Below are 56655 nucleotides of genomic sequence, written 5' to 3' on the forward strand. Positions count from 1 at the left end.
TCGGGCCGATTGACGATCACATGGCCAATTTGATCGTTGCGCAACTGCTGTTCCTGGAGTCCGAAAACCCGGACAAGGACATCAACCTGTATATCAACTCCCCCGGCGGTTCCGTGACCGCCGGGCTGTCGATCTACGACACCATGGAGTTCATCAAGCCGGATGTAGCGACCATGTGCATCGGCCAGGCGGCCAGCATGGGGGCTGTGCTGCTGGCAGGTGGCACGCAGGGCAAGCGCTTTGCGTTGCCGCATTCCCGCGTGATGATTCACCAGCCGCTGGGTGGATTTCAGGGTCAGGCCACAGACATCGAAATACACGCCAAGGAAATCCTCTTCATTCGTGAGCGTTTGAACGAAATTCTGGCACGTCATACCGGCCAGCCGCTCGATAAGATCTCCAAGGACACGGACCGGGATTTCTTCCTTTCGGGAGAAGCCGCCAAGGAATATGGTCTGATAGACGAAGTGCTGGATCGCCGGCCGGGAACGGAGACCGAACAATCCTGAGCGAATCCGTCGGGTCCGGATCTTGCTTGAACCCTTGCGTACCGTTTGGGCGGAGTGCCCGGACGGTCGCCGAGACGAAACGACGAAACGCTGATGGCTAACGAATCAAAAAATGGGAACGGACGGGTCCTCTATTGCTCCTTCTGCGGGAAGAGCGAACACGAGGTCCGTAAACTCATTGCCGGTCCCTCCGTGTTCATCTGCGATGAATGCGTCGAACTGTGCAACGACATCATCCGGGAGGAGCTCCAGGCCAAGCCGGTCAACCAGGGGCTGCCAAAGCCCCAGGAAATCAAGGCTGTGCTGGATGAGTACGTCATCGGGCAGGAAGCGGCCAAGAAGGTCCTCGCTGTCGCGGTGTACAACCACTACAAGCGGTTGGGTGCCAAGGGTGTGGACGACGGTGTCGAACTGCAGAAGTCCAATATCCTGTTGATCGGGCCGACCGGCTCCGGCAAGACGCTGCTGGCCGAAACACTGGCGCGGCTGCTGGATGTTCCATTCGCGATCGCCGATGCCACGACGTTAACCGAAGCGGGCTATGTCGGTGAAGACGTCGAGAACATCATCCAGAAGCTGTTGCAGAAGTGCGACTACGAGGTCGAGAAGGCCCAGCGCGGCATCGTCTACATTGACGAAATCGACAAGATCTCTCGCAAGAGCGAGAACCCGTCCATCACCCGTGACGTCTCGGGTGAGGGCGTCCAGCAGGCGCTGCTCAAGCTGATCGAAGGGACGATGGCCTCGGTGCCACCCCAGGGTGGGCGCAAGCATCCGCAGCAGGAGTTCCTGCAGGTGGACACCTCCGGAATCCTTTTTGTCTGTGGTGGCGCATTCGCCGGCCTGGATAAGGTCATTCGTGACCGCTCTGAGAAGTCGGGCATCGGATTTGGCGCAAGCGTCAAGAGCAAGGACGACAGCCGCGACCTTGGTGAGGTGCTGGCGAACGTCGAGCCCGAAGATCTGGTTCGCTACGGCTTGATTCCGGAATTTGTTGGCCGTCTCCCGGTCGTGGCCACGCTGGAAGAGCTGGACGAGGATGCGCTGATTTCGATTCTCTGCGAGCCCAAGAACGCGTTGACCAAGCAGTACGCCAAGTTGTTTGACATGGAAGACTGCGAGCTGGAGTTCCGCGAGGACGCCTTGCGCGCCGTGGCGGCAAAGGCAAAAGAACGCAAGACGGGCGCGCGCGGGCTGCGCACCATTCTCGAGCGCATCCTGCTCGATGTCATGTATGACCTGCCGTCCATGGAAAACGCGGCCAAGGTGGTCGTGGATGATGCGGTGGTTCGTGGCGATGCCCGGCCGTACATCGTGTACGAGAACCCCCAGGAGTCGCTGCCCGAGGCATCTAACGTCAAGTCATCGGCCTGACAGGGCGCCGGCGAGATGGCCAGCGCTTGAAATCGCGTTGGCCGGTCGCATTTAGAGGGCAATCCAGAATTAGGCGCATGCATGTCTGAAGAACAGCAAGTCCCCGTCCTGCCACTGCGCGATGTCGTGGTGTATCCCCACATGGCGATTCCGCTGTTCGTGGGGCGGGATAAGTCCGTTAACGCGCTAAATGCCGCGATGGCGGATGACAAGAAGATCTTGCTGGTCGCCCAGCGCGAAGCCGAGACCGACGATCCCGGTCTTGAGGACGTGTACGAAGTCGGAACGCTCGCCAGCATTCTCCAATTGCTCAAGCTGCCGGATGGCACGCGCAAGGTCTTGGTCGAAGGTACCGAGCGTGCTCGACTCACCAGCTTCAGCGAACGTGAAGATGGCTATGTTGTCGCTGATTACACGCATTTTGACGAGCAGGACGAGGACGACAGCCGTGAGCTCGATGCTCTGGTGCGGTCGGTGCTTGGACTATTCGAGCAGTACGTCAAACTCAACAAGAAGACGCCCGCCGAGCTGTTGCCGTCACTGACGAGCATGGATGATGCGGGCCGGCTTGCCGATACCATCGCCGCGCATCTGAGCCTGCGTCTGGAAGACAAGCAAACCATTCTCGAAGCAGACAGCCCGCGGGCGCGTCTCGAACACATCGTCGCCCTCATCGAGGGTGAGATCGACATCCTCCAAATCGAAAAGCGCATCCGTGGCCGCGTTAAGCAGCAGATGGAGAAGTCTCAGCGCGAGTACTACCTGAATGAGCAGATGAAGGCCATTCAGAAAGAACTCGGCGAGATGGAAGACGCGCCGAACGAGATGGAGGAAATCGAGAACAAGATTGAAAAGGCGGGCATGCCGAAGGCGGTTAAGGCCAAGGCGATGACCGAGTTCAACAAGCTCAAGATGATGTCGCCCATGTCGGCCGAGGCGACAGTCGTCCGCAATTACCTGGACGCGCTCACCGGGGCGCCCTGGAAAAAGCGGACGAAGACGCGCATTGATGTCGAGCGCGCCCAGGATCAACTTGACGAGGACCACTACGGTCTGGAATCGGTTAAGGAACGGATCCTCGAGTACCTCGCGGTTCAGAGCCGCGTGCGCAAACTGCGTGGTCCGATTCTTTGCTTGGTCGGTCCGCCGGGTGTCGGTAAGACGTCCTTGGGTCAATCGATTGCACGTGCTGTGAATCGGAAGTTCGTCCGCATGAGTCTGGGCGGCGTACGTGATGAAGCCGAGATTCGCGGTCACCGCCGGACCTACATCGGGGCCATGCCCGGCAAGATTGTTCAAAATCTCACCAAGACCGGCGTGCGTAATCCGCTGTTTCTGCTCGACGAGATCGACAAGATGGCCATGGATTTTCGCGGTGACCCGGCATCGGCGCTGCTGGAAGTCCTCGACCCCGAACAGAACAACACCTTTAATGATCACTATCTGGAGGTCGACTTCGACCTGTCGGATGTGATGTTTGTGGCCACGGCCAATACCTTGAATATTCCGGGGCCGCTGCTGGATCGCATGGAAGTGATTCGCCTGCCGGGCTACACCGAGGACGAAAAGGTCAACATCGCCCAGCGTTACCTGTTGCCCAAGGCCATCAAGGACAACGGTCTGCAAGCCGAAGAGCTGTCGGTGTCCGAAGGTGCGATCCGCGATGCGGTGCGCCTGTACACCCGCGAAGCTGGCGTACGCAATCTGGAACGGCTGATGGCCAAGGTGGCCCGGAAGGTCGTCAAGCAGTTGGTTGAAGATCCCAAGCGCGGGCCGGTGCAGGTCACGGTGCGCAATCTCAATAACTATCTCGGCGTCCCACAGTTCCGCTATGGCCAAGCTGAAGGCGAGAATCGGATTGGTCAGGTCACCGGTCTGGCCTGGACCGAGGTGGGGGGCGAGCTGCTAACCGTCGAAACGGCTGTCGTCGCAGGCAAGGGCCGACTCACACATACGGGGAGCCTTGGCGATGTGATGAAGGAATCCGTCCAGGCTGCGCTGACCGTGGTTCGTAGTCGTGCCGATACGCTGGGCGTGAAATCCGAGTTCCAGCAGGAGACGGACATCCATGTGCATGTTCCTGAAGGGGCCACGCCGAAAGATGGCCCGTCAGCGGGCATCGCCATGACCACGGCTTTGGTCTCCGCGCTGACGAAGATCCCGGTGCGCGCTGACGTGGCCATGACCGGCGAAATCACTCTACGTGGTGAGGTGCTGCCCATTGGTGGCCTCAAGGAGAAGCTGCTGGCGGCGCATCGAGGTGGCATCAAGACCGTGGTGATTCCTCACGAGAACACCAAGGACCTGGCGGATATCCCCGCCAACATTAAGAATAAGTTGAACATCGAGCCGGTGCGCTGGATCGATGACGTCCTGCGCCTGGCGTTGGAGCATATGCCCGAGCCGGGCGAGGGTGAGTCGTCCACCCCGGCTGCCGCCGGGGAGGGTGCAGAGGCCGCTCGAGCCCACTGATCGTGTCAAGCCAAAAAAACCGCGTCATTTCGCGGTTTTTCGGTTGACGCTCTTCTCGGCGCACTGCTATAAAACGTCTAAGCCCGTGCCTCGGGCGACCGACATTTCAAGGGACAGAGAACATACGCCGGTCAGGGACGTGGACCGACATAACGAGCGCGGCACGCAAGCTGCGTCGGTGGGGCTTTCACGATTCACAACTCCCTTGGGATTGCTAACAGTGAGATGCACAGCAGCGCATCCACGATATACACACGTTATTGAGGGGATCCTCGTACTATGAACAAGACTGAACTCGTCATGCTGGTTGCCGAATCCACCGGCCTGTCCAAGGCAGACGCCGCTCGTGCCGTTGACGCCGTGTTTGATGGCATCACGGCTTCCCTCAAGAAGGGTGACAAGGTGTCGCTGGTTGGTTTCGGTACCTTCGCTGTTCGTGATCGCGCCGCCCGTACCGGCCGCAATCCGAAGACCGGCGAGACCATCGAAATCGCCGCAGGCAAGACGCCTGGATTTAAGGCTGGTAAAGCGCTGAAAGACGCGATAAAATAACTCGCGTCGGGCAAGTAGCCCTACGGAAAACCCAGGCGGTCGCCGTCTGGGTTTTCTTATCAGGGTGCTTAGCTCAGCTGGTAGAGCGTCGCCCTTACAAGGCGAATGTCGGCGGTTCGATCCCGTCAGCACCCACCAGTTACAATAAGATTTCAAGTTTCGCGGAGCGGTAGTTCAGTTGGTTAGAATACCGGCCTGTCACGCCGGGGGTCGCGGGTTCGAGTCCCGTCCGCTCCGCCATATCCGAACCGGCGCCTTAGGGCGCCGTTTCTTTATCTGGCAGTCGCTATGTTGCAGTCTATCCGTGAGTCCACGTCCGGGCCGTTTGCCTGGATTGTTGTTGCGATCATCACTGTCCCGTTTGCGTTCTTCGGAATCGAGACCTTCCGATCAGGTGGAGGAGATGCCACGGTCGCGAAGGTGGGCGATGAGAAGATCACCCAGCGCGAGCTACAGGTCGGCTACGAGCAGCGTTACCAGCGCCTGCAGCAGATGATGGGTGAAAGCTTCGACCCCTCGCTGATCCAGGGGCCACAGTTCCGCCGTACCGTCCTGGACGATATGGTCAGAGAGCAGGTCATCAGCAGTTACGTAGACGATTCCGGTTTGCGTGGCACCGACGCCGCAGTGTTCGACTATCTGCAGCAAGTTCCGGCTTTCCAGGTCGATGGTGAGTTCTCCCCGCAGGCCTATCGGGACACGTTGTCGGCAAATCGTCGGCAGCCCGATGCGTTTGAAGCACAGGTTGCGGCGTCCATTGCAACGGAGCAGCTGCAGTTGGCGATCGGGCAATCGGCGCTCGTGGCCCCAGGGGAAGTCGATCTGGCGTACCGCATGCAGCATCAGCAGCGGCGTTTTTCGCAGGTGACCTTCACCATTGCCGATTTCCGTGATGATGTGTCGGTGAGCGAAGAGGACATCCAGGCCAGGTACGAAGCCCAGTCTCAACGCTATACCACCCCTGAACAAATCCGCCTGCACTACATCGAGGTCAATCAGTCGCAGCTCACACCCACGGGTGAGCCCGATGAGGAGGCGCTGCGCGCAGTCTACGAAGACCAGCGTGGTCGATTCACCACGCCCGAGGCGCGGAAAACGTCACATATTCTGATCAAGACCGGGGATCGGAGTCATGGTGACGCCAAGGCGTTGGCCGAAGAGGCACGTTCGCGAATTGTGGAGGGTGGGGAGTCCTTCGATGAGGTGGCCCGTGAACTGTCCGAAGATGGCGGTTCCGCCCAATCAGGCGGTGATCTGGACTGGGTCGAGCGTGGCGTGATGGTGCCTGAGTTTGAAGATGCCTTGTTCGCAATGGAGGAAGGCGAAGTCAGTCTCCCCGTTGAAACCGACTTCGGTTGGCACATCATCAAGCTGGAATCGATTCGGGCTGAAACGACCAAGCCCTTTGATGACGCGGACGTCCAGGCGCGTATTCGGGAAATCTATCAGCGCGATGCTGCGGCCGAGCGTTTCCAATCCTTAACGGAGGAGCTGGAGACCTTGGCCTATGAGTCACTCGACGCCTTGGAGCCCGCGGCAGAGGCAACCGGCTTGCCGCTGGAGCAGACGGATTGGTTTAGTCGTCAGGGTGGTGCGGGTATCGCAGCGAACGACGACGTGATCGAAACGGCATTTTCTCCGATTGTCCTGGAAGATGGGGAGAACAGCCGCTTGATTGAAATCGAGCCCGGTCGGGTGGTCGTGGTCCGAGTAAGCGATCGGCAACCGGAGGAGCTGCGACCCTTGGACGACGTGAGAGAAGAGATTCGCAGCGAGCTGGTGAACGAAGCCGCCGCGGCCAAGGCGCGACAGCAGGCGGAGTCGCTACTGACCAGCCTCAAGGACACCGGAACCTTCTCCGCTGCACTGTCTGCGCAGGCCCTGGAGAAAACCGTGATCGATTCCGGGCTGATCGAGCGTGACGAGACGGAGGGCCGTGGTGGCGCTCGGTTAAGCCCACGCGTGGTCAGAACGATCTTCTCACAGCCGCGGTCTGCCGCCGGTCAGCCTGAGGGCATGGGCCAGCTGACCGTTGCGGGGGGTGACGTTGTGGTCTATGCCCTGGAAACGGTCGAAGACCCTCGTGTACCCACCGCGGGTGCTGAACGGCAGACGGTTGCGGACCGTGCCGCTGCACTGGCCGCACGACAGGAGCTGGCGGCTTGGGAAGCAGCCGTACGTGCAGAGACCCGCATCAAGGTCTATGAAGATGTGCTGGCCCAGCAGATTGAAGACAGTGCGCCGCCGTACTAGTCATCAAGCCGTATGAGCGAGCAAACAAAAAGCCGGCATCATGCCGGCTTTTTGCTGTGTGGCGCCGCTTTTGCCAGGGGCCGCCCTACGGTTGGCGAGTAAGGCCTCAGGGGCTGCGAGACTCGGCGCCTGGCATCCCCTGGATGTGATAACCGGCATCAACGTAGATGATCTCTCCGGTGATTCCGGAGGCCAGATCACTACAAAGAAACGCAGCCGTGTTACCGACTTCGACGGGTTCAACATTGCGCCTTAGCGGAGATGCTTCGCTGGTCGCATTGAGCATGTCGCGAAAGCCTGAAATTCCCGCCGCCGCAAGCGTTTTGATCGGGCCGGCTGACACCCCATTGACACGGATACCCCTGGGGCCGAGTTCAGCGGCCATATAGCGCACGGATGCTTCAAGACTGGCTTTGGCCGGGCCCATGACGTTGTAGCCGGGTAATGCACGCTCGGCACCCAGGTAACTCAAGGTGAGCAGGGCCCCGCCATCGGACATCAGCGGATAAAAGGCCTTGCCCAATGCGGCAAAGCTATAGGCACTGATGTCATGCGCAATACCGAAACCCTCGCGCGTCACTGACTCAAGAAAACCGCCCTTGAGCAGTTCGCGGGGTGCGAAGCCGATGGAGTGGACAACGATATCGATACCACCCCAGTGCGCCTCGATGGCTTGACGGGCCTGTACGATCTCGTCGTCCGAGGTCACGTCCAGCGGCAGGCAGAGTTCAGCCGAATACTCCTCAGCAGCCGCTTCTACACGACTTTTCAGTTTGTCTCCGGCGTAGCTCAGCGCAAGACGCGCCCCCTGGCCATGCATGACCTCAGCAATACCTGAGGCGATAGAGCGAGGACTGGCGATGCCTGTGATGAGTGCGCGCTTTCCATCGAGAAATCCGTTCATGTCTCCTCTCCTTGTTCGCCCCGAGGGCCTTCGGCGTCGCTATGCGCTTTCGCCGGTTGCACCCTGGTTCACTGTCAGCCGTCTAGGCGGGTTCAAAGAACAGCGGATAATCCAGCGTGATGGGTGGCACATCTTTGGCGCCGAAGTTCATCAAGCGAATGCGATTGAGGATCTTGCCCTCCACATCTGCATCATTGAGCTGGGATTCGACGATCTCGACCGACGAAACCGAACCGTTTGGCGCGATGGTCAAACGGACCACGACCTTGCCTGACAATGTCGGGTTTTGTCGGCGGGCCCGGTTGTAGATTGAATAAAACGCGCCTTTGGTCCGATCGAAGACGAGCTGAATTTCGTCAATGGGCCGGCCTGCACTTGGTGCACTGCCACCCGAGCCGCGGGCAGGGGACCCACCACCGCCACCACCGCCGGCTGTAGGCCCGCTGACCCGGGTGGTTTCACGCGAGGCGAGTCCGGTGCCGCCGCTGTCACGCGCCAATTGGCTGGTATCGATCCCTGAGCTGCCGCTGCTGGCACTGGACAGCAGGTCGGATGCCGAACTGGCTGAACCTGATCGGCGTGCGCCGCCGGACGCGGAAGGTGCCGCCGTGACCAGGGCTTGTGGATTGGTCAGCGCGGCTGTTGATTCTTCCGTGCGCAGGTCGGCAAAGGCATCGCGAATCTGTGCAATGCCGCTGGCCTCAGCCCGTTGTCTGGCCTGTTCCACCTGGGTTTGCTGGGAGGCTTGCTGAGGCGCGGGTTCGGGCTGCTCGCGCGGGGTGGGTTGCTCGGGTTCCGGCTCCGGCTCGGGTTGCGCTTCTTCGGGCTCTTCCGCCTCTTCTTTGTCTGCGGCGGGCTCCGGTGCTTGCTGTTCCGCCTTGGGACCCGGGGGGGCTCGCTGCAGCAGCAGACGGGCATACCGATCAGAGAGCTCGTCGCCGGCGCCGTCTTCCTCTCCGGCCATACGAACAAACTGGATCGCCAGCGACAGCACCAGGAACAACGTCAGCGTAATCGCCAGGATACGGCGGAAGCGCTGGTCGGAATCATCGACTCCCAACGTCCAGGCTGATTGAAGGGCGTGGCTGGCGGTCATGCGTCCGATCCGGATTCGATTTCTGTCTTCTGAAGAATGGCGAGGGAAATCCGCGCATATTCTGCGGTGGTACAGGCCTGCATCACCTTGCGGATGACCTTGTAGGGCGTGCCCTCGTCGGCCAGGATCGTCACATCTTCCCGGCCTTCCGATTCCGAACCGTCTTCATAGACCAGCAGGGATTTAGGCACTTCGGCAAGCAACTCGGTGACGGCCGACAGCGTCTCCGCTTCACGGGCTTCGTCGACCGTCATGGCGCGCTTTCCATTCACCAGGATATCGGTCCGCGTAATCATCACGCTGACGGTTTCCCCGGCCTTTGTTTCCTCAAAGGCTTCAGGGAGTTTGAGTTCCTTGGCGCTGGGCAGTGTTTCCACGGCCGAAGAATTGACGAGCAGGAAAAACACCAGAATCGTGAAGATGTCCATGAGCGAGATCATGTTCATCGAAGCGACCCGGCCTTTTTTCGCGTTGCGCTCGCGCATGCGCTTGGCGCGTCGGGATTCCTTCATCCGTCGGTCTCGTTTGCGCGCGGCGGTGCATCGCCGATCGCGACATCAGGGAAGAGCGGGGTGCGGTCTGCCATCGATGGCGTGTTTTCATCGGGCAGCGTCATCCGTACGGCATCCATGGCCTGAATCATCTGATCGTATTCAACGTCCGGTTCCAGCAGCACCGTGGCATTGGTGACGGCCGGATCGATTCGGTCGCGTATCTCCACGATCAGACTATTCACGGCGGCCAGGTCAAACCCGCTGTCGGTTATGGCAAACGATTGCAAAACGCTGCCATTCACTGCGACCTGGAGTGCATCCGTTCGAACGATCACTGAGAGGCGATCGGTCTCGTTCTCGACGGGCTGCGACTCCGAGTCAGGGGCGGGTAATGCCAACTGCATGACCGCGAGACGCGAAAACACCGCGGTAATCAGCAGGAACGGCACGAGGATGACCATCAGGTTCATGAATGCCGTGATGTTCATTTCGGCCGGATCGCGCCGACGCATCCGGTGTAGTCGCGAGGTGATCATGCGTTTTCGGTGGTCCGCGTGGTGTTCAGGAACTTCACACTGGCCATTTCGATGCTATCCACCAAGGCGGTGGTCCGCGTCTGTAGCACGGCATGCAGAAGCAGCAGTGGAATGGCGACCATCAGTCCGAAGGCTGTGGTGTTCATGGCCACGGAAATACTGGCTGACAGGAGGTCGGCCTTCTCAGCCGGGTTGACGTTGGCCACGGCCGTAAAGCCCTGGATCAGACCGATGATGGTTCCCAACAGGCCCAGCAATGTGGCGACGTTGGCCAACACGGCCAGGTAGTGCGTGCGCTTCTCGAGCTGGGGGGTGACCTCCAGCAAGCTCTCTTCCATGGACATTTCAACGTCCTGGCGGTCGCTGCTGGTCCGCATGCGGCTGATGCCGTAGGCGAGCACCTGGCCGACGGCTGCTTCGGATTTGCTCGACACCTCGAAGGCGCCCGCATAGTCCCCGTTAGACAGCAAGGGCTGCAGTTTTTCCCACAGCTTGCGATTACCCGCCTCGGAGCGCGTCAGGTAGATGTAGCGTTCAATAGCGATGGAAAGCCCGATCGCGAGAATGATGACGATGGGATACATGAACAGTCCGCCGTTCTGAAAAAAGCGGACGATGGTGCCGAACACCTCCATACGATTGCCTCTCGATTACTGCGTTGATGGTCCAGACGAAAATTCGGGCGGGCGCCTGGCGGTTTCCAGGGCCTGCCAGTACTGCATTTGGCGGCGAAAAGCCGGTGGATCGACAGGCACTAACGCCTCTTCCAGCAACTTGGCTGGCTTGTCGATACCTTCCTCCGGAGGAGAATTGCGCCACGGCGTGATGTAGAGGCCGATCGGCAACTCCTGCTCGCCGCGAATCGTGGCGCCTTCCAGCTCGATAGGCTCTTCGGCCGGCTGCGCTGACGCCACGCTCAATGCGAGCAGCCCTAAGACTACATGAGCCAGACCGGCACGCACGAGGTTTTGAAACAACCTGATCATCGGGTCCTCCGCTCCAGGTCGGCAATCCATAGCGCAACCTGCTCATCGGGCTCGTCGAGCATGGCCTGATAGGCCTTGTATGCGCCGATGGCCTGCTGGGGTTGGCGCAGGTACAAGTCGTAGAGAATGCCGAGATTACGTTGCGCATCCGTGAATGCCGGATCCGCCACCAGCGCCTTGCGATACGCGTCGCGCGCCGCATCGAAATGACCGGCGCGTCGCTCCAGCAGGCCCTGCAGGTTGTAGGCGGGGGCACTACGGGGGTTTCGTTCCACTGCCTGGCGCACGAGCGTCAGCGCTTCGTCGTTCTCCCCCTTGCGGGCCAGCAAACCGGCAAGGTTGGTATACGGGCCGGCAATCTGCGGATAGTTGCGAATCATATTGCGCAATGCTGATTCAGCGGCGGCCTCATTTCCCCGTTTGAGGGCATTGATCGCCGCAGCAAAATCATTAAACGCGGCATCCGGTATTTCCACCTGCGGCACGGCGGGCAGCTGGATGGCCGCTTCCGCCGGCTCAGGGCGGGGCGCAGGACCACCGGCACAACCCGCAAGCACGCCCAGCGCGACACAGGTAGCGGCGAGATTAGCGAATCGCATTGATCGGAAGCTCATAGTTTTCCTGCTTGGCGTAGCGGGCCGGCACAATTTCGGCCAGCGCTTCGATACTCCGCTGAATCCAGACGTTGTAGACGCCCTGGTCCATGCGAGCGACATTGGTCTCGAAGACGTCGATAGCCTGTTCTTCGATCGGGAAAGCCTGTTCCTCTAGCAGCAGCTCGTACTGCTCCAGTTCCAGGGCCGAGAGCCCGGCCGGGCGCTGTGACGCCATCAGGTCACGGCTCAGCGTCAGGTAGATCGACCCGACCCGGTGCGTGGCCTCGGTGGCGATCTCCGCCACACCGGACTGCGCCGCGTCCTGATAGGCCGTCAGCGCCTTGTCCATGGCGGCACGCTTGCGTTGTAGGCTGGCCTGCAGCGGCAGCGTCAGCTTGATCGACTCGAACTCCTGCAGCGCAGATTCCGCAAGCACGAGAGACGATTGCGCCGCGAGATAACGACTGCGGTCTGTTTGCTGGCTGCCGGCGGCCGCGTTGGCCCGGACCAGCTCTCTGCGCCAGAAGTTGACCTCGCTGGGGCGATCAATCTCGTCATAGATCTCGATAAGACGCTGCCGTATCTCGATGGCCTCTTCGAAGGGGATGGCAAAGCCCGCCAGGTAACTCGAATATGCCTGGCCTGCTGCGGCGAGCGCACCGTTCTCGTCGTACAACTCGGCTGAGCGTAATGCCGCCTGCTGCCTGGCCGCTTCCGGTTCTGCGCTGTCGCCGGCGATGCGGGCAAACTCGGCTGCGGCCCGTGTCGGCTGGTCGGATGACAGATAGACGGCGGCCAGTTTGCGCGTCACGTCAGGCTGGCGTTGATCGGCCGGGAAGGTCGACCGGAAGTCCTGTAGCACCTCGATAGCGCGGTCCCATTGTTCCGACGCGATGAGCACCGCAGCGGCATCGAACTGGGCGGTTGCGCGAATGCTCGAATCGGGCATTTCCTGGCCGATGCGCAGGAACTGTGCGACCGCATCGTCAGGCCGGCCCTGATCACGTGCGACCTCGGCCTGGCGATAGATGGCAGAGGCGATCTGGTCACGTGTGGTTTGCCGGCGCTCGGTGTCGTCTGGTGGTGTCAGCTGCAGGACCTGCTTGAAGGCCGCTTCGGCATCCTGATAGCGCTGCTGATCGAATCGCGACAAGCCGAGTACCTGCCAGCTGCTGCGGCGCAGTCGGGCATCCGGACGCGGTTGGGTATCGACCACTCGCTGGGCCACCTCTGCAGCCGGCTCCAGTTCGCCCAGGTCGTAGAGGTCCTCGGCTGCGCGCGTCAGCACGCGTGGGGCTTCTGGGTGCTCGGAGAAGTTGTCTGCGAAGCGCCGGGCAGCGTCCACCGCGACGAGTATGGCCTCTGCACGTGCTTCGGTCGGCTGGGCCTCGGCCCACTTGTGATAGCTGTCGACGGCGCCATAGCCAGCGTCGGCCGCGCGAGGGTGGGGCGGGTAGTTGTAGGCAGCGTTGGTGTACTCGTCAGCGGCGGCCTGATAACGCCCGCGATCGTAGAGGGTATCGGCCAGCAGGGTGTGCATTTCCGGTGCGGCCGGGTCATCGGGGAAGATCTCGATGAAGCGGCGGTAGTAGCGACCGGCCTGCTCAAAGGCGATCTGCCGTGCCTGGTCGCTGGCGCCATCGCGCTGGGCGCGCGCATGGTAGTAGCGAGCCACGTCGTTGAGGTTTTCCTTGAGCGCCTCGACCACGAACGGGGCTTCGGCCAGGCCGCGCTGGGTCCAGTATTCCGCCTCTGGATCGTAAATCTGGACGTAGTCTTCCTTGGCGCCCATGGCGAGATCGATGAACCCGCCGACTTGGAGGGCATCGATGGATTTCAACTGAAAGGTCGGTGCATCCAGTGTGAAGGGCTCATAGTCCACATAAGCCTTGAACGCAGCGGCTGCATCCGTGTAGCGCTCCTGCTCCAGGTAGAGCTCGCCCAGGTCGGCGAACAGCAGTTCCTCGTAGCGGGTGCCCCCTTGTTCGTTGAGGAACTGTTTGAGCGAGGCGCCACCGTCACTATAGGCAAAGCTCAGGCTGACGACGCGCAGGACGTCCTGAACCAGTTCACGGCGTTTTTCGCGAACGCCGGCCACGGCCTGGCTTTCGACAATGGGCGCCTGTCCTGGGGCGAGTTCTCGCTCGAGGATGGGCATGAATGCCTCAACCGCTTCGGCGTAACGCGATTGCTTGAAGATCGACCAGCCAAGTTTGTACTGGCTTTGCTCGAAGAACTGGCCATCAGGACCGAATTCAACGACTTCTCGGTAAGCGGCCTCCGCCTGGCGGTAGCGCCGCAAGCGGAACAACAGTTCGGCCTCGCGGAATTTTCCATCGCTGGCATAGCGCGAGTCCGGAAACTCCCGAGCCAGACGAGATAAGACTTCCACGGCCCGAGCTTCCTGCCCACGGTTCTGGTAGGCACGAGCGAGCTGGTAAAGCACGCGGTCGTTGTTGGGGTCATCCGGATTGGTGGCCAGGATCTCGCGGTAAAGATTGACCGAGTCGATGCGTTCCTCGTCGCCATAAAGCTCTTGCTGGCGTTCGAACTGAGGATTGACTTCGCCCACCTGAATCTGGAGATCTGCCAGGCGTCGCATGACTTCCGTGCGGCGGGCGCCTTCCGGTGCCAGTTCCAGAATCTTCCGATAGTTTTCGATGGCCAGTTCCTGATTGGCCTCGATCTGCTCGGATTGACGAATGCTCAGCTTCGATTCGTCGGGCCGGTCCTGGCTGATGGTGCTAATGGACGGGCCTGGGTCGATCTTGGAGGCGCAGGCGCTCAGCAGAACGGTGCTGGAGCAGGCCAGTATCAGCAAACGGCTTTGACTCGCGCGCATGGGGTTAATTCTCCTGCTGGTCAAAGATGCGTGCCATCGCAAAACGCGCCTCAATCAGAAACTCCTCGGCCTGACGTCGCTGACCCTTGAGTTCGTTCAGCGCCATGGTTTCCAGCAGATCGCGCTGAGCGATTAAGGCGGTTTCGATCCGGTCGCTGAGTTCAAAGATTCTGGGACGGGCAGACTGCATTTGCTGTGCTGGAGACCGCAGATGCCGTGTTTGCGCCAAGGCGGGGGGCGGCTCGGCCAGCGCCAGATCCAGCTCAGGCGGCTGGGCATCGGCCAGTGGGGTTTCGCTGGGCGTCGATGGACGACCGATGCCTTCTTCCAGGCGCAGTTCCGGCCGCACGCCGTCGCCAAACAGGCGGGTGTGTGCCCGGGCACGGGCGACGGTCTGGTCCGGATCTGCCGGGCGAGCACCTTCGGCGAGACGGCTGCCGTACGCAGAGATCGCCCGCAGCCAACCTTCGGTACGTCGGGCCAGGAACCGCAGGTCGCGGTAGTTCTTCAGGGCTTCCTGGAACTGGGTGCTGGCGATGAGCGGGTAGAGGTAATACGTCTCCGGCGCATTGGGCAGGTCGCGGACCTCCCAGGTCCAACCCGCCTCGGAGTCCAGGTCTCTTGCGATCAGGGTTTCCACCATCCGACCGCTGTAGATGGCGTCTTCGGCCTTATCGAGACGCAGGCGCGTTTCTTCCAACAACTCGGCGGCGCGTAGGTAGTACTGCAGCGACTGCCGATGCGCGCCCAGTGATCCCAGCGCCTGGGGAACGGCAACAAAGGCTTCCTGGACGGCCGGATCCATCGGGTCTCGGGCCAGCAGTTCCGACCAGGGCACCAGCGCCCGCTCCAGACGCTTGGCGGTCTCCCGGTTACTGCGCTGTTCGTCGGTGAGGCCAATGCCCAGTTTCTCGAACAAACTGGCGTTGCCTCGACCGGGTCGCATCAACAGGGACAGCGAGGAATAGGCTGTCGGAACATCGTCTTGCCCCAGCTCGGCGGTTCCGAAGTACAACGACCAGCCGTACCCCAGCAGGCCCTTGTTCGCGTATTCGCCTTCCAGTCGGATGCGGCGGAACGCATCGCGCGCATCCTCATACTGCTCTTGCTTCAGGAGTTGATAGCCCAGCGTAAGGTTGGCCTTGTCCCGCAACGCTGCCAGTTCAAATGTGGGGATGTCGATGCGCCCGACACGTCGTAGGGCGATGATGCCCTCGTTGATGGCGCCGGTTCGCATCAGGGTGATGGCGTGGTTGTACGCCATGTAGGGCGGCAGATCGCCGAAGGATTGGGCGTCCTGAAACTCGGCCAGCGCCGACTCGAAGTCACCCAGTCGCATGAACGCGCGTGCCTTAAGGTCATGTGCCTTGCGCTCCGTGTCTTCATCCACGGGCGACACCAGGTCACGAGCCAGCGCCGTCAGCAGGGCGTTGTAGTGGCCGCGCGTGTAGGCCAGCTCGGCCAAGCGCAGCACCGCTTCGTTGCGCTGCTGGGCGGTGCCCTCACCGCCACGGACGCGCTGTAGCCGTTGCTCGGCCTCGGCGGGCAGCCCGAAATCGACCAGGGTTCGACCCTCGGCCAACAACAGATCGGGATCCTCCAGGGCGCCGACCGCATGCTGCCGCGACCAAACGCGCAATTTGGCCAGGGCCGTGAACAGCCGGTCAGTTTCCCGCAGATAGCGCGTGGCCCGCGCCTGTAGCGGGAGTGGCAGGGTCTGGTCTTCGCCTGAGTCGCTGGCCAGCACGCCCGTGGAGGCCCACTCGCGGGGTGATAGCCGTGGCTCACGCCGCCGACCCGTCCACTCCAGCACGAATTCAACGGCTTTGGGCTGACCGTTTAGGTAGACCTGATAGGAATCCGAACGCCTGACAGGCGGTGCATTCTCTGCGTCTTCGGCGTAGCGGCCCGAGACTTCGAGCGTAATCGTGTGCGTGCCACGCCCAAGATCCAGGCGGGCCATTTCGTGCGCGGCGTCGCGGGTCAACGACACCGCATCATTGAACGGGTACTCGACGACGGTGGTTTGCTCGCCATTGACCAGCAGCCGCGCGGTTTCGACCACAAAGGCTTTGAGATCAACCGACAGGTAGGCGCTGACCATGTTGCCATCGGGATACAGTACATCGCGTTCGAGCACTTCAAGGTCGACGGCGAGATCAAGGGCGTCGCGCTTGATGGCACGAACCTGATCATCGAGGCCGCGCAACTGCTGCAATTGCTGGTCAGCTGTCTCCTGGTCGATAGCTTGGACAGTGCCCAACGGGAGGGCAGACAAGCTGACCAGCGCCAGGCAGAGCAGCGTCTTGGTACGGTTCAAGAGATTCTCCAGCCGTCGTTGGAGGCGGGGCCCAGACTGTCGGAAACGCAGCGGGCGGGGCGTCGTCGGCATTCTAGCAACAAGTGTCCTTGAATTCGCGGTCGATTGAATGATGCGTGGTCAGCTGGGCTTAAACGCCCGAATGATCGGCGACATCGACGCGAATCTTCAGGCGCTGTCCCGGTTTGAGGCGGTCCGGCGAGCTGAGTTTGTTGATGGCGACGATGTCGCTAGTTCGTACACGGTAGCGCTTGGCGATGCTGCCTAGCGAGTCCCCGGAACGAACGGTGTAATAAACCGTTCGTTCGGTGCGTGATGGTGAGGTCACCACCAGCGTCTGCCCCGGACGGATCACCGTGCGACTGGACAGTCGGTTCCATCGTGTCAGGTCGGCCACGTGGATGTCGTGCTTGCGAGCGATGGACCAGAGCGAGTCGCCCGCGCGGACCTTGTAGAACCGGGCGCCACTGCTGCGCTGACCGGCTGGCAACCCGGCCACGGCCTGTTTGGCCCCGCCAGGAATCATCAAGACCTGGCCGATCCGAATGCGGTGGCCCTCTAGCGCGTTGATCGAGCGGATGACGCCAACCGTGGTGTCGAAGTCTTCGGCGAGTTCACTCAAGGTGTCGCCGGCCTGAACCCGGTGTCGGGTCCAGGTGACCCGCTGCGAAGCGGGTAGGGACTGGAGTGCGAGCGCGAAGTCACCGGCTTTATCGGCGGGCAAGAGCAGGCGATGTGGCCCGGCCGGGTCGGTGGCGAATGAGTTGAACGCCGGGTTGAGCCGTCGAATGGCCTCCAGCGACATCCCCGCCAGTTTCGCCGCCTGCGGCAGGCCAAGCTGGCCGGGCAGCGACACGGCAATCGTCTGCGGCTGTCGGCTGACCGGCGGAAGGCGGAGGTCGAACTGCTCGGGGTGCGCGAAGACCTCAGCGAGCCCCAGCACCCTGGGCACGTAGGCGCGGGTCTGGCTGGGCAGGTCCAGTGACCAAAAATCTGTGGGTCGTCCGAGTTTGCGATTGCGTGCGATGGCCCGACGTACCCGGCCTTCCCCCGCGTTGTAGGCCGCCAGAGACAACAGCCAGTCGTCGAAGAGGTCATGCAGGTAGGTCAGATAGCGAACTGCGGCCTCGGTAGACGCGATGATGTCGCGACGGCCGTCGTACCACCAGGTTCGCTGCAAACCGAAGCGATCGGCGGTTTGTGGCATGAACTGCCAAAGCCCGGCCGCCGTGCCGGAGCTAAAGGCATTGGGGTCAAACCCGCTTTCGAGAAATGGGATACAGATCAGTTCTGCCGGAAGTTCAGCGGCGCGTAGCTGCGCGGCAATCACGGCGAGATACGGTTCGGCTCTCCCGACAAGGGTGCGAATTTCATGTGGTCGCGATGCGAAATCATCCGACCAGTAGCGCACATCCTCATGGTCTTGCTGCCCGATGGCGTAATCCTCGGCCAGGCTGGTCCAAAAATCGGTCGCAAATGCAGGTGCGGCACAGCACAGCACGGCCGCGGCAAGAAGATGTCGTACTTTCACAGTGTTATGAATTCCCCGATGGCGCGTTGATTGTCGTGTACCGGGTGGTCACGCACAAGCGAGGGCCGGTTGGTTATCCTAAGACGCATGGACCCGATGCAACGGCAAGAAGTTCGACTGGACGATCTGCGACGGTGGCGCGCGACCACACGCGGACGCAGCCAGGATCTGCTGGAGCAGGCCCGGCTACAGACAGTCCTGCCGGGGTTGTTTGGTCGTTCCATCATCCAGATCGGCAGCTGGGGACAGGGCGAAACCCTGATCGAGTCGGCACCGATGCCGTTCAAGGCGGTGCTGGGCACCGCCGGCGTGCCCGGCGAGGGTGCGGTGACCCGGTCCGGCGCGTTGCCGTTGCCCAAGGGCGTAGCGGATGTGATCTTGCTGCCACACAGCCTTGAGTACGCGACCTCGCCGCATCGATTGCTGCGCGAGGCCGATCGGGTGTTGAGCTCGCGTGGGCATCTGCTGATTCTGGGATTTAACCCGTTCTCCTGGTGGGGACTTCGCCACCGGGTGGGTGCAACCCCTGCGCTCCCGTTGGATGGTCGGTTTCTTAGCCGCCATCGCGTTTGCGATTGGTTGCACCTGCTGGATTTCGATGTGCTGGATATTCATCTTTTCGGGGCCGGCTTGCCGTGGCTGCGGCCCACTGCACGAGGAGAGGGCCGGCGCCTGCGTTACTGGTTGAATCTTGCGGCTGATAGTTACCTGATCGTTGCCCGCAAGCGCAGGATTCCGATGACACCGGTGCAGCAACAATGGCGGCAGACGCGCCGTGGCGTTGCGCCTGCACTGGACGGGGTGCGGGTGAGTTTTGAAGCGGCTGCCGCGCGGCGCCGGACCGACGACGCATAAACACTGTACGAGACCAACTCATGACTCAACGCGTTCGGGCATTCACCGATGGTGGGTGCCGCGGGAACCCCGGCCCGGGTGGCTGGGGCGTGGTGCTGGAATATGGCGAACACCGGCGCGAGTTGTCCGGTCACCAAGCGGCCACCACCAATAACCAGATGGAACTCATGGCGGCCATCCAGGCGCTGGAATCGCTGTCCCGACAGTGCAGTGTCGATTTGTACACGGATTCAACCTATGTGCAGAAGGGGATGAATGAATGGCTGGCCAACTGGAAGCGGCGTGGTTGGAAGACCGCTGCCGGCAAGCCGGTCAAGAATGCCGACCTGTGGCAGCGGCTGGATGCCGCTGCGGCGCGTCATGACGTCGACTGGCATTGGGTCAAGGGACACGCCGGGCATCCTGGGAACGAAGCCGCGGACCGCCTGGCCAACGAGGCCATGGATGCCCTGGCCGCAGAGGTGAGCCGATGAGACAAATCGTGCTGGATACCGAAACCACGGGTCTCGAAACCCGTGACGACCATCGAATCATCGAAATCGGCTGTGTCGAGCTGCGCAGCCGGCGTGCCACCGGCAATAATTTCTGGCATTACTTGCAACCCGATCGACTGATTGACGAAGGGGCGATCGCGGTGCACGGCATCACCAACGAAATGCTGGCGGAAAAACCCCGCTTTGCCGATGTGGCCGAGGAGTTCGTCGAGTATCTTCGAGGTGCCGAGCTGATCATCCACAATGCCGCGTTCGATGTCGGCTTTCTTGATCACGAGTTCGCCAAGCTCGAAACGCCCCCGCCACCGCTGGCCGAGTGGTGCACCATCACCGATACCCTGACGATGGCGCGGGAGATGCACCCGGGGCAGCGCAATTCGCTGGACGCGCTGTGTAAGCGCTACGACGTGGATAACTCGGGTCGTGATTTGCACGGCGCGCTACTGGATGCGCAGCTGCTGGCCGAGGTGTACCTGGCCATGACCGGTGGTCAGCAGACCATCGAGCTGGCGGCTGAAGAAGACGATGGCCAGCCCAGGGAAGTCGTTCGGTTGTTCCAGCCGCTGACGGGCCGGCCCAGGGTGATTCGCGCCTCGGACGCCGAGCGTGCCGAGCACGCCAGCCGGGTGCAGGCCATGGTCGACAAGGGCGCGCCGGAGCGTGTGTGGCCGGACTAACCGCCCCGCGGGTGATTACAGGGCAGGGACTAACGCAGCAGGCCGAGTAGAACGACGACACCGATGGCCGTGGTGGCCCACCAGAGCATGGTGCCGGATCGCCACGCGGCCACCAGCCATCCGCCGGGACGCGCCGATGCCAGCACCCGGGCATCGACCTGGCGCCAGCCCAGTGCAAGGCCGCGCCTCGCGAGGCCTGAAAGCGTTGCGAAAAACGCCACGACGGAACCTGCGAGGGCCGGTGCCGCCCGCCGGTAGAACCAGTCGGTATCCAGGTTGATCGAGCGCAGTTCCGGCGGGTAAATCCCGGTGCGCATCATGACGGTGAAGGCCAGCGCCGAGAACATCAGCAACTGCAGCTGCGTGATCACGTGGGTCAGCGTATAGGGTGCGTAGTCCACGGCGAACGGCAGCAACGCGTAAAGCGGCGCTGGGTACACCCCGATGCCGATACACAGCGCGGCGGCTGCGCCCATCGCAACGAGCATATTGGTCGGTGCTTCGCGGCAGCGTTTGCCGCTATCGTGCGCGAAAAAGGCGAAGTACGGGATCTTGATGCCGGAATGGTGAAACACGCCGGCTGAGGCGAACAGCAGCATCACGACGACCCACCAGAGGTCTGCCTGTTTGGCCGCTGCACTGATGATCATGGATTTCGACACGAAGCCAGAGAACAGCGGAAACGCCGAAATCGATGCGGCGCCGATGATGCAAAACACCGTGGTCCACGGCATCGACTTATACAAGCCGCCCAGCTCGGACCCGTTAACGGTGCCCACACGCAGCAGCACAGCGCCCATGCTCATGAATAACAAAGCCTTGTAGAGAATGTGGCAGAACGCATGGGCCGCCGTGCCGTTTAGCGCCAGCTCCGTGCCGATCCCGATGCCAACCACCATGAACCCGAGCTGATTGTTCAGGCTGTAGGCCAGCACCCGCCGCAGATCGTTCTCGATGACGGCGTAGAAGATTGGAAAGGCTGTCATGATGGCGCCGATCCAGATCAGGTATTCGGTGCCGGCGTAGCCGCGGGCCAGGGCGTAAACCGCCAATTTGGTGGTGAACGCGGACAGCACCACCGTGCCCGTAACAGTCGCTTCAGGATAGGCATCCTGGAGCCAGTTGTGCAGCAGCGGAAAGGCGCATTTGATGCCGAATGCCAGAAAAATGAGCCAGCCGCCCGGTGCCTCCAGTCCAATATGTTCGAAGCGCAGTGAGCCCGTGGCATGTGCCTGCATGCCAGCGCCGGCCAGCAGCAGTAACCCGGAGGCCACCTGAATCAGCAGGTAGCGCATGCCCACCCGGTAGGAGCGCTCGGTGCGTCGGGCCCAGATCAGAAACACCGACGCGACTGCGGTGAGTTCCCAGTAGATAAAGAGCGTGAGCAGGTCCCCCGCGAGGCAGGCTGCGACGGCGGCACCGGCATAGACCATGCCGGCGACATGCTGCAGCGTGTCCTGCTCATGCAAGGCATAAATGGCCATGAGCAGGGCCGCGATCAGGAAGATCAGCGCAAAGACGAAGCTCAAAGCGTCGACCCGCAGCGTCTCCAGCGTGAGGCCCATCAACGAGATCTGGCCGTAGGTTCCGTGCGGCAGGTCGATCAGTACCGCCAGGGCGATGGCCGGCAGGGCCAGCAGCCAAGCATGACGTAGCCTGCCCCGCATGAGCGGAACGAGCAGGCCGCCGACCAGCAGCACCAGTCCGGGGTTGAGATCAGGCAGCATCGTCGGACTCCGGTGGCTCGTAGTAGTCCTCGCGGCGCATTAACAGCACGCGCAGGCCCTTAGCGGCCAGCACCAAGCCCACGCAGCCGATGAATCCGTACCAAGCGTGAAAACCGAACCAGCCTTCAAAGGCCGTGTAAGCGTGCTTGTGATAGAACACATCAGCAAAGAACAGCACGGCGCAGCTGACATAAACGCCGTAAACAATGGCCTTGATGCGACCCGGGTGGTCGAAGAATCCGGGGCGTTCATCCGTGATCTGCTGGTCTGCTTTGCTCGTCATTGAATCGCTTCCTGTAACAGGCGAATGACGGGCTCCGCCATGACAAATGCGGCCAGGCAGCCCAGGGCCGTGAGGCTCAGCGGAGCGACCATCGATACCGGCGCCTCTCCGGCAGTTGTCTCTGGGGCGCCGTCACCTGTTGGCAGGGGGCGCATGAAGCCACGCGCCACGATGGGCAGCAGATAGGCGATGTTCAGCAGCGAACTTATCGCCAGCGTGGCGACGATCCAGTATTGATCGGCGTCCAGCGCGCCCAGCGTCAGCCACCATTTGCTCCACGTGCCGCCCAGCGGCGGGATGCCGATAATGGACAGGCTGGCCAGACCGAATGCCGCAAAGGTCCAAGGCATGCGTCGACCCAGGCCGTCGAGCTGAGAGACCAGGGTCTTGTGATGAGCGACGTAAATCGCCCCTGCGCAGAAGAACAATGTGATCTTAGCCAGGGCATGCATCACGATATGCAGGCCGGCCCCTTGCGCGGCCAAGCTCGTGGCGATGCTGGCGCCCAGCACGATGTACGCAAGCTGGCTAATGGTTGAGTAGGCGAGCCGGGCTTTGAGGTTGTCCTGCTGCAAGGCAATGATCGAGGCCATGAGGATGGTGAACCCGGCGACCCAGGTCATGACCTCGCTGGCCTGCGTTTCCAGCAGGTTGTCCAGCCCGAAGATCATGACCGAGACCTTGAGCACCGCGAACACGCCGGCCTTGACGACCGCGACGGCATGTAGCAGAGCCGAAACCGGCGTCGGCGCCACCATGGCCGAGGGTAGCCAGCGATGAAACGGCATGAGCGCGGCCTTGCCGATTCCGAATAGGAACAGGGCATAGAGCAGGCCCAGCACCGGTGGCGAGGCTTTGCCCGTCAGAATGCCGTCCGGCTGGAAGTCCGTGGTGCCAGCAAGCGAGCCGGTCCAGACGATTGCGGGTAGCAGCAAGCCGATCGATGTCGTCAGCAGCACCCCGAGGTAAATTCGCCCGCCGCGTCGAGCCTCAGCCGTGCCCTTGTGTGTGACCAGCGGCCAAGTGCTGAGCGTGAGTACTTCGTAGAAAAGAAACAGCGTAATGAGATTCCCGGCCAATGCGATGCCCATTGCGGCAAAAATGGCCAGCGCGAAGCAGGTGAAGAAGCGCGTGTGATGCTGCTCATGTGCGCCGTTGAGATACCCCGCTGCGTACACGGAAGTGATGGGCCATAGACCGGCAGCCACCGAGGCGTATAGCAGACCCAGCGGCTCCAACCGAAACAGGATGTCGATTCCCGGCAGCACCGACCACGCAAGCCACTGCGGTCGCTCCCCGGCCAACACCGAGGGCCAGGCGCTGAAGATCACCATGGCGAGCAGCACACCGCCCAGCAGGGTGCAGGTATCGCGGAGTCGGGCGCGATGACCGGATGCAGCGACAGCCAATGTCGTGATCAGCGGAATGGCCAGTGCAGCGAAGATCGGATTCATCACTGAGCCCCCAGCAGACTGCTGCCCGCCGCGGTGGTCAGCTCGACCAGCCAGTCACTGTGCAGGCCCAGGTAGATCACCAGGATCGAGGCCGCCCCCAAGCTGATCCAGGCACCCGCCGGTAGGGGGCGGGTGCTGTGATGGGCGTCTCCGGCGGTCGCGGTCGCGGTCGCAGTCGCCTTCTGCGTCGAGGTGGGGGCCGTTCCGAACCACGCGATTTCCACGATACGCCAGCAGTAGATGACGGCGAGCAGAGAACTCACCAGCACCGCCACGACCGCCGGCCAGTGCGCGGTTTCGATCAGGGCTTCGAGCAGAACCCATTTGCTGATAAAGCCCGCGGTCCCCGGCACGCCAATCAGGCCCAGAGCACCGATGACAAAGGCGGCAAACAATAGGGGCGCCCGCGATGGCATGCCGGCAAAACTGCTGATTCCGGCATGGCCATGACGCCAGATCAGAACCGCGGCGACGATAAACAGGCCACACTTGATCACACCGTGGTTCACCATATGCGTGAGTGCGGCGGACGCGCCGGCGGCCGTCCCCAGGCTGATTCCCAGGACAATGTAGCCAATCTGCGCGAGGCTGGACCAAGCGAGCAGTCGCTTGAAGTCCGTCTGATAAATCGCGGCGATGGACCCTGCGACCATGGCGATACAGGCCAGCCAGCCAAGCAATTCGCCAATGGGTAAGGCCGAAAACACGACCACTGGCCCGATCACCGTGGCCGCAAACCGCAGAAGAATGTACGCAGCCACCTTGGTGGAGGTGGCCGCCATGAACGCGGTGACTAACGAAGGCGCCTCGGCATAGGCGCCCGGCAGCCAGGCATGCAAGGGGAACAGGGCGATCTTGATCGCCAGGCCGATGACAATGAATGCTGCCGCCGCAACCAGCACACGGCTCCCATAGGCCGGGACCATCCGGTCGGCCAGGTCAGCCATGTTCAGGGTGCCTGTTACGGCATAGAGCAGGCCGACGCCCGTCAGAAAGAATGTTCCGCCGATTGTCCCAAGAATCAGGTAGCGAAAACTGGCCAGTAGAGCCAGGCGGGAGCGTCCCATCGCGATGAGGGCGTAACCGGACAGCGACGAAATCTCGAGAAAGACGAAGACATTGAACGCATCTCCGGTCGCGGCCATACCCAGCAGGCCAGTCAGGCAAAGCGTCAGGCAGCTGTAGAAGAGGTAGAGGCGCGGCTCGGAGATTTCATCTGCCGCAGAGCGCAGCGCCAAGGGGCTGACGAGCAGCGCAATGCCGCTGACCAGACAGAGAATCAGCGCATTGGCGTGATCGACCCGGTACTCGATTCCGAACGGAGGTTCCCAGCCACCCAGAAACGCCTGCAGCAGGCCGTGCTGGTCGACCAAGATCAGGCAAGCGACCGAAAGCGCAAAGCTACTCGCCGCCGCAGCCGTGAACAGACCCCACGCAGCCAGCGGGTGACGAAGCAACACGATGAGTGGCGCAATCAACAAGGGGATCACAACCACCAGGACGGGCAACTGGCTATTCACGAGTGGCGCGACTCCTGTTCCTGGCGAATCGCCTCATGCTCCTCGATCGTCTTAAAGGCTTCGTGGATACGCACGACCAGCGCCAGGCCGACAGCCGTGGTCGCCACACCGACGACAATGGCGGTCAGGATGAGCACATGCGGCAATGGATTGGAGTAGGCCGCCCCATCGGTCGTGAGAATCGGGGCCGTCCCCCCGTCGACTTTCCCAAGGCTGATAAACATCAGAAACACCGAGGTCTGAAAGACCATCAGACCCAGGAGTTTCTTCACCAGATTGCCGTGCGCCATGACCGTATAAAGACCGATCATCATCAGCAGCACGACCACCCAGTAATTGTAGTGGGCGAGAATCATCCGCGGCCCCGCCCAGCAAAGCTGAAGAACAGCATCAACATCACGGCAGCCACGGTCAGACCCACGCCCAGTTCGACCAGCAGAATGCCCAGATGCTGGCCATCGCTGGGGTCGGCTGGGTCGATGGCGGTGTAATCCAGGTAGGCGTAGCCCTGCAACAGACTGAAGACCCCGACCCCTGCGTAGAGCAGGACGCCCAGCGGTGCGACCCGGCGCAGCACGGCCATCGGAACCACGGCTCTAGCGGCGTCCAGTCCGAAGACCAGGGCATAGAGCACGATGCCGGCGGCAAAGATTACACCGGCCTGAAACCCGCCTCCTGGCCCGTAGTCACCGTGAAACTGAACATACAAAGCGAATAGCAGGATCAACGGGATCAAGATCTTGGAGATGACCCGCAGGACCACATGTTCATGATGCAGCGCCATTAGCGGGTGGGCTCCTTGCGCTCGCGGCTGCTACGCCCCAGCAACATCAACACGGCGATGCCGGCGGTGAACACGACGACCACTTCGCCCAGCGTGTCGAATCCGCGATAGCTGGCCAGCAGCGTCGTCACCATGTTGGGTATCCCGACCTCATCATGGGTGGTCTCGATGTAGCGCTCCGCGATGGGGTGCGTCTGAACCGGCGTGTCGGCATCGCCGAACACCGGCATGTCAGAGAATGCGTACAACAGAATTCCACCGCAGGCCACCGCCGTGAGCAGGGCCGGTAGCCGCTTCTGGTGGGGTGCCTGCTGTTCCTTTGCCCGGGTCAAGCCGAAGGTGGCCAGGAACAGCACCGTCGTCATTCCGGCACCGACAGCGGCTTCGGTAAATGCCACATCGACGGCATCGAGCAGCACAAACACGCTAGCGCATAGCAGGCTGTAGATCCCGCTAAGCATGGCCACTGCAAACAAGCCACGCAGCCGGGCAATGGCCAGGGCAGTGACCACCAGGCAGGCCAGTAAAAAGAGGTTCAGGGCGTCAAACGCCAGACTGTCGATCACTGTGACCTCCCGGGACGGCCAAGCTGAGGGCGCAGGCCGTCAGCCAGGGCCGCCTGGGCCAGCGCGTGGCTGGCCGTGGGGCTGGTCAGCACCAGAAAACCGATGATGAGTACGAGACGCACGGCCACCGTCCAGTCGGGGGATTGGAGCAGCAGGCCCAGCAATATGAATGAAGCCCCGACGGTGTCGGTCATGCCAGCAGCATGCGATCGGGTAAACAGATCGGGCATGCGGAACAGGCCGACGCCGCTGAGCACGCAGAATAGGCCACCGATGAGCAGCAGCCCCCAGGACAGGGTATCGACCAACCAGGTCATAAGTCGTCCTGCTCGGTTGTCGGCTCCACCCAGCCGAGCTCACCGTAGTGCATGAGCTTGAGCACGGCGACGGTGGCAATGAAGTTGATCAGCGCATAAACCAGCGCAATATCGAGAAACTCAGGACGGCCGAACAGAAAGCCCGCGACTGCAATAAACAGCACGGTCTTGGTGCCAAAGACGTTGAGTGCGAGTATCCGATCGTAAACCGTGGGACCCAGCAGGGCGCGGGTCAGTGCCAATGCCATGGTCACCGCCACGGCGAACATCGCAGCCGCGAACATCATCGACCCGTATCCAGTTTGCGGATGCGCTCGGCGAAGCGACCACTGCCGAGTGCTTCCAAGCTATCGGCATTTAGCGCGTGTATCTCGACGCGATCGTCGTTGACCCGAACGGCGAGGGTTCCCGGCGTCAGGGTGATCGAATTGGCCAGCAGCGTTTCACCCATGCCAGAGGTCTGCTGGTGAGGCAGCGAGCCCATGGCGGGGTTGAGGGACTTGCGGCCCTGAATAATCAGCCTGGACACCTTGAGCGAAGAGCGGATGACTTCGATGCTGAGCCAGGCCCAGTAACTCGGCAGCCGCGAGGTGAGGTGCAATGGAACCATCTCGTGATCGGCCACCGCCATGCGATGGGCGATCCATGTCACCAGCCCGACCGAGAGCACGCCGAGGCTGGTGAGCAGCACGGTGTAGTGACCTGAAAGCAGTAGCCAGAATGTCAGCAGCAGGACACCCAGACTCGCGACATAGCGCATGAAATGCTTAATCCTTTGGGCTGTGTTGCCCGTCTCCGCCGGCGCGATTACTTGCGCCGGGCCACCGCAATCACCACCTGAAAATACGGTGGCCGCTGTTCCCTTGATCCGCTTCGGCACGATACAACACGCAGCTGATGCGTCTCAAGCAAAGTACGTAAAACAAATTCGCTAAAGCCCTGATTTACATGGTCATATGCCCGCGTTGTCGCCGCATGCTCATGCTCCGCCAGCGTCGCAACCACCAGCGTCCCACCCGGTTCGAGAACCCGTGCCGCCTCGGCCAGCACCTGTTGGGGCGCAGCGGAGTACGTCAGCGCATGCATGCAGAACACGACCGAGAAGGCTGCATCCTCGAACGGCAATGCGTGCATATCGGCCTGCTCGAAGCGAACATTAGCGTGATGTGCCAGCCGTCTTCGCCCGGCTTCAACAACGTTCCGGCTCAAATCGACACAGGTCACCGTCTTCGCATGGTTGGCCAACAGTTCGGCCAGCACACCGTCGCCTGATGCGATGTCCAGCACATCACCGAGTTCCAGCAGCTCGATCAGGGCGCGCGCGGTGGCTTCCCAGGTCCGACCCGGGGAGTAGTGCAGTTCCATGCGACCGGCGACTGAATCCGCCCAGGAGAGCGTGGCATGGCGGCTCCGGATGACTTCGCGAGCCCGCTCCAGATCCGCCCCGATCTGATCATCATCCAGCCGGGTTTTGAGGGCGGCCCACAACGCACCCGGCAGGCTGTCGCCAACTTCTGGCGAAAAGGAATAAAGCGTACTGCTGCCCATGCGTGCGTCGGTCAGTAGCTTGGCCTCGCGCAGCTTGCTGACGTGAGAGGACACACGACTCTGAGCCAGGCCGGTGACCTGCGTGAGCTCGGCAACAGACAGGGCGTCACTTTCCAAAACCGCGAGCAGCCGCAACCGCGTGCCGTCTGCCAGCAGCCGGCAGGCTTGGGTCAGGGCGTCGAGAGATCCGGTTTCCATGGCGTCACATTAAAAAGGCCCGGCGAGATACCGGGCCTTGGGACCGCAAGTGCGGGCCTGGGTTAGGACTTATCCGTCGACGACTTCGCCGCGGATGTCGCCCGTTTGACCCGCGAGCTGGAACTTGCAGCGGGCTTGCGGGCGCGAGTTGCCGACGATTTCTTAGCGGTGCTCGCCGTTTTCGTCGCGGGCTTTCGTGTGGTCGATCGCTTCGCAGCCGTCGACTTCGTGGTGGTCCGCTTGGCAGCGGTGCTCTTGGCAGCGGTGCTCTTGGCAGCGGTGCTCTTGGCAGCGGTGCTCTTGGCAGCGGTGCTCTTAGCGGCAGTGCTCTTAGCGGCAGTGCTCTTAGCGGCAGTGCTCTTAGCGGCAGTGCTCTTAGCGGCAGTGCTCTTGGCCCGCGAGGTCGTGCGCTTGGTCGCCGGCTTGCGTGTTGTGGTGCTTTGACTACGTCCAGTCCCGCGCTTGCCGGTCGTGGCGGTCTTGGTTGCGGCCCCCTCGATTTGCTTGCTGGCTGCATCAACTGCGGATTCCGCAGCGGCACGGGCCGTCTGGGTGGCCTTGCGAACCTGCTTGGCGGCGGCCGTGGCCTGCTTCTTGGCCGTGCTGAGGTCCTTTTTGGCGGACGGTTTGCCCTGCAGGCCCGAGGACAACGCATCGGTGAGTGCAGTTCGCGTTTCCGTGATGATCTGAACGCTGGTCCGTGCGTTGGCGATAATTTGATCGATCGTCTGCTGAAGCAGATCGAGCTGGGCTTGTGCCGTGCTCTTGATATCGCCCTTGCGACTGCTCGCTTTGAGTCCGTCGACGACAGTCTTGTAACTCTTCTGCAACTCGTCGAGTTCGTGCTCTGCGAGTCGCTGAATGCCTTCGTAGACAATTTTGTTTGCGCTGATCACCGTCTCGATGGCGATCCCGCGTACGTCTTCCATCTGGGTCTTCAACTTGGCGAGCTTCTTCTTGGCGGCCATGGTGTCCCCGATCCTTTCGGTGGCAGATGTCGTGCTTGGAGTGTAGGAGCGGTGAAAATCCCTGTCAAAATCGGCAATTAAGGCCCGATGACCCCCGAAACGGCTCCGGGTTGTGCCCCATCCGGAATTCCTGCTTGTTCCGGATGTCGGACGCCTGCACAGGCTTGGTTTACGCCCCTAGAGTGCGTCGATATAGTGGCGCGTCCCTCAATCTTTCTAACGCATGCGTCTCCGGTGGGATGCGTGCATGCCATTTCTACACATCTATAGGACAAGCCTATGATTTTCGAAGGAAAGTCGATCCAGTGCCACGCGCTCGGAGACGGCATGATCGAACTGCGTTTCGACCGGCAGGGCGATGCGATCAATAAGTTCGACGCCGCGACCGTCAAGGAACTGGGTGAGGCCACGCAGGCCATTGCCAGTCACGATGGTGCCAAGGGTGTCATCGTCACCAGCGGTAAGGATGGATTCATCGTCGGTGCCGATATCACCGAGTTCGGCGCTGCATTCTCACAGTCCGATGAACAGCTCATCCAGTGGTCGGCGGATTCCAATGCGGTGTTCTCCGCGTTCGAGGATTTGGAGATGCCCACGGTCACGGCCATTAATGGCATGGCGCTGGGCGGCGGTTTCGAGATGGCGCTGTCTTCCGACTATCGCGTCATGTCGTCCAAAGCGGCGGTGGGATTGCCCGAAGTCAAGCTGGGCATCTTCCCCGGCTTTGGTGGCACGGTGCGTCTGCCGCGCCTCATTGGCGCCGACAACGCCATTGAGATGATCGCTGGCGGCAGCAACGTCAAAGCCAAGGCCGCCCTGGCGAATGGTTCGGTGGACGCTGTCGTCGAGCCCGACCAACTGCTGGAAGCAGCCAAATCACTGCTGTCGCTTTGCATTGCTGGTGACATGGACTGGCAGGCACGTCGCGCACAGAAGACCGGGCCGCTGAAGCTGGGGCCGGTCGACTCCATGATGGTCTTTGAAACCGCCAAGGGTTTTGTGGCCGGCAAGGCAGGCAAGCACTATCCGGCGCCGATCGAAGCGATCAACTGCATTCAGAAGGCCGCCGGCAAGGGCCGCGATGATGCGCTGAAGATCGAGCACAAGGGCTTTGTAAAGGTGGCCAAGACCACCCAGGCGCAGGCCCTGATCGGCATTTTCATGAATGATCAGCTGATCAAGAAGAAATCCAAGGGCTGGATCAAGCAGTCCAAGGAGATCAAGCAGGGTGCTGTGTTGGGTGCCGGCATCATGGGTGGTGGCATCGCCTACCAGGCTGCCTCCACCGGCACGCCGATGATCATGAAGGACATCAACAAGGCGGCGCTGGATCTGGGCTTGAATGAGGCCTCTAAGCTGCTTAACAAGCAGGTCTCACGCGGCAAAATGGATGCCGCCAAAATGGCATCGGTGCTTAACAACATCCGCGACACGCTGAACTATGGCGACTTCGGTGAAGTCGACATCATTGTCGAGGCCGTGGTCGAACGTGCCGACATCAAGAAGATGGTCTACGCCGATGTTGAAAAGTACGCCCGCGAAGACGTGATCATTGCGTCGAACACCTCGTCCATCTCCATCGACGAACTGGCATCCGACCTCAAGCGACCCGAGAACTTCCTCGGCATGCATTTCTTCAACCCGGTGCATCGCATGCCGTTGGTTGAGGTGATCCGTGGCTCCAAGACCTCTGATGAAGCGATTGCGGCTACGGTGGCCCTGGCCAGCCGGATGAAGAAAACGCCCATCGTGGTGAACAACTGCCCGGGCTTCCTGGTGAACCGTATTCTGTTCCCGTACTTCTTCGGTTTTGAAGGTCTTATCGCCGAAGGGGCCGACTTCCAGCGCATCGACAAGCTGATGGAAGGCTTTGGCTGGCCGATGGGTCCGTCCTACCTCAACGATGTGGTTGGCATGGACACCAGTCAGCATGTCGGCCATGTGCTGGCCGCTGGCTATCCGGATCGCATGAGCCCGGCAGAAGGGCAGAAATCGTCGCTGGACCTGATGGTCGAGGCCGGTCGCCTCGGGCAGAAGTCGGGTTCGGGCTATTACAAGTACGAGCAGGACCGTAAGGGCAAGCCGAAGAAGGTCAAGGATCCGGAGGCGTACGAGATCATCAAGGGCGCCGTCAAGGAAACCCGAGAGCACTCCGATGAGGAGATCATCGAGCGTCATATGCTGCCGATGATCATCGAAACGGCGCGCTGCCTGGAGCAGGGCATTGTGGATACGGCCGCTGAGGCCGACATGGGCCTGATCATGGGCATCGGTTTCCCGCCGTTCCGGGGTGGCGCGCTGAAGTACGCCGACACCCTCGGCCTGGACCATGTGGTCAAGGCCTGCGAGAAGTACGCCTACCTCGGCAAGCTTTACGAGCCGACCGAACGCATGAAGGAAATGGCCGCCAAGGGCGAGAGCTACTACGGCTAATCGGTCAGGCCGGGCCCGTCTTCTGAGCACGGGCCCGGCTCCCCGATCAACGCATCAAGCACATAGATTTGGAGAAACATCATGACCGAAGTCGTCATTGTTGATGCCGTGCGGACCGCCATGGGCCGGTCCAAGAACGGCCAGTTCCGCAACGTGCGGGCAGAAGAACTCTCGGCCGAGCTGATCAAGGCCATTCTGAAACGTAACGAGGCGCTCAAGCCTGCAGAAATCGATGATGTGGTGTGGGGCTGTGTCCAGCAGACGCTGGAGCAGGGCTTCAACATCGCCCGCAATGCATCGCTGCTCGCCGGCTTGCCGCATACCGTGCCGGGCCAGACGGTGAACCGCCTGTGCGGCTCGTCCATGTCTGCGATTCACATTGCCGCGAGCAACGTGTTGGCCGGTCAGGGCGACGTCTACCTCTGCGGGGGTGTTGAGCACATGGGGCATGTGCCGATGAACCACGGCGTGGATTTCAGTCCGGCCATCTCGCTGCAGACCGCAAAGGCTGCCGGGATGATGGGTCTGACCGCGGAACTGCTTGGCAAGCTGAACGGGATCTCGCGAGAGGATCAGGACCGTTTTGCGCTGACCTCACACCAGCGTGCCGTTGCAGCTCAGGCGTCCGGCGTGAATGCCGATCAGGTGGTGCCGATTCGCGCGCATGATCCGGACGGCAAGTTGTTCATGACGACCAACGACGAGGTGGCCCGCGCGGATGCCAGCCTGGAAGGCTTGGGTGGTTTGCGTCCGGCCTTCGACCCGCGTGGCACGGTCACGGCCGGTAACAGCTCGGCGCTGTCCGACGGCGCGTCCTGCGTGCTGGTCATGTCCGCTGAGAAGGCCAAGGCGCTGGGCTTACAGCCCATGGTCAAGATCCGTGGCATGGGCTGGGCCGGTTGCGATCCGTCCATTATGGGTCGCGGGCCGGTGCCGGCGACGCAGCAGGCGCTGAAGAAGGCCGGTGTCGAGTTGTCGGATATCGACTACTTCGAGCTGAACGAGGCCTTTGCTGCTCAGTCACTGGCTGTGTTGAATGAGCTGAAGCTCCTGGACAAGCAGGATGTGATCAACGTGCGTGGTGGTGCAATTGCATTGGGGCATCCGCTGGGCTGCTCGGGCGCGCGGATCACCGGCAACCTCGCACACATCATGCGTGAAAAGGACGCCGAGCTGGGTGTCGCGACGATGTGCATTGGGTTGGGCCAGGGTGTGGCCACGATTCTGGAGCGTGTCCACTAGACACGCGTTGTGCAGAATCGCTAGACCGGAAAGCCCGCCTCGTGCGGGCTTTCCTCTGTCTGGGTAACCGAAATTTGTGGTTTCGGATGAGCCTGCCGGTCGATTCACCACCAGCCGGTACAGTGGCGGGCGACCGGAGCGTTGCCGACCATCGCGCATAAAAAAACCGCCGCGGTCGGCGGCGGTGAATTCCCTTGGGGGGCTCGGGGAGGGAGCTGCTTGCTATTCGGCGTACACGTCTTCCAGCATGCCGGGTAGACGGTGGAACTCGACGATGCTGACGCGCTGGTCTCGGTCCTGATCGAGCACGCCAAAATGCAGATGCACGGTTCGGCTGGCTGCGGTCTCATCGCCCGTCAAATAGCCATCTCGGTTGGCGTCCAGGGTTTCGAAGGCCCTGCGCGGATTGTGCTGAAGATTGGCGATATGCAGCGGGGACTGCATCCGGTCCCCGGCGCTGTTATTCGCCAGCAAACTCGTGGACAGGGCTCCAGCAAACGCCAGCATTGGCAGCATCAATGCGGTACCAAGCAGGGTTCTCGACAGGTAGCGCTGAGTCGTTGATGGCTTGTCCATGTCCCGGTTTCCTTGTTAACGGCCGATACGGGATCGGCACGACATCAAATAAGAGGCCATCCATGGCCTATAGCTGCATCCGGCTTGAAGAGCGTGACGCCTCGACAAAGCCGTGGGGGTGGCGCGACCGTGGTCGTGACACCCGGCCGGGCATCCTGCCCGGGCAAGACGCCGCAGCTCCATGCCTGCGACGTCGTCAATGCCATGTCTGCAACGCGCGTGCCAGGAAAAACTAACGAAAAATCAATTAGATAGAGGCTAGGGCTGTCGCCGCCCCCCGACAGGTTCTCGGCCGCTTCAAGGAAAAGCCGTGAAAATGGGTGGGTATTGCCTGTCGTTAAAGGACAACAGGCTGCGCGCGGGTCGCAGGGCGGCGGCCAACGGGCCTGTCCAGATTTTCAGTCTGCGCCCCAGCCGGCAGCGGCGCGTCTGGTGTGACGCTCTGGGTTCAGCCTGATTGGCGGGGTGCATTCGTTGGGTTGTGTTCAGCGCGGACGCGGCGGCGGAAGCCGCCGATCTGAACGCCGCCGATGAGCAACATCAAAGCGCCGTAGAGCAGCACGGTGAACAGCACCTGGTCCCCGACAGGGTCGCTAACCCCCACCACGGCCGGAAACAGGCTGGCCTTGATCAGCAGGCCCAGATTGGTATTTCGAACCGTGAGTTCGATGCCAATCGCAGCCCGGTCGGCTGTGGGCACGGCGAGCATCCGTGGGACCAGCCAGCCCAGCAGTGTGACCACTGCGATGAAGCCGGCGGTAATACCGAGGTTGGAGAGCCCAAAGGCTTCGATGTCCAGGCGACCGGCCCCGGCGGCACCGACCACGATCAAGCCGATGGTCAGCAGTGAGCCGCGAATACAGAGTTTGGAGAATCGGCCCGCCTGGGCAGGAAAGGCCCTGAGCACCAGCATGCCGAGGACCAGTGGCAACAACAGACAGAGACCGATTTCGATCGCTATCCGCCCGGCCGGCATGCTGAAATCCTCCGGCATGTGATGCGCAATCAACAGCCCCAGTACGATCGGCGTCGTGACCAGGCAGGCCAGTGTGGCCACGGCGGTCAGCGAGATGGATAAGGCGATATGTCCACGTGCGAAGTACGTGAAGATGTTGGACACCGTCCCACCGGGGATGGCAGCGCACAGCGCCAGGCCGATGGCCACGCCCACTCCGAGACCGCCCCAGGCCACAAATGCCGCCGCCACGAGGGGGACACCGATTAACTGTAGGACCAGCCCGATTGAGACGCTACGGGGGGCGCGTGCCACCTCACGGAAATCGCCGACGGTGAGCGTGGCGCCCATGCCAAGCATGGCAAGCACCAGCTGGGTGGCGGCAAAAGCGTATTCATGACGCACGTAGGCATCAAACAAGTCCATGGGGTCTCCTCGTCACCGTGTATCCGGCGTTACAAATAGATGCGGGTGGCCGACTCTGATGGCCGGTCGCTCATCGCATTGTATGTTGGATGAGCGATGGGAAGTATTCTCGGCGTGAAGGGGCGTCAACCCGGGGGCAGGTGCTGGATCAACGTATCGGCAATGCGAGGAACCAGCACATTCGGAAAGTCATGCCCCCAACCGTCTATCACGTCCAGGCGGGCGTGCGGGATCTTGTCCTTGAGGTCATAGGCTGCCTCGACCGGCACGAGCGGGTCGGCCCGACCGTGGAGAACAAGCGTCGGTTGCTTGATCTGACGCACCAACCGACCGCGATGGGGGGAGCCGATGATGGCCGCAAGCTGGCGGATGGTGCCGCCGGGGCTGATCCCTCGGTTGGCTTGCCGGGTAATCTTGGCCCGTATTTCGGCATCCGTTTGTTCGAATCCGGGACTGCCAATGAGTCGATAAGTCTCCACGCCCTGATCGATGATTTCTTCGATGGCCTTGGGACGTTTGCGCATCAACCGTCGTTGCAGCGCCAGGCTGGGCTGCTTGAGCTTCCGGTGGCCGGTGGTGGTCATGATGAGCGCCGCGCTCGCGACCCGGGCAGGAAAGTTGGCTGCCATGACCTGGGCGATCATGCCGCCCATTGAGGCACCGACAACATGGGCCCGGGCCAGCCCCAGGCTGTCCAACAGACCCACCGCATCCTCCGCCATGTCGGCGATTTGATAGGGCACCTGCACCTGCATGCCCAGGCGCCGTCTGATGACCGTGGCCGGTATGTTGGGCGCCTGGATGCCATCCAAACGCGTCGAACGGCCGACGTCGCGATTGTCGAAACGAATGACCTGATAGCCGGCGTCAACCAGAGCGTGACAAAGCGCCGTCGGCCAGAGCACGTACTGCGAACCCAATCCCATGACCAGGAGCACCGCGGGGGCGCCAGGGTCTCCGAATCGCTGATAGGCCAGATCCAGTGAACCGACTCGGGCGAACTGTTCCGGCGGCTCCGAACGGCCTGACGCTGGGTTGTCGGTCGGCGTGCCGAGCGGAGAGGGTTGAGCTGAGTGCATGCGGTCAGGTCATCCGGTTGCTTGGGTGGCGCCACAAACCGGCAGGGCGGCTGCGACAATATTTGTGTACAAGCGGGTACGTAAGGGGTTTAATTTACCATCTGATCAGTCAGGATGGGCAAGGTTGTTTGAGTACCCGGTGGGTGACCGATCGACACCAGGCCGACACCAGGCCGGCGTCGTCAGAGCGCCGGCCTGTTGCAGGCGATCAATCCGCGACCTTGAGTACCAGCTTGCCGAAGTTTTCGCCGGAGAACAGCTTCAGCAGGGCATCCGGGAACTGGTCCAGCCCGTCAATGACATGCTCTTGACTGACCATGTCACCGTTGCCCAGCCATGTCGCGAGGTCGTTCACGGCCTCTCCGTAGCGCTTGGCATAGTCGAACACCACCATGCCGGTCATGGAGGCTCGATTGACCAGCAGTGACATGTAGTTCTTCGGTCCCTCAACCGCGGTGCTGTTGTACTGAGAGATCGCGCCGCAAATCACGATGCGGGCATGCATGGCCAGGCGGGTGAGCACTGCATCGAGAATCTCGCCGCCAACGTTATCGAAGTACACATCCACCCCATCTGGGCAGTGGGTGCGCAGTGCCTTCTTCACGTCTTCGCTCTTGTAGTCGATGCAGGCGTCGTAGCCCAACGAGTCCACCGCATGGCGGCATTTCTCAGGGCCGCCGGCGATCCCGACGACACGGCATCCCTTGATCTTGGCGACCTGGCCGACAACCTGACCGACAGCGCCCGTCGCGCCGGAGACCACAACGGTTTGTCCCGCCTCGGGCTTGCCGATGTCGAGCAGACCGAAGTAGGCCGTCATGCCGGGCATGCCCAGCGTACCTAGATAGCGGGGCAGAGGCGCCAGGTTGGGGTCCACCTTGACGACGCCCTTGCCATCACTCACGGCATAGTCCTGCACGCCGAAAATGCCGGAGACCACATCGCCCTCGGCGAATTTCGGATGGTTGGAAGCCACCACTCGGGCCACGGACATCGCGCGCATTACCTCGCCAATTCCAACCGGTGGCACGTACGACTTGCCCTCGTTGAGCCAGCCGCGCATGGCGGGATCCAGCGAAATAAACAGGTTACGAACCAACAGTTCGCCTTCACCGGGAGCGGGCGCCGGTGATTCCGTGAACTCGAAATGTTCAGCGCCCACCATGCCAGCAGGGCGCGACTTCAGCAGATATTGCCGATTGGTTTCAGTCATGAATTCAATCCTTTATCGTGAGATATTCATGTGCTTGGCCAACTCCATCTTGGCGATGGCATTGCGATGAACCTCATCGGGGCCGTCAGCGAGTTTGAGCGTGCGCAACTGCGCATAGGCATAGGCCAGCCCATAGTCCTCGCTCACGCCACCAGCGCCGTGGGCCTGGATGGCCCAATCCAGGACCTGGCAGGCCATGGCCGGGGCCGCAACCTTGATCATTGCGATTTGTTTGGCGGCGATCTTATTGCCAACGGTGTCCATCATGTGGGCCGCGTTAAGCGTCAGGAACCGGGCTTGGTCGATCATGATCCGGGCATCCGCAATGCGCTGGCGCGTGACGCCTTGGGCTGCGATGGGCTTTCCGAATGCCACACGCTGGGTGGTGCGCTGGCACATTTTTTCCAGCGCACGTTCGGCCGCACCGATGGCGCGCATGCAGTGGTGAATCCGGCCTGGTCCCAAGCGTCCCTGCGCGATTTCAAACCCACGCCCCTCGCCGAGCAGGATGTGGTCCGCCGGCACGCGAACATTCTTGAACTCGAACTCTGCATGGCCATGCGGGGCGTCATCGTAGCCAAACACCGGCAGGTGGCGCTTCATGGTGATTCCGGGGGTGTCCATCGGAATCACGATCATGGATTGCTGCTTGTGACGGTTCTCGTTGTCGGGATCTGTCTTGCCCATGAAGATCATGACTTTGCAGCGTGGATCCGGCGCACCGGTGGTCCACCACTTGCGCCCGTTAATGACGTACTCGTCGCCATCGCGGACGATGGAAGACTGGATGTTGGTGGCATCGGATGAGGCGACATCCGGTTCGGTCATCGCAAAGCAGGAGCGGATCTCGCCGGCCAGTAAGGGCTTGAGCCAGCGTTCCTGCAGTTCTGGAGAGGCATAGCGGGCAAAGACCTCCATGTTGCCCGTGTCCGGGGCAGAGCAGTTGAACACCTCGGGGGCCCAGAACACCTTGCCCATTTCTTCGCACAGCGGTGCGTATTCGAGGTTGGTCAACCCGGCGCCGTGTTCTGACTCCGGCAAGAACAGATTCCAGAGACCAGCCGCCTTGGCCTTGGCCTTCATTTCCTCCACGACTTGCGTGGGTTGCCAACGATCATCACCGGCATTCACTTCCTCGTGGTAGCGATGCTCATTGGGATAAATGTGTTCGTCCATGAACGCCTTGACGCGGGCGATCAGGTCTTTGGTCTTGTCCGAATGCTCAAACATGGAATGACTCCTGAGGACATTGGGTTGGTCCCGCATCCGTGCAGGCTTGCCAGCCTTCGGCTACGTGGGTTGCGGGCGGGTAAATGAGGGTGAGTTGAAACCAACGGCGTCGCGCCTCTGCGCTCTGGGCCGGCATTGCAATCGAATCCCGTGGTTGTGGCTTATCGCGCCAGAATTTTTTCGACCTGCATCCAGCCCAGTTCGGCCAATGGCCGCGCCCCGCGTCCCATGGCTTCAGCCTTTTTGCTGGAGGCGGTGCCCGCTTTCACGCGACCCATGATTCCCTGAAGAATCCCGGCCAGGCGGAACATGTTGTAGGCGATATAAAAATCCCAGTGATTCGGATCGATGGGGTCGCGTCCGGTGCGCTCGCAGTACTTGGCCACATAGCTTTGCTCGTCCGGGATGCCCAGCTCGGCGAGGTTGATGCCGGCCAGGCCACGGAACACACCATGCGGGATGTGCCAGGTCATGCAGTGGTAGGCAAAGTCAGCCAGAGGATGCCCCAGGGTCGATAGCTCCCAGTCCAGCACCGCCAGAATGCGCGGTTCGCTGGCGTGGTACATGATGTTGTCCAGGCGATAGTCACCATGGACCACCGACACCTCATCGCCTGCGGGGATATTGTTCGGCAGCCATTCGATCAAGCGGTCCATCGCGTCGATGGTCTCTGTTTCGGATGCCTGGTACTGCTTGGTCCAGCGGGCGATCTGGCGCTCGATATAGTTGCCGGGCTTCCCGTAATCGGTGAGGCCCACGGCATCGACGTCCACGGAATGCAGCGCGGCGATGGTGGCGTTCATGGCGTCGAAAATGGCCGCGCGGTCTGCCGGCTCGTGGCCGGGCAGGGTGGGATCCCACATCACGCGACCGTCGACGCAATCCATGACGTAAAACGCCGTCCCGATCACATCCGTGTCTTCGCACAGGCAGTAGGTCTTGGCCACCGGTACATCGGTGTCCGCCAAGGCGGTGATGACGCGGTACTCCCGGTCGACCGCATGCGCGGATGGCAGAAGCTTGCCCGGGGGTTTGCGCCGCAACACGTAGTTGCGATTGGGTGTGACCAGTCGGTACGTCGGGTTCGACTGTCCGCCCTTGAACTGCTCGACGGTTAACGGCGTCTGGAAGTCGGCGATCTGGCTGCTCAGGAATGTGGCCAGGGATGCTTCATCAAACTGATGCCGCTCCTGCACCGGCATGGTCCCGGTGAAGTCTTTTTGATCGCTCACCTCAGGCCTCCTGCGGGGTGATGACCAGTTTTCCGGACACCTGACGGTCCATCAGCGCGCGGATGGCCTGGGGCGCTTCGGCCAGCGAGTACGTGCCTGCAATATGCGGGCGCAGCTTGCCCTCCTGCAGCCAACCGAACAGGGTGCGCAAGTCCTTCATGTTGTTCATCGGTTCGCGCTTGGCATAGTCGCCCCAGAACACACCGTTGATGTTGCAACCCTTGAGCAAAGCGAGATTCAACGGGATTTTCGGGATCTCGCCATTGGCAAACCCGATGACCAGGAATCGGCCGCGCCAGGCGATTGCCCGGAGGGCAGCTTCGGAGAATGCGCCTCCGACCGGGTCGTAGATGACGTCGGCGCCTTTGCCGTCAGTGAGTTCACGGACCCGCGTTTTGAGGTCTTCATCCACATAGTTGATGACCTCGTCGGCGCCATGCTCCTGACAGACCTGGAGCTTTTCGGCGGTTGATGCCGCTGCGATCACCCGAGCCCCCAGCGCCTTGCCGATCTCGATGGCCGCGATGCCCACGCCACCGGAGGCACCCAGCACCAGCAAGGTTTCACCCGACTGGATTGCGGCGCGGTCGGCCAATGCGTGATAGCTCGTGGCGTAGGTCATGACGAAGGCCGATGCGGTGACGAAATCCAGCCCCTCCGGCATGGGAACCACTGCACGTGAATCCGCCACCGCCTGCTCGGCGAAACCACCCCAGCCGGTGAAGGCCAGCACACGATCACCGATGTTGAGATGACCGACCTTGCTGCCTTTGGCCTTGACGATGCCGGCACATTCGCCCCCGGGCGAGAAGGGCAGATCCGGTTTGAACTGGTACAGGTTCTGGATGATCAGTGTGTCAGGGAAGTTCACGGCCGCACCGTGGACTTCGATGACCACCTCCCAGTCGCCCGGTGTTGGGTCGGGCAGGGTGTCGATCTCCAGTGATTCGGGGGGACCGTGGCGCTTGCAGAGCAATGCTTTCATGGCTGTCTCCTAGATTTGAATACAGTGTTATCGCGTGCCAAGCGGGTTGGTCGGCGCTCGCTGTTCCAAGATGTCTTGCATCCGGGTTTCGACCTGCCGGACGGCACCACCGTGAGGCAGAATGTAAAAGCGGCCATCGCGCACCGCCTCCATGGTCACCTGGGCGATGTCGGCAGCCGACAACCGCCCGGCTTCGATGGCGGCCTTGACGAACTTGGCGTACTCCTCGCCCTGCGGATTGGCATCGGCGTATTCGGCCGGGCGATTGCGTTCGGAGTCGGCGATGCCGGTCTTGAAAAACGCCGGACAGAGCACCGAGACGCCGATCGCACCCCCCGCGGCCTGCAGTTCGTGGTGCAGACATTCCGACAGCGTGACGACACCGTGCTTGCTCACGCAGTAAACACTGGAGCCCGGAACCGAACTCAGGCCCGCCAGGGATGCGGTGTTGACGATGTGGCCGGGCTCGCCGGATTCGAGCATGCGTGGCACAAAGCTTTTGACACCATGAACCACGCCCATGAGGTTGACGCCCAGCACCCAGTTCCAGTCATCCAGCGTGCTGGTCCAGGTCGGACCCGACACCGCCACACCCGCGTTGTTGAACACGAGGTGGGCCGCTCCGTAGTTGTCATAGGTGGCGTCACAAAGGGCTTGTACGGCTTCGGCCTTGGATACATCCACCTGCCGGGTGAATTGCTCCGTGCCGTCCGGCAGCAAAGCCACGGTTTCAGCCAGACCCTGCGCATCCACATCAGCCAGCGCCAAACGCATGTCGGCCTGGGCACAGAGCAGACTGAGTTCGCGCCCCAAACCGCTACCGGCACCCGTGATGACCGCGACCTTTCCTGTGAGCTCGTTCATGGCGCTCATCCGATGAGGTAGCCGCCGTCAACGGCCAACGTGGTGCCGGTGCAGTAGCTGGCAGCGTCGGAGGCCAGGTAGAGCACGGCGCCGGCCATTTCGTCTGGCGCTGCGATCCGCTTCAGCGGGACATGCTGCAGCATGGTCTCGCGGATGCTGTCGTTCTTGACCAGCGCCGAGGCGAACTTGGTGTCCGTGCCACCGGGAAGCAACGCGTTGACGCGGACCTTGCTCGTGCCGAGTTCCTTGGCGAAGGATTCGGTCATATTGATGACCGCAGCCTTGGTGATCGAGTACACGCCCTGTAGCAGCCCCGGATTTTTACCATTGATGGACGCCACGTTGATGATGCTGCCGCCGCCTTGTTCGATCATCATGCGCGAGGCGTGAACGGTCATATAGAAGTAGCCTCGGACATTGACGTCGAGCGTCTTCTGAAACGCATCCAGCGGCGTGTCGATGGTCGGGCCGAAGTAAGGGTTGGCCGCGGCATTGTTGACCAGGACATGGACCTTGCCGTGCTTGTCGCGCACCGCGTTCCAGAAGGACTCAATCTGGTCCATGTCTCCGATATGGCAGGTCAAGGCCTCGGCACTGCCGCCAGCCTCCCGGATGGCCGCGGCAACGGCCTCGCAGCCGTCAATCTTGCGGCTGGAGACGATGACGTGTGCGCCCGCGCCGGCCAAGGCGTGGGCAATCGCCTCGCCAATCCCTCGGCTGGCACCCGTGACGACCGCAACGCGGCCGGTGAGGTCGAACATTTCATTCGGTGTCATGTCGCTTCCTATCGATAGGTGATGAACGAACGATCACTTGTCTGCTGCAAGTGTGCGAAATTATTGAAATAACTGAGGCTAACCTGACCCGGGCGGTAGATGATGCTGGTCACGCTGCTGTTGGCGATTACCCAGTTCAGGCTTTGCATTTGTTCATTGTCCAGTCCGAGCACCCATTGCACCGCCGCACCGATGGGGCCGCCGGAGGTGAACACGGCGGTACGACGCCGGCTGTCATCTTCGAGTACACGCTGTAGCGCCGCGACGACCCGATCGCGGAACTGCGGCCAGGATTCCTCATACTCGTCGTCGTTGCGTCCCCCCATCCACCGGGCGGTCGCCTGGCTGAACAGTTCCTGAAAGGCCTGTTTGGGATTGGATTTCTCGGCCACCAGCCGCTGCATGATGCCGCCCTCGGCAAAATCCGGCCGATAGCGAAGCAGCACATCCTGAAAATCGTATTCGTCGAAGCCACCGTCGATGGCCAGTTCAGGTGGGTTGGGCAGCGCGATCATCGCGCCTTCGGCGGTCTCCCGGTGGCGTCGCATGGTCCCGGCCATCAGGCTGTCGACCTGCAATTGGCAACTCGACCACCAGCGCCCGAGTGCCCGCGATTGCTCCACCCCCAGTTCAGACAACTTGTCGTAGTCGGCGGCTCCGAATGAGGCCTGACCGTGCCGAACGAGTAGTAACTCGGCCATGCGAATCGTATCCCTTTGATAGCGCTGGTCGGAGCATAGGCAGGCCGGTAAGATGAATCCAATGAATGTTATCTATCCGAATGCATAAACGAAATGAATTTAAGGCAGCTTGATTTAAATCTGCTCGTGGTTCTGGACGCCATTTATTCCGAGGGGGGCATTACCGCGGCAGCCCGACGCCTGCACCTGACCCAGCCGGCGGTCACCCACGCGCTCAACCGCCTGCGTCAGCACTTCGGTGATCCGCTGTTTGTGCGGGAAGGCCGCCAGATGCTGCCCACTCCAATGGCCAGAAACCTGATCCGTCCGCTCAAGCGGTCGCTACGAAGCATCGAGATCATGTTGCATGAGGTCGATCGTTTTGAACCGGCGACGACGCCACGGCGATTCAGCCTGGGGGTGCGCGACGTTTTGGAGTCGGTGCTGTTGCCGCCGCTGATGCGTTCCATTACCAAGGCGGCGCCCCTGGTGGATCTGGAGGCGGTCCAAACGGTGCGACGCACGTTGGCCAGTGATCTCGATAGCGGCGAGTTGGATGCCGCCATTGATGTTCTGCTGCCCTTGCCGGATAGCATTCATCGTCAGCGCATTGTGTTTGACCGATTTGTTGTGGTCGCGCGCAAGGGCCATCCGGACGTGGGAAAACGACTGTCACTGGCCACTTATCTGGCGCAGGACCATGTGCTGGCGACGGTGAGGCGAACCGGCGGAGGGATGGAAGATGTGAGCCTGGCTCAGCTCGGCCAGACTCGTCGAATACGCCTGCGCTGCCAGCACTACTTCGCCGCATGCCGTGTGGTCAGCGAGACGAATCTGATCCTGACCATGCCGGAAAACTACGCCCGGGTGGCCAATGCCGGGCTCGACAACCAGGTGTTGCCGGCCCCGGTCGACATGACGCCCCTTGATGGCTACCTCTATTGGCACCGCAACGTTGAGAACGACCCGGCCAATCGCTGGTTTCGTGAACAGGTGCTGGGCGCACTGCCGGGCGTGCAGGACACCGGCCATCATCAGAATCGCGGATAAACAAGGCTCGAGGCTTGCGCTGCAATGCCGCGAGGGTCGAGGATCAACCTGGGGATTGCTTAGAAACAAGGGGAGTGTGTGATGTCGAAGTCGAAGTCAGATGCCTCGTTGCCTTACGACGAGGATGGATTGTCTGCAGCGGGTTACCACGGGGCCGGCTTTTTGCTGTTGGATCAGCCGGGTGACGCGCCCAAGCTGCCGCCCGCACTGGTTGAGAAGCTCGAAGGCTTGGTGGAGCAGGCCTGTCATACGGTCTTGCATGAGGCGGCGCAGGCCGATCCGTCGCTGGTGACCATGCATCCGTGGATTCGTGTGATTCCGCGCTAGCCGGCCTCACGCGTGAACGTTGTTCTCAAGCTCAGCAAGCTCTGCAATCTACGTTGCACCTACTGCTACGAGTATGAGCATCTGGCCAACCCGGCACGCATGCCGATCACCGGGTTGGCACATTTTTTTCGCTCCCTGGCCGAGTGGCTGGACACGCAAGAACAGCGTGTCCGGATTGAAGTCGCGCTGCATGGGGGCGAGCCACTGCTGTTGCCCGTCGACTATCTCACCCAGGTGATGACCAGCCAGGCGCCACTGCGGAATGCCGGACACCCGGTCCGCAATACGGTCCAGTCGAACCTGTACCGTATGCGACGGGAGACACTCCGCTTTTTGGAAACGTTCGACGTCGGGCTCGGCGTCTCTATCGACGTGCATGGACAGGCGCGGGTGGATGCCAGTGGACGCTGCGCCGAAGCCGTGGTCGATCGTCATCTACGTGACCTGCTGGATAGCGGGCTGGCCGATCGTATCGATCTCGGCGGCATCAGCGTGCTGCATGCCGGCAATGTTGATCAGGCGGTGGCGACGTACCAGTACTTTGCGGAACTGGGCCTGAATTACCGGATTTTGCCAATCTTCTCGATGCAGACGCCGGAGCCGCGGATGCGTTCGTTAATGCTTCCGCCTGCCCGCATTGTTGAGGCCTTTCGGGCGGTTTTACAGGCCAGGCTGGCGGATGGCGCAGGCGGCATTCGCATCGAACCGCTTGAGGAATACTTGCAGACAGCTGGGCTTCGTCAGCAGGGCGAGCGGCGGCCGCCTGTTAGCGACAAGCTGCCCTGGTCGCTCATCGTCGATACGCAAGGGGACGCCTACCTGCATGCCGATGCGTACAGCCCGGGTGCCCGGCTGGGAAATGTCTTCTCGGATGCCTTCTCCGACATCATGGGTTCCAGCGCCTATGCCCAGGCGCTGCGACAGCAGCATCAGCGGACCAGGCTATGCGAACCCTGCCCATGGGGGGCGCAGTGCACACGGTTGCCGATGGCACAGGCATTGTTCAGCGAACGGACGCTGGGTGCCGACGGGCAGGGTCGATGCGCCGTGGCTCGACCCTTCCTGCAAACCCTGGACGATTGGCTTGGGCAGGCGGCCTGAGACAGCGGCTGGAGTCGCGCCCTCAAGCACCCCGCCCACCCTATTGGCCCAGTAGCTGCTGAAATCGCGGTAACCCCCGAAGCGGGGACCAAACCGGGTGTAATCGCAAGAACTGGATGCTCGGACCAAAGGGTTGACGATAAAGCTGTTCAAGCAGAACCAGACAACGGCTTTGTTCGCCTGCCAGCGCCCAGGCCATGGCGACACGCGTGGCCACGTCGGAGTAACCGACCGGGTCGACGTCCACCGGCATCAGGTCCAGTGCCCGCTGGCCATGTTGCAGCGACGTCAGCTTGTCACCCAAACCGGCCGCAACCAGGGCGAGATCCGCCTCGAAGCCAGGGTTGTTGGGTTGGGACTGTCTGGCGGTTTCGAGATGGTCCCGCGCTGTCTGCAAGTGGCGCCCCGCGCCAGGGTCATCGCGTAGAACAGCCATGAGTCCCTGCGCCAGCGCGCGCGGCGTGCGTCCCAGGCCGCCGCTTGCCGGCAGCCATGTTCGCGGATAGCGATTGATCAGCGCGGCGGCCCGTTCCAGGTCCGACTCCCACGCCGCCGCGATGTATCTCATATAGGTGATGCTGTGGCCTGGGTCGACGTCTGCTGGAATATCGTTCAGCACACGGCGCAGGGGCGCGGTGTCGCCGCGAGATTCGACGATGAACATCGCATGATCGATGCGTTTAAAGGGGTCATCGGGGTCGAGTGCCGCCAGCCGTTGATAGAGGGGAGCCGCTTCCTCATACCGCCGCAGACCGCGCAACAAACCTGCGAAATCGGCGAGCAAGCTGAGGTTCTCAGGGTCGGATGTGACGGCCGATTGCATCATGCTCACGGCCGCTTCCCATTGACCGAGGCGGCGGTGAGCGCTGGCCATGTAGTGTTTGATGTCTGCCGCCCCCGGCTGTCGGAGTTCGGCCTGCTGATAGGCCGCAAGGGCGCCAATGTAGTCTCTGAAACCCGCCGCACGGTACAAGCCGAGCGCCAGGTGAGCCTCTGCAAGATTCGGGTCGGCACCCAATGCGGCATCGAGTGCGTCACTGGCCTGCTGCAGCCGGCGGGGGTCTGTGTCGTAGCCGAACCAGTGCGTAAACGTATGCACGCGGGCCAGTGTCGCCTGTGCGAGTGCAAAATCCGGGTCTTCCGCCACCGCGCGGTCCAGCAGTGCCTGGCTGCGAAACAGGCTGGCCCGCCCGGTGCCATCCCGGCGCAATTCATCGCGTGCCTGCAGATAGGCCTGATACGCCGATGCATCTGTCGTTGGAACCTGCGTCATGGCCTGCACTTCTGTCGGGCGCAAAGTGGCGCCAATCGACGCGGCGACGTGCTGGGCGATCTGACTCTGAATCTCGAAGACATCCGCCAGTTCGCCATCGAGCACATCCACCCATAAGTGGGTGTCTGTGGCGACCTCGACCAACTGGGCGTTGACCCGCAGGCGCTGTCCGATGCGCTGGACGCTGCCTTCGAGCACGTGGTTCACGCCCAGGCGTCGCCCGATCTCGGGGACCGATGCCTGGCTGTCCCGGTACCGCTCGACCGATGTTCGCGAGATGACCCGAAGATCCTGGACCCGCGACAGGTGCGTCAACACGTTTTCGTGCACGGCATCGACGAGGTAGCGGGTGGCCTCGGGGTGTTCGCTGTAGTTCTCGAACGGAAGCACGGCGATCGTCGGCTGTTTCGGCTCAGTCCCCACGGTGGGTTGATCCGCCTCGATCAGGACTCGGGCACCCATCCAGCCCATCAGTACGACCATCAAACCACCCAACAACCAGCCAGCCGTCCGAGCGCCAGCCGACCTGTTGCGATGGCTTGTTCGAGGGGCGGTCGCGGCCGCCGTGGGGCTTGGCGCAGTGGCGGAGGCCGGGTCTGCCGCCGGGGGCAGCGGGTGGAAATCGCCCCCGAATCGATAACCGTAGCCATGCGCGGTTTCAATCGCGGGGGCGGCGGCCGTGCCCAGCGCGCGCCTGAGCTTGGTGACCGCGCGGGCAATCACCGAGTCGGAGACGACACGTCCGTCCCAAAGATCATCGATCAAGGTTTGCTTGGAGACGGCCTCGCCCTGGCGGCGGATGAGCAGGCAGAGCAGGTCGAATGGCTTTGGCTCAATCGGGATGAGCAGGCCGTCGCGGAATAGCTGGCGACTCCGCTCATCGACCTCCACATCGGCAAAACGGCCATGCAGTGGATTTGTCATGGCCGCTGCGGCGTCGTTCTGTTTGATCATTCCAGCCCCCGGGTGCCCGGATGGAGACTACCACCGAGCGGGACAATCCCATGATCGGGGACAGGAATAGCCGCTCATGGACCCGGCCACATCCGTTAGGTCGATTGGCCGAGTACGAACGCTGGCCCGACCAGGATTGCACGGAAAAAATTCTAAGTCATTGAAAGATAAAGAGAGATTGATTGGTCAGGAAATGGTCATGAATTGGTCTACGTCGCGTCAGGACTTCCTGCCTCGACGCCTCGATGCTGACCCAGCCGACGCAGGCCGCGCCGGCACGTCAACGTCAGCAATCGGGAGAGGGCAGGATGGCAGATTCAATATCCGACCTGGTTCACCTGGACCAGAAGACATCAGAGGATTACTTCAGACGCAATGCCTGGCTGGTGGACGCACTCTGCGGAGATGATGCGGCCTTCATGCTACTGGACGAGTCCGCACTCGTCGGCTACGTCAGTGGGGGCGCGCGCTGTCTACTGGGCAGTCTCCCCGCGCTGCGGATTCATCAGGGGCGGCTTTCGTCTCAACGGGCACAGGACCGCGCGGTGCTGGATGAGCTGTGTCACAGGGTCCGCGGTATCGGCCAGGGTGGTCTTTGTGATCCCGATCATTTGTTCACCCTGGGCGCGGTAGGAACACACCGACGGCTTGTCGTACAGCTCACCTGGGCGGGGCGCACCCGACTGCAAAAACCCGGAACCCTGGTGGTGCTGCGGCTGTTCGAAGAGTCGCCGCAGATTCGCATTTCGCGTCGCATGCTCTGTAAGCACTACGGTCTGACCAGCACGGAGGCCGCGCTGGCCGCTTCCTTGGCCGAGGGCAAACCGTTAAGCAAGTTCCGACTGCAGCAAGGAACAGCGATGAGTACGGTGCGGACACAGCTTCGTCATGTGTTTCGCAAGGTGGGGGTCAACAGCCAGGCCGCACTGATTCACACGCTACTGACGGGGCCGATGACGTGGCAGCGAATGTAGTCAGTCGGCACGTCCCGCTATTGTTGCTCTGCATAGCATGCTGCGGACTGGCCTATGGACCGGCGACCGAGCGCAGCACCCCGCCTCAGCCAGGACAAACGCGGTTGGTGATTGCTGTCTCCGGCGCGAGGGGCGAGGCAGGTCGTCCACCACCGGCAACACGCGCACCGGAGGTCCCGCAGCTGGCGCTGCCAGGCCATGGCGGCATCCATGTGCTGGCGGAGGAACCATGGCTGGACTTGGGCATCCAGACATGGTCGGCGGCGCCTGTTGCAGGACTGATAATTCAGACTGATGGTGAGGATCGCTATTGGGCATGGACGACACCGACCGTCGCTGAGCTTGGCGGCGGGTCGGGGCAGATTCGAGATTGGAGCTTGCGCTTGGAACTCGACCCGTCGGTCTCAGCCGTGCAGTGCCTGCAAATGGCGGTTCACGATGAGCTGGGGCGGGTGTCGCCGTACCGCAAGCTCTGTCTGGCGCGACGGAAACACGGTGGTCCGGTCGCCAACGCGGGTGCTGACCTCACCGTCTACGAAGGCGAGGCGGTTCAGCTTACCGGCGACTTGCGGTTGATCGGGCAGTCCTTACAGACGGTTCGGTGGCGGATGAAAGATGCCCCTAACAAGGTCCGCCTGCATAACCCGGCAAGCGTGTCGCCGTCGTTCACGGCGCCCCGGGTGGATGCCCCGACGACCTTGACGCTGGAAATGATGGTTCAGGACATGGCGGGCGGGCGAGCAACGGACACGCTGCGTGTGACGGTGCTCGATACCCATCAATCGGCCAGGCCCGTGGTGGATGCCGGAATGGATTTGACCGTGCAATCGGGTCGGCAAAGCGTCGCGCTGACGGGGCGCGTGACGGATCTGGATAGCGCGGTCTCCGTGTATTGGATGGTCGATGATCCCTCTGTGCAGTTGCAGGATCATCAACGGCTACGAACCCTGTTCGATGCCCCCCGTGTTGACGTGCCCACATTGCTGACGTTCATGCTGGTGGCGGCCGATGGCCATCATCAGCAGCGCGATACCGTGCTGGTGCGGGTCGAACCGCCTGCAGCGAGGCACCATTGAGCAAAGCCAGGCGGCGATGACCGGACAGCGGGTCGCGTCAGTTCAGAAAAAAGACCGTTCGATCGCCGCGTTCCACGCGGAGTGTTCCGCTGCGGAGCATGTCGTCGATGACGCCACGTAAATCGGCCGCGCGTTGGCACTCGATACCCCAGATGGCCGCCAAGGCGGAGGCGGTGAGACCCACCTCGCCGGCACGGGCCGCCAAGCGGAAGATATCGAGTACAAGCGCGCGCATGTCGGTGCGGCTGAGCTGAACAAAGCCTTGCGTCTTGCTGGCATCCTCCGTGGCCTCCTCCTCCGGCTCGGGAGGTGGTGCCAAGTGCTCGAAGCCTTGTGGCGTCAGGCGAAGAAAGGTCTGGTCGCCGTGCACGATGTCGAGTTCGCCGGCCGAATGAAGATCGGCCGTGGCACCGGCGAACGCGGCGTCGTCCAGCCCGGTCTTGCGCCAAGCATAGTGAACAACAACCGCGTCGGCGCCGTCGCGCACGGTATCGATATGCCGAGCGATAAGATCTCTGAGCAGGTCGGTCGTTTGATCTGGCAGCTGCGTCATGACTGTTGTACAGCTTGTCCGATCACCCATTGGATGGCCCGGCCACGCGCTGCACGCGCGAGTTTTTTCCCGCTATCCGTTAGATGCAGGCTATGGGTGTCGCGGGCGAAATCCACATGCCCCAGTCGATAAAGCGACTCGACGGCAAGAAACGCACGGAAGTCAGGAATCTTCAACTGTCCCAGACGGTAGATGACTTCACCAAAACTCGTGGATCCGCGACCTTCTGTGTTTTCAACCGTATGGGCTGCAAGCAGACAAAGCGTCTTGCTGTCCACCCGGCTCGCGTTGAGGTCCTCTCTCCGAAGTGCCGGTGCCATGGCCAGTAGGTCGGCTGGAGGTGGTCGACCTGCCACATAGGCCTGTCCATCCCGGCTCAGGCTGATGGTTCGCATGCGAAGTCCGGTGAATGACGCCAGACTGTCGCGCTGGAGCAGGTCGATGGCATCGCGCAATTCCCCGGCGCGCAAGCCGGAGATGGCCCAGCGCTCGGTGAGTTCCTTAAGCGAGATTCGGGTGGCGCCGCCGCGTGTGATGACGTCCAGGGCCACGGCGCGCAACGAGTATTCGGTGGGCGGCCCGCTGCGCAGATGTAGCTCGGTGGCGGCATCCTGCTCAATGGCCGCGCACTCCGGGTCGATGAGCAGCGAATAGCCTTCCGGGGTCAAGGTAACGCGCTGCTCATCGGTTGCGATGAGTGCTGTGCTGCGTAGCTGCTCCAACGCTTGGTCCAGGGCTGATTCCGTGGAGGACAGCAGCGACCAGTGATAGGAAAGCAGCCTGCGGGTGACGCCAGCCCGGAGGTCGTGGCTATCCCGGTTGATGAGGTTCAGGACGCGATTGCAGTCGTGATCCGCGTGGAAGGAAAAATCCATGGTTTCGCGAGTCGGGTCGAATGCTAGACAGTAGGCGTCCGGGCGCCTGCTGTCCACGCGGGAACGATGGCTACCAGGTGCCGCTGTTTTCCATGGTTGCCCAGGGCGCTGTGGGGGCCAGCGCCTCACCGCGTTGCAACAGCTCCACTGAGATGCCATCCGGTGACCGGACAAACGCCATGTGTCCGTCGCGAGGCGGTCGATTGATCACGACACCGGCCTGCTGCAGCCGTTCGCAGGTCGCGTAAATATCGTCAACGCGGAAGGCCAGGTGCCCGAAGTTCCGGCCTCCGGTGTAGGTTTCCGGGTCCCAGTTGTAGGTCAACTCGATGAGCGGGGATTGGTGCGTCTTCGCACGCTCGACGTCTCCGGGGGCGGCCAGATAGATCAGCGTGAAGCGCCCCTGTTCACTCTCGTATCGGTGCACTTCTTTCAGGCCCAGCGCATCACAATAAAACGCGAGCGAAGCGTCGATGTCCGCGACGCGGACCATCGTGTGCAGGTATTCCATGTTCAGTCCTGTTGGGGAGGTGAGTCGGGTTGCTCGGCGCCGGCAAACCAGGCCAGGCGGCTCTCGGCTTCGGCGCGCGGGTAGCCTGTTTGCACTTGCTGATCCCGTTGGAACACCGGCCGTTTGATCAGGCTGGGGTGTTCAGCCATCAACGCAATCAGGGCAGACACATCCGTGGGGTCTTGAACCTGTTGGCCCAGTTTGCGCCAGGTGGTGCCGCGGCGGTTCAGGACCTGGTCAATGCCCAGCATGTCGACCCAGCCACTGATTGTTGTGGGTTCGATGCCTTCGGCGCGGAAATCGTGGAAGCGATAATCAACGCCGCGCTCGGCCAAATCTTTTCGTGCGCGGCGAACGGTGTCGCAGTTCTTGATGCCGTATAGCGTGGGTTTCATCGTGCTTAAGCTCGCAGATCAAAGCTGAGGACTAGCGTCACCACCGTGGTCACACCCACGATGATATTCATGGGGATGCCCGCCTTGAGAAAATCGGTCATCCGGTATTGGCCTGGTCCATAGACCATGAGATTGGTCTGGTAGCCAAGCGGGGTGGCGAAGCTTGCCGAGGCCGCCATCATGACCGCAAACAAGTAGGGTGCTGGGGCCAGACTCAGCTGCTCGGTCAGGCTGAGCGCGATTGGCACCATGATGACCGCAGCGCCATTGTTGGTGATCATCTCTGTCAGCATCTGCACCGTCACATAGATCAGCACCAGCAGCAGAATGGGGCGGTCGCCTGCGATGCTGACGACCAGCTCAGCGATGGCGTTCGCCGCGCCGCTACTGGCCAGGGCCGCGCCCAGCCCGAGCGAGGCACCGATGGTGATCAGAATTGGAAGATCGATGGTGCGCAATGCCTGCGCCGGTGTCATGCAACGGGTGACGAGCATGCCGGCCGCGGCGAGTAGCCCGGCGTCCAAGATGCTGAGCAACCCGGTGGCCGCAGCGAGCACAGCGGCGATTAACAAGCTCCAGGCCAATCCGGCCTTGTCGTGGCGAGGCCGGTCGACATCAAGATCGCTAATGAGCAGGAAGTCGCGGCTGTTCTGCAGCTTGCTGACGAAGCCGGGGCGCGCCTCCATCAACAGGCTGTCGCCAGCCTCGATCCGGATGCTGCCCAGACCACCCTTGATGCGCTGGCCATTGCGTGAGACGGCCAGCACCACCGCGCCGTAGCGCTCGCGAAAGCGGGAATCCTTGAGCGTGCGTCCGACGGCATCGCAGTTGGTCGACACGACGGCCTCCACCAGACGGCGTTCGGGGCGGGACTCCAGAATGGTTGGCTGTTGCTTGTCGCCTACGGAAGGCTGGATGCCACGAATGGCGAGCAAATCCTTGATGGCGTCCGGATCGCCGGCAAACACCAGCCGGTCATTGCCCAGCAGGGTTTCCTCTCCCGCAACGGCCGATAGCACGGTGCCCTGTCGCCCGATTTCGACCAGGAACAGGGTGCGCAGATTACGTAAGCCGGCCTGTTCGATGGTTTTGCCAACCAGCGGGCCGGTCGCGTCGACGGCAACTTCGACGGTGAATTCACGTAACGATTCGCTGGCGGTTGGGGCGCGCCGATCCGGGAGGATGCGCGGTAGCACGAAGATGATGAACAGCCCGCCCACCACCGCGACAGGCAGACCCACCAAGGTGATTGCGAACAGCCCGAAGCCCGGCTCGCCCGTTAAATCCTGATACTGACCGTTGACCACCAGGTTGGTACTGGTCCCGATCATGGTGAGCGTGCCGCCGAGAATGGCCGAGTAACTCAGCGGAATCATCAATCGAGATGGGGCGGCATCGATTCGGCGGCACCAGGTGTTGATCGCCGGGATCATTGTGGCGACAACCGGCGTGTTGTTAAGAAAGCCGCTGAGACCGGCGACCGGCGCGAAGACGCGGAAGATGGCCGAACGGATATGACTCGGCCGGCCCAGCACGTTCTGCACAATCCACTGGACCCCGCCGGTGGACGTGATGCCGCCGGCGACGATGAACATCACCGCGACTGTCATCAAGCCCGTGTTGCCGAAGCCGGCAAAGGCCTCGGTGCTGCTCAGCACCCCGCTGACGGATAGCACGGTCAGCGCACCCATCAGAATGAGGTAGGGCGGCAGTGTCACGGTGATCAGCGCGACCAGCGTACCCAGGACAACTGCGATGGCAATCCATGCCTCTGGCGACATGCGAGATAGACTCGGACGGACGAGGCCGCATTATTTCATGGGCCAGGCGTGGCTGAGATCGCAGATGAGCGATCTGGCATAAGTGCATGCATAAAAAAGCCCCGCCACGAGGGCGGGGCCAGACTCCCGACGAAGGAGCGAGGTGCCGTCGGGCGTCAGTGACCGGTCGGCAGACCGGCTCCACGGGGGATACGTACGCTTTCCACCAGATCCTGAATATGCGCAGGGGGTGCTTGGGTGACGCGCGAGACCGCGAAGGCCACGGCGAAGTTCAGCAGGGCACCGATCGCACCAAATGACTCGGGCTGGATGCCGAATAGCCAGTAATCGGCCGTGTTCGGAAACCAGTTCGTGCCGGGGACGAAGAACCAGCCCTTGAACACGAAGATGTAGACAATGGTGCTGGTCAGCCCGGTCAGCATGCCGGCGATGGCACCGGCCTTGTTCACACGCTTGCTGAAGATTCCCATCATCAGAGCCGGGAAGATCGATGAGGCGGCGAGTCCGAATGCCAGTGCAACCACCTGTGCCGCAAATCCCGGTGGATTCATACCCATGTAGCCGGCCAGCAGCACGGCCCCCGCCATGGCGATTCGACCGGCCCTAAGCTCTTGTTTCTCATTGATCTGCGGCATGAACATGCCCTTGAGCAAATCGTGGGAGATCGCCGAGGAAATCGCGAGCAAGAGCCCCGCTGCCGTGGAGAGTGCGGCGGCCAGGCCACCGGCTGCGACCAGGGCAATCACCCATCCGGGTAGCTGGGCGATCTCAGGGTTGGCCAGCACCATGATGTCGCGATCCACCGTGACCATTTCATTGCCTTCCCAGCCGTATTGCTGGGCCTGGGCGGCAAACTCCGGGTTGGCGTCGTTGTAATACTGGATGCGACCGTCGCCGTTCTTGTCCTCGAAGGCGAGCAGGCCGGTTTTCTCCCAGTTCTTAAACCATTCTGGCCGATTCTCGTATTCCAGATTGCCATCGGGGGCACCCACCGGCCCGGTCTGAATGGTCTCCATGAGGTTGAGACGGGCCATGCCGCCAACCGCCGGGGCGGTGGTGTAGAGAATGGCAATGAACACCAGCGCCCAGCCTGCAGAGATGCGTGCATCGGAGACCTTGCGCACGGTGAAGAACCGAATAATGACGTGCGGCAGGCCCGCGGTTCCGATCATCAGCGACATGGTCAGCAGAAAGATGTTGAGCGTGCTGCCATCCGGGTCGGTGAATGAGGCAAAACCAAGATCGGTGACGACCTGGTCCAGCTTGTCGAGTATGGGTGTGCCGTCCGCCATATCGGCGCCCAGGCCCAGCTGCGGCACAGGCACCCCCGTCAGCTGAAAACTGATGAATATTGCGGGAACGGTGTAGGCAAAGATCAGCACGCAGTACTGAGCGATCTGGGTGTAGGTGATGCCCTTCATTCCGCCCAGCACGGCGTAGAAGAACACGATGGCCATCCCGATCATGACGCCGGTTTCGAACTCCACTTCCAGAAAGCGACCAAACGCCACGCCCACACCCTTCATCTGGCCGATTACGTAGGTGATCGAGGCCACAATGAGACACAAAACGGCGACCATTCGGGCCGTCTTCGAATAGAAGCGGTCGCCGATGAACTCGGGCACGGTGAACTTGCCGAACTTCCGCAGATAGGGTGCCAGCAGCAACGCCAGCAACACATAGCCTCCGGTCCACCCCATGAGATAAGGCGAGGCGTTGTAGCCCAGGAAGGCGATCAGGCCGGCCATTGATATGAAGGAGGCAGCGCTCATCCAGTCGGCCGCTGTGGCCATGCCGTTGGAGATCGGGTTCACCCCACCACCGGCCACGTAAAAGTCTTGTGTGGATCCTGCGCGGGCCCAGATCGCGATGCCGATGTACAGCGCAAAGGTCAGACCTACGACGAGGTAAATCCAGGTTTGTGTATCCATCTCGACCTACTCCTCGTGAACGTCGTACTTGCGGTCGAGCTGATTCATCTTGTGGACGTAGACGAATATCAGGGCGACAAAAATGTAGATTGAACCCTGCTGAGCGAAGAAAAAGCCCAGCTTGTAACCCCCGAGGGGGATCTGGTTCAGCAGGTCGACGAGCAAGATGCCGGCGCCGTAAGAGGCGACAAACCAGACGATGAGTAACACCGTCAGCAGTCGCACGTTCTCTTTCCAGTAGGCGGCGGCACCCGGATTGGGTGCGTTGTTCACGATGGACTCCTCCAGTCTTTGATCTTGTTGAATC

55 protein-coding genes and 2 tRNA genes (1 of these 57 running past the window's edge) are annotated in these 56655 nt (G+C 61.6%); 17 read left to right on the forward strand and 40 right to left on the reverse strand.

The genetic code is table 11. The features are described from left to right. The 7 genes from clpP to DEH80_RS05175 form a co-directional block, all read left to right on the forward strand. Positions 1-509, forward strand: the 3' portion of a protein-coding gene (gene clpP, locus DEH80_RS05145; protein ID WP_109719408.1) for an ATP-dependent Clp endopeptidase proteolytic subunit ClpP. It extends 112 nt beyond the left edge of the window; the window shows 509 of its 621 coding nt (coding positions 113-621); the start codon falls outside the window, past its left edge; the stop codon is at positions 507-509. A gap of 93 nt (positions 510-602) precedes the next feature. Further along, positions 603-1883, forward strand: a complete 1281-nt coding sequence (clpX, locus tag DEH80_RS05150; protein ID WP_109719532.1) for an ATP-dependent Clp protease ATP-binding subunit ClpX — start codon at positions 603-605, stop codon at positions 1881-1883. 81 nt (positions 1884-1964) lie between these two features. Then, entirely contained in the window at positions 1965-4355 is a 2391-nt protein-coding gene (gene lon / locus DEH80_RS05155; protein ID WP_109719409.1) for an endopeptidase La, read from the forward strand. A 279-nt stretch (positions 4356-4634) separates the two neighbouring features. Beyond that, a complete protein-coding gene (gene hbs / locus DEH80_RS05160; protein ID WP_109719410.1) occupies positions 4635-4907 on the forward strand; it encodes a non-specific DNA-binding protein Hbs in 273 nt (90 codons plus the stop codon). Positions 4908-4969: 62 nt separating this feature from the next. Next, a tRNA-Val gene (locus tag DEH80_RS05165) sits at positions 4970-5045 on the forward strand. Positions 5046-5070: 25 nt separating this feature from the next. Further along, positions 5071-5147: transfer RNA gene (locus DEH80_RS05170), tRNA-Asp, on the forward strand. A gap of 48 nt (positions 5148-5195) precedes the next feature. Further along, positions 5196-7160, forward strand: coding sequence for a SurA N-terminal domain-containing protein (locus DEH80_RS05175; RefSeq protein WP_109719411.1), 1965 nt, complete (start codon positions 5196-5198; stop codon positions 7158-7160). A gap of 106 nt (positions 7161-7266) precedes the next feature. Here DEH80_RS05175 and DEH80_RS05180 read toward each other — a convergent pair whose 3' ends face one another. The 10 genes from DEH80_RS05180 to DEH80_RS05225 form a co-directional block, all read right to left on the reverse strand. Further along, the gene (locus DEH80_RS05180; RefSeq protein ID WP_109719412.1) at positions 7267-8064 is read right to left on the reverse strand and encodes an enoyl-ACP reductase FabI; all 798 of its coding nucleotides are present in this window, start codon (positions 8062-8064) and stop codon (positions 7267-7269) included. A gap of 82 nt (positions 8065-8146) precedes the next feature. Further along, a complete protein-coding gene (locus DEH80_RS05185) occupies positions 8147-9160 on the reverse strand; it encodes an AgmX/PglI C-terminal domain-containing protein (protein ID WP_109719413.1) in 1014 nt (337 codons plus the stop codon). Further along, positions 9157-9645, reverse strand: coding sequence for an ExbD/TolR family protein (locus DEH80_RS05190; RefSeq protein ID WP_165831302.1), 489 nt, complete (start codon positions 9643-9645; stop codon positions 9157-9159). Before DEH80_RS05190 ends, DEH80_RS05185 begins: the two co-directional genes overlap by 4 nt. Before the next feature lie 23 nt (positions 9646-9668). Then, on the reverse strand, positions 9669-10190 hold the full coding sequence (locus DEH80_RS05195) for an ExbD/TolR family protein (RefSeq protein WP_109719415.1): 522 nt from the start codon (positions 10188-10190) through the stop codon (positions 9669-9671). Then, positions 10187-10825: a MotA/TolQ/ExbB proton channel family protein gene (locus DEH80_RS05200; protein ID WP_109719416.1), complete on the reverse strand. Its 639-nt coding sequence runs from the start codon at positions 10823-10825 to the stop codon at positions 10187-10189. Before DEH80_RS05200 ends, DEH80_RS05195 begins: the two co-directional genes overlap by 4 nt. 15 nt (positions 10826-10840) lie before the next feature. After that, positions 10841-11176, reverse strand: coding sequence for a hypothetical protein (locus tag DEH80_RS05205; RefSeq protein WP_109719417.1), 336 nt, complete (start codon positions 11174-11176; stop codon positions 10841-10843). Beyond that, positions 11173-11790 (reverse strand): tetratricopeptide repeat protein, encoded by a 618-nt coding sequence (locus tag DEH80_RS05210; RefSeq protein ID WP_165831304.1) that lies wholly within the window; start codon positions 11788-11790, stop codon positions 11173-11175. The genes DEH80_RS05205 and DEH80_RS05210 overlap by 4 nt, the downstream gene beginning before the upstream one ends. After that, positions 11762-14614 (reverse strand): tetratricopeptide repeat protein, encoded by a 2853-nt coding sequence (locus DEH80_RS05215; protein ID WP_109719419.1) that lies wholly within the window; start codon positions 14612-14614, stop codon positions 11762-11764. Before DEH80_RS05215 ends, DEH80_RS05210 begins: the two co-directional genes overlap by 29 nt. Positions 14615-14618: 4 nt before the next feature. After that, positions 14619-16934 (reverse strand): YfgM family protein, encoded by a 2316-nt coding sequence (locus tag DEH80_RS05220; RefSeq protein WP_133249121.1) that lies wholly within the window; start codon positions 16932-16934, stop codon positions 14619-14621. A gap of 130 nt (positions 16935-17064) precedes the next feature. Beyond that, the gene (locus tag DEH80_RS05225; RefSeq protein ID WP_109719421.1) at positions 17065-18465 is read right to left on the reverse strand and encodes a lytic transglycosylase; all 1401 of its coding nucleotides are present in this window, start codon (positions 18463-18465) and stop codon (positions 17065-17067) included. A gap of 96 nt (positions 18466-18561) precedes the next feature. Here DEH80_RS05225 and DEH80_RS05230 point away from each other — a divergent pair, with 96 nt between their 5' ends. From DEH80_RS05230 to dnaQ, 3 genes are read left to right on the forward strand one after another with little or no spacing between them, the layout of a single operon-like run. After that, the gene (locus tag DEH80_RS05230) at positions 18562-19320 is read left to right on the forward strand and encodes a methyltransferase domain-containing protein (protein ID WP_165831305.1); all 759 of its coding nucleotides are present in this window, start codon (positions 18562-18564) and stop codon (positions 19318-19320) included. A gap of 20 nt (positions 19321-19340) precedes the next feature. Further along, positions 19341-19793, forward strand: a complete 453-nt coding sequence (gene rnhA / locus DEH80_RS05235; protein WP_109719423.1) for a ribonuclease HI — start codon at positions 19341-19343, stop codon at positions 19791-19793. Continuing rightward, positions 19790-20491 (forward strand): DNA polymerase III subunit epsilon, encoded by a 702-nt coding sequence (gene dnaQ, locus DEH80_RS05240; RefSeq protein ID WP_109719424.1) that lies wholly within the window; start codon positions 19790-19792, stop codon positions 20489-20491. Before rnhA ends, dnaQ begins: the two co-directional genes overlap by 4 nt. A 29-nt stretch (positions 20492-20520) precedes the next feature. On the opposite strand, the gene DEH80_RS05245 is transcribed toward dnaQ, so the two are convergent. The 12 genes from DEH80_RS05245 to DEH80_RS05300 all read right to left on the reverse strand — a co-directional run bounded on the left by DEH80_RS05245 (position 20521) and on the right by DEH80_RS05300 (position 29856). Next, a complete protein-coding gene (locus DEH80_RS05245) occupies positions 20521-22218 on the reverse strand; it encodes a Na(+)/H(+) antiporter subunit D (RefSeq protein ID WP_109719425.1) in 1698 nt (565 codons plus the stop codon). Beyond that, positions 22208-22501 carry a hypothetical protein gene (locus DEH80_RS05250; protein WP_109719426.1) on the reverse strand — a complete coding sequence of 98 codons (294 nt, stop codon included), beginning with the start codon at positions 22499-22501 and terminating at the stop codon, positions 22208-22210. Before DEH80_RS05250 ends, DEH80_RS05245 begins: the two co-directional genes overlap by 11 nt. Continuing rightward, positions 22498-23955, reverse strand: a complete 1458-nt coding sequence (locus DEH80_RS05255) for a proton-conducting transporter transmembrane domain-containing protein (protein ID WP_109719427.1) — start codon at positions 23953-23955, stop codon at positions 22498-22500. The genes DEH80_RS05250 and DEH80_RS05255 overlap by 4 nt, the downstream gene beginning before the upstream one ends. After that, complete coding sequence (locus tag DEH80_RS05260; RefSeq protein WP_109719428.1) at positions 23955-25475, reverse strand: monovalent cation/H+ antiporter subunit D family protein; 1521 nt, start codon at positions 25473-25475, stop codon at positions 23955-23957. The genes DEH80_RS05255 and DEH80_RS05260 overlap by 1 nt, the downstream gene beginning before the upstream one ends. Further along, positions 25472-25831: a cation:proton antiporter subunit C gene (locus DEH80_RS05265; RefSeq protein ID WP_109719429.1), complete on the reverse strand. Its 360-nt coding sequence runs from the start codon at positions 25829-25831 to the stop codon at positions 25472-25474. Before DEH80_RS05265 ends, DEH80_RS05260 begins: the two co-directional genes overlap by 4 nt. After that, positions 25828-26259, reverse strand: coding sequence for a Na(+)/H(+) antiporter subunit B (locus DEH80_RS05270; protein ID WP_109719430.1), 432 nt, complete (start codon positions 26257-26259; stop codon positions 25828-25830). The genes DEH80_RS05265 and DEH80_RS05270 overlap by 4 nt, the downstream gene beginning before the upstream one ends. After that, positions 26259-26825 (reverse strand): DUF4040 domain-containing protein, encoded by a 567-nt coding sequence (locus DEH80_RS05275; RefSeq protein WP_243412754.1) that lies wholly within the window; start codon positions 26823-26825, stop codon positions 26259-26261. The genes DEH80_RS05270 and DEH80_RS05275 overlap by 1 nt, the downstream gene beginning before the upstream one ends. Beyond that, positions 26822-27142 (reverse strand): monovalent cation/H(+) antiporter subunit G, encoded by a 321-nt coding sequence (gene mnhG, locus DEH80_RS05280; RefSeq protein WP_109719431.1) that lies wholly within the window; start codon positions 27140-27142, stop codon positions 26822-26824. Before mnhG ends, DEH80_RS05275 begins: the two co-directional genes overlap by 4 nt. Next, positions 27139-27429 (reverse strand): MrpF/PhaF family protein, encoded by a 291-nt coding sequence (locus tag DEH80_RS05285; protein WP_207774480.1) that lies wholly within the window; start codon positions 27427-27429, stop codon positions 27139-27141. The genes mnhG and DEH80_RS05285 overlap by 4 nt, the downstream gene beginning before the upstream one ends. Further along, positions 27426-28022, reverse strand: coding sequence for a Na+/H+ antiporter subunit E (locus DEH80_RS05290; RefSeq protein ID WP_133249122.1), 597 nt, complete (start codon positions 28020-28022; stop codon positions 27426-27428). Before DEH80_RS05290 ends, DEH80_RS05285 begins: the two co-directional genes overlap by 4 nt. Continuing rightward, positions 27950-28888, reverse strand: coding sequence for an ArsR/SmtB family transcription factor (locus tag DEH80_RS05295; RefSeq protein ID WP_109719434.1), 939 nt, complete (start codon positions 28886-28888; stop codon positions 27950-27952). Before DEH80_RS05295 ends, DEH80_RS05290 begins: the two co-directional genes overlap by 73 nt. A gap of 62 nt (positions 28889-28950) precedes the next feature. Beyond that, positions 28951-29856 (reverse strand): phasin family protein, encoded by a 906-nt coding sequence (locus tag DEH80_RS05300; protein ID WP_109719435.1) that lies wholly within the window; start codon positions 29854-29856, stop codon positions 28951-28953. A gap of 279 nt (positions 29857-30135) precedes the next feature. On the opposite strand from DEH80_RS05300, the gene fadB reads away from it, so the two are divergent. Both fadB and fadA read left to right on the forward strand, forming a co-directional pair. Next, the gene (fadB, locus tag DEH80_RS05305; RefSeq protein ID WP_109719436.1) at positions 30136-32289 is read left to right on the forward strand and encodes a fatty acid oxidation complex subunit alpha FadB; all 2154 of its coding nucleotides are present in this window, start codon (positions 30136-30138) and stop codon (positions 32287-32289) included. A gap of 81 nt (positions 32290-32370) precedes the next feature. After that, positions 32371-33531 (forward strand): acetyl-CoA C-acyltransferase FadA, encoded by a 1161-nt coding sequence (fadA, locus tag DEH80_RS05310; protein WP_109719437.1) that lies wholly within the window; start codon positions 32371-32373, stop codon positions 33529-33531. Between the two features lie 222 nt (positions 33532-33753). On the opposite strand, the gene DEH80_RS05315 is transcribed toward fadA, so the two are convergent. The 10 genes from DEH80_RS05315 to DEH80_RS05360 all read right to left on the reverse strand — a co-directional run bounded on the left by DEH80_RS05315 (position 33754) and on the right by DEH80_RS05360 (position 43568). After that, entirely contained in the window at positions 33754-34107 is a 354-nt protein-coding gene (locus DEH80_RS05315) for an EF-hand domain-containing protein (RefSeq protein ID WP_133249123.1), read from the reverse strand. A gap of 448 nt (positions 34108-34555) precedes the next feature. After that, a complete protein-coding gene (locus tag DEH80_RS05320; protein WP_207774481.1) occupies positions 34556-35488 on the reverse strand; it encodes a bile acid:sodium symporter family protein in 933 nt (310 codons plus the stop codon). A gap of 125 nt (positions 35489-35613) precedes the next feature. Next, the gene (locus tag DEH80_RS05325; protein WP_109719439.1) at positions 35614-36567 is read right to left on the reverse strand and encodes an alpha/beta fold hydrolase; all 954 of its coding nucleotides are present in this window, start codon (positions 36565-36567) and stop codon (positions 35614-35616) included. Between the two features lie 208 nt (positions 36568-36775). Then, positions 36776-37780 carry an NADP-dependent oxidoreductase gene (locus tag DEH80_RS05330; protein WP_109719440.1) on the reverse strand — a complete coding sequence of 335 codons (1005 nt, stop codon included), beginning with the start codon at positions 37778-37780 and terminating at the stop codon, positions 36776-36778. A 12-nt stretch (positions 37781-37792) separates the two neighbouring features. Then, a complete protein-coding gene (locus DEH80_RS05335) occupies positions 37793-39010 on the reverse strand; it encodes an acyl-CoA dehydrogenase family protein (protein WP_109719441.1) in 1218 nt (405 codons plus the stop codon). Positions 39011-39171: 161 nt separating this feature from the next. Beyond that, on the reverse strand, positions 39172-40242 hold the full coding sequence (locus DEH80_RS05340) for a phosphotransferase (protein ID WP_207774482.1): 1071 nt from the start codon (positions 40240-40242) through the stop codon (positions 39172-39174). 1 nt (position 40243) lies between these two features. Continuing rightward, complete coding sequence (locus DEH80_RS05345; protein WP_109719442.1) at positions 40244-41227, reverse strand: NADPH:quinone oxidoreductase family protein; 984 nt, start codon at positions 41225-41227, stop codon at positions 40244-40246. Positions 41228-41254: 27 nt separating this feature from the next. After that, the gene (locus DEH80_RS05350; protein ID WP_109719536.1) at positions 41255-42091 is read right to left on the reverse strand and encodes an SDR family NAD(P)-dependent oxidoreductase; all 837 of its coding nucleotides are present in this window, start codon (positions 42089-42091) and stop codon (positions 41255-41257) included. Between the two features lie 5 nt (positions 42092-42096). Further along, complete coding sequence (locus DEH80_RS05355) at positions 42097-42867, reverse strand: SDR family oxidoreductase (RefSeq protein ID WP_109719443.1); 771 nt, start codon at positions 42865-42867, stop codon at positions 42097-42099. Positions 42868-42875: 8 nt separating this feature from the next. Further along, positions 42876-43568 (reverse strand): histidine phosphatase family protein, encoded by a 693-nt coding sequence (locus DEH80_RS05360; RefSeq protein WP_109719444.1) that lies wholly within the window; start codon positions 43566-43568, stop codon positions 42876-42878. Positions 43569-43661: 93 nt separating this feature from the next. Between DEH80_RS05360 and DEH80_RS05365 the strand changes: the two genes are divergently transcribed. The 3 genes from DEH80_RS05365 to DEH80_RS05375 all read left to right on the forward strand — a co-directional run bounded on the left by DEH80_RS05365 (position 43662) and on the right by DEH80_RS05375 (position 46025). Continuing rightward, a complete protein-coding gene (locus DEH80_RS05365) occupies positions 43662-44597 on the forward strand; it encodes a LysR family transcriptional regulator (RefSeq protein ID WP_109719445.1) in 936 nt (311 codons plus the stop codon). Positions 44598-44678: 81 nt separating this feature from the next. After that, positions 44679-44924, forward strand: a complete 246-nt coding sequence (locus tag DEH80_RS05370; protein WP_109719446.1) for a hypothetical protein — start codon at positions 44679-44681, stop codon at positions 44922-44924. A gap of 12 nt (positions 44925-44936) precedes the next feature. Next, positions 44937-46025 (forward strand): radical SAM protein, encoded by a 1089-nt coding sequence (locus DEH80_RS05375; protein WP_109719447.1) that lies wholly within the window; start codon positions 44937-44939, stop codon positions 46023-46025. Between the two features lie 40 nt (positions 46026-46065). Here the strand turns inward: DEH80_RS05375 and DEH80_RS05380 are convergent, their stop codons facing one another. Continuing rightward, entirely contained in the window at positions 46066-48222 is a 2157-nt protein-coding gene (locus tag DEH80_RS05380; protein ID WP_165831306.1) for a winged helix-turn-helix domain-containing protein, read from the reverse strand. Positions 48223-48560: 338 nt separating this feature from the next. Here DEH80_RS05380 and DEH80_RS05385 point away from each other — a divergent pair, with 338 nt between their 5' ends. Then, positions 48561-49226: a helix-turn-helix transcriptional regulator gene (locus DEH80_RS05385; protein WP_133249124.1), complete on the forward strand. Its 666-nt coding sequence runs from the start codon at positions 48561-48563 to the stop codon at positions 49224-49226. Between the two features lie 107 nt (positions 49227-49333). After that, the gene (locus tag DEH80_RS05390; RefSeq protein ID WP_133249125.1) at positions 49334-50302 is read left to right on the forward strand and encodes a PKD domain-containing protein; all 969 of its coding nucleotides are present in this window, start codon (positions 49334-49336) and stop codon (positions 50300-50302) included. Positions 50303-50339: 37 nt separating this feature from the next. Here DEH80_RS05390 and DEH80_RS05395 read toward each other — a convergent pair whose 3' ends face one another. The 7 genes from DEH80_RS05395 to DEH80_RS05425 form a co-directional block, all read right to left on the reverse strand. Further along, positions 50340-50855 (reverse strand): hypothetical protein, encoded by a 516-nt coding sequence (locus DEH80_RS05395; protein WP_109719451.1) that lies wholly within the window; start codon positions 50853-50855, stop codon positions 50340-50342. Continuing rightward, on the reverse strand, positions 50852-51730 hold the full coding sequence (locus DEH80_RS05400; protein ID WP_109719452.1) for a hypothetical protein: 879 nt from the start codon (positions 51728-51730) through the stop codon (positions 50852-50854). The genes DEH80_RS05395 and DEH80_RS05400 overlap by 4 nt, the downstream gene beginning before the upstream one ends. A 70-nt stretch (positions 51731-51800) precedes the next feature. After that, positions 51801-52241, reverse strand: a complete 441-nt coding sequence (locus tag DEH80_RS05405) for a VOC family protein (RefSeq protein WP_109719453.1) — start codon at positions 52239-52241, stop codon at positions 51801-51803. Positions 52242-52243: 2 nt separating this feature from the next. Beyond that, the gene (locus DEH80_RS05410; RefSeq protein ID WP_109719454.1) at positions 52244-52636 is read right to left on the reverse strand and encodes an arsenate reductase; all 393 of its coding nucleotides are present in this window, start codon (positions 52634-52636) and stop codon (positions 52244-52246) included. A gap of 5 nt (positions 52637-52641) precedes the next feature. Continuing rightward, on the reverse strand, positions 52642-54417 hold the full coding sequence (locus DEH80_RS05415) for an SLC13 family permease (protein ID WP_109719455.1): 1776 nt from the start codon (positions 54415-54417) through the stop codon (positions 52642-52644). A gap of 155 nt (positions 54418-54572) precedes the next feature. Further along, entirely contained in the window at positions 54573-56348 is a 1776-nt protein-coding gene (locus DEH80_RS05420; RefSeq protein WP_109719456.1) for a sodium:solute symporter family protein, read from the reverse strand. A gap of 6 nt (positions 56349-56354) precedes the next feature. Continuing rightward, a complete protein-coding gene (locus DEH80_RS05425; protein ID WP_109719457.1) occupies positions 56355-56621 on the reverse strand; it encodes a DUF4212 domain-containing protein in 267 nt (88 codons plus the stop codon). Between the last annotated feature and the right edge of the window lie 34 nt (positions 56622-56655).

It is taken from the genome of Abyssibacter profundi (genome assembly GCF_003151135.1).
GTDB lineage: Bacteria > Pseudomonadota > Gammaproteobacteria > Nevskiales > OUC007 > Abyssibacter > Abyssibacter profundi.

Excerpts from the sequence above, each read along its gene's own strand:
- lon (WP_109719409.1), top strand. The coding sequence starts at position 1,965 with ATGTCTGAAGAACAGCAAGTCCCCGTCCTGCCACTGCGCGATGTCGTG.
- dnaQ (WP_109719424.1), top strand. The coding sequence starts at position 19,790 with ATGAGACAAATCGTGCTGGATACCGAAACCACGGGTCTCGAAACCCGT.
- DEH80_RS05400 (WP_109719452.1), bottom strand. The coding sequence starts at position 51,730 with ATGGATTTTTCCTTCCACGCGGATCACGACTGCAATCGCGTCCTGAAC.
- DEH80_RS05285 (WP_207774480.1), bottom strand. The coding sequence starts at position 27,429 with ATGATGTTCGCGGCTGCGATGTTCGCCGTGGCGGTGACCATGGCATTG.
- DEH80_RS05200 (WP_109719416.1), bottom strand. The coding sequence starts at position 10,825 with ATGGAGGTGTTCGGCACCATCGTCCGCTTTTTTCAGAACGGCGGACTG.
- hbs (WP_109719410.1), top strand. The coding sequence starts at position 4,635 with ATGAACAAGACTGAACTCGTCATGCTGGTTGCCGAATCCACCGGCCTG.
- DEH80_RS05350 (WP_109719536.1), bottom strand. The coding sequence starts at position 42,091 with ATGAACGAGCTCACAGGAAAGGTCGCGGTCATCACGGGTGCCGGTAGC.
- DEH80_RS05190 (WP_165831302.1), bottom strand. The coding sequence starts at position 9,645 with ATGCGCGAGCGCAACGCGAAAAAAGGCCGGGTCGCTTCGATGAACATG.
- DEH80_RS05380 (WP_165831306.1), bottom strand. The coding sequence starts at position 48,222 with ATGACAAATCCACTGCATGGCCGTTTTGCCGATGTGGAGGTCGATGAG.
- DEH80_RS05320 (WP_207774481.1), bottom strand. The coding sequence starts at position 35,488 with ATGGACTTGTTTGATGCCTACGTGCGTCATGAATACGCTTTTGCCGCC.
- DEH80_RS05315 (WP_133249123.1), bottom strand. The coding sequence starts at position 34,107 with ATGGACAAGCCATCAACGACTCAGCGCTACCTGTCGAGAACCCTGCTT.
- DEH80_RS05325 (WP_109719439.1), bottom strand. The coding sequence starts at position 36,567 with ATGCACTCAGCTCAACCCTCTCCGCTCGGCACGCCGACCGACAACCCA.
- DEH80_RS05175 (WP_109719411.1), top strand. The coding sequence starts at position 5,196 with ATGTTGCAGTCTATCCGTGAGTCCACGTCCGGGCCGTTTGCCTGGATT.
- DEH80_RS05335 (WP_109719441.1), bottom strand. The coding sequence starts at position 39,010 with ATGTTTGAGCATTCGGACAAGACCAAAGACCTGATCGCCCGCGTCAAG.
- DEH80_RS05205 (WP_109719417.1), bottom strand. The coding sequence starts at position 11,176 with ATGATCAGGTTGTTTCAAAACCTCGTGCGTGCCGGTCTGGCTCATGTA.
- DEH80_RS05300 (WP_109719435.1), bottom strand. The coding sequence starts at position 29,856 with ATGGCCGCCAAGAAGAAGCTCGCCAAGTTGAAGACCCAGATGGAAGAC.
- DEH80_RS05245 (WP_109719425.1), bottom strand. The coding sequence starts at position 22,218 with ATGCTGCCTGATCTCAACCCCGGACTGGTGCTGCTGGTCGGCGGCCTG.
- DEH80_RS05370 (WP_109719446.1), top strand. The coding sequence starts at position 44,679 with ATGTCGAAGTCGAAGTCAGATGCCTCGTTGCCTTACGACGAGGATGGA.
- DEH80_RS05230 (WP_165831305.1), top strand. The coding sequence starts at position 18,562 with ATGCAACGGCAAGAAGTTCGACTGGACGATCTGCGACGGTGGCGCGCG.
- fadA (WP_109719437.1), top strand. The coding sequence starts at position 32,371 with ATGACCGAAGTCGTCATTGTTGATGCCGTGCGGACCGCCATGGGCCGG.
- DEH80_RS05185 (WP_109719413.1), bottom strand. The coding sequence starts at position 9,160 with ATGACCGCCAGCCACGCCCTTCAATCAGCCTGGACGTTGGGAGTCGAT.
- DEH80_RS05410 (WP_109719454.1), bottom strand. The coding sequence starts at position 52,636 with ATGAAACCCACGCTATACGGCATCAAGAACTGCGACACCGTTCGCCGC.
- DEH80_RS05420 (WP_109719456.1), bottom strand. The coding sequence starts at position 56,348 with ATGGATACACAAACCTGGATTTACCTCGTCGTAGGTCTGACCTTTGCG.
- DEH80_RS05345 (WP_109719442.1), bottom strand. The coding sequence starts at position 41,227 with ATGAAAGCATTGCTCTGCAAGCGCCACGGTCCCCCCGAATCACTGGAG.
- fadB (WP_109719436.1), top strand. The coding sequence starts at position 30,136 with ATGATTTTCGAAGGAAAGTCGATCCAGTGCCACGCGCTCGGAGACGGC.
- DEH80_RS05385 (WP_133249124.1), top strand. The coding sequence starts at position 48,561 with ATGGCAGATTCAATATCCGACCTGGTTCACCTGGACCAGAAGACATCA.
- DEH80_RS05265 (WP_109719429.1), bottom strand. The coding sequence starts at position 25,831 with ATGATTCTCGCCCACTACAATTACTGGGTGGTCGTGCTGCTGATGATG.
- DEH80_RS05405 (WP_109719453.1), bottom strand. The coding sequence starts at position 52,241 with ATGGAATACCTGCACACGATGGTCCGCGTCGCGGACATCGACGCTTCG.
- DEH80_RS05395 (WP_109719451.1), bottom strand. The coding sequence starts at position 50,855 with ATGACGCAGCTGCCAGATCAAACGACCGACCTGCTCAGAGATCTTATC.
- DEH80_RS05360 (WP_109719444.1), bottom strand. The coding sequence starts at position 43,568 with ATGGCCGAGTTACTACTCGTTCGGCACGGTCAGGCCTCATTCGGAGCC.
- clpX (WP_109719532.1), top strand. The coding sequence starts at position 603 with ATGGCTAACGAATCAAAAAATGGGAACGGACGGGTCCTCTATTGCTCC.
- rnhA (WP_109719423.1), top strand. The coding sequence starts at position 19,341 with ATGACTCAACGCGTTCGGGCATTCACCGATGGTGGGTGCCGCGGGAAC.
- DEH80_RS05215 (WP_109719419.1), bottom strand. The coding sequence starts at position 14,614 with ATGCGCGCGAGTCAAAGCCGTTTGCTGATACTGGCCTGCTCCAGCACC.
- DEH80_RS05295 (WP_109719434.1), bottom strand. The coding sequence starts at position 28,888 with ATGGAAACCGGATCTCTCGACGCCCTGACCCAAGCCTGCCGGCTGCTG.
- DEH80_RS05180 (WP_109719412.1), bottom strand. The coding sequence starts at position 8,064 with ATGAACGGATTTCTCGATGGAAAGCGCGCACTCATCACAGGCATCGCC.
- DEH80_RS05250 (WP_109719426.1), bottom strand. The coding sequence starts at position 22,501 with ATGACGAGCAAAGCAGACCAGCAGATCACGGATGAACGCCCCGGATTC.
- DEH80_RS05195 (WP_109719415.1), bottom strand. The coding sequence starts at position 10,190 with ATGATCACCTCGCGACTACACCGGATGCGTCGGCGCGATCCGGCCGAA.
- DEH80_RS05255 (WP_109719427.1), bottom strand. The coding sequence starts at position 23,955 with ATGAATCCGATCTTCGCTGCACTGGCCATTCCGCTGATCACGACATTG.
- DEH80_RS05210 (WP_165831304.1), bottom strand. The coding sequence starts at position 11,790 with ATGAGCTTCCGATCAATGCGATTCGCTAATCTCGCCGCTACCTGTGTC.
- mnhG (WP_109719431.1), bottom strand. The coding sequence starts at position 27,142 with ATGACCTGGTTGGTCGATACCCTGTCCTGGGGGCTGCTGCTCATCGGT.
- DEH80_RS05415 (WP_109719455.1), bottom strand. The coding sequence starts at position 54,417 with ATGTCGCCAGAGGCATGGATTGCCATCGCAGTTGTCCTGGGTACGCTG.
- DEH80_RS05270 (WP_109719430.1), bottom strand. The coding sequence starts at position 26,259 with ATGGCGCTGCATCATGAACATGTGGTCCTGCGGGTCATCTCCAAGATC.
- DEH80_RS05365 (WP_109719445.1), top strand. The coding sequence starts at position 43,662 with ATGAATTTAAGGCAGCTTGATTTAAATCTGCTCGTGGTTCTGGACGCC.
- DEH80_RS05330 (WP_109719440.1), bottom strand. The coding sequence starts at position 37,780 with ATGACTGAAACCAATCGGCAATATCTGCTGAAGTCGCGCCCTGCTGGC.
- DEH80_RS05355 (WP_109719443.1), bottom strand. The coding sequence starts at position 42,867 with ATGACACCGAATGAAATGTTCGACCTCACCGGCCGCGTTGCGGTCGTC.